This window comes from Pseudoalteromonas sp. SR44-8, assembly GCF_014163635.1.
Lineage (GTDB): Bacteria > Pseudomonadota > Gammaproteobacteria > Enterobacterales > Alteromonadaceae > Pseudoalteromonas > Pseudoalteromonas rhizosphaerae.
In genome coordinates, this window is sequence record NZ_JACJDS010000010.1 from 57,672 (window position 1) to 102,965 (window position 45,294).

The window sequence follows — 45,294 nt, forward strand, 5'->3', positions numbered from 1 at the left end:
TGCAAGGTAATGTCGAATTAGACTCGTTACCAATTCAATATGCTGATTACGCTGCGTGGCAACGAAATACCTTAACAGCAGAGTACTTTACAGCAGCAATTAATTATTGGCGTACAACACTTGGCGATCTTGAACCGTTGCAATCACTACCAACGGATAAAGTTAGATCGAGCGTTCAAAAGCAGTCTGGTTTAGTTTATCGGCAACAGTTAAGTCGCTCGTTAGTTGAAAAAATACAACAACATGCGGCGAGTCAATCAGTCACACCATTTATGTGGTTGTTAAGTAGTTTTATGTTATTTATTGGCCGTATTAAACAAACGGAACAGGTACTGATCGGCACGCCAACTCAGGGCCGTGAGCATCCACAGCTAAACGATTTAATCGGTTTGTTTGTTAATACCTTAGTTATGCATGCCGTATTGCCGGATGAATTAACTTTTAATGCATGGTTGCAGCAACAAAAAGAACGTATTTTACAGTCGTTTGAATATCGCAATATGCCATTTGATAAACTGGTTGAAGGGCTCAATTGTCAACGCGATTTAAGTCATCATCCTTTAGTACAAATTTTCTTCACTTTAACTGTTGATGAGCAACCAATCTTTCAGTTACCGGGTGTTGAAATAGCTGAGGCTCGCAGTGAAGCGCGAGAGCACCACAGCGCAGTAAAATGTGATTTGGAGCTTAATGCAGTTATCGACAACCAAGGTTTAACAGTTACTTGGAAGTTTGATGAAGCACTTTATGAGCTTGCGACAATTACTCACTGGGCAGATAGTTTTGCCGTATTATTAGCAAACATTGTTGCTGCACCGGATACCCAAATATCAAAATTGGCATTGCTTGATGAACAGCAGCTACAGGCATTAACTGACGCTGCCACATCGCAGCAAGCGGATAGTACAAGTTGGGATCAAAGCGCCAGTATAGTGAGTGTATTTGAACAACAAGCAATCAGGCTTGCTGACCAGTTGGCGCTAGTCGATGAGCACGAAGCACTCACTTATAAACAGCTTAATGAACGGGCAAATCTACTCGCCAGAGTATTATTAAGTCAGGGTGTTGAAGCGCAAGATATGCTGCCAGTGAGCGTAACCCGCAATGTTAATTTAGTGGTGACGTTATTAGCGGTGCTAAAAGCTGGCGCTGCTTATGTGCCTATTGATCCCAATTATCCTCGCGATCGGATCAGTTATATTGTAGACGATGTCCAGAGTAACTTAGTGTTGTGTGATAACAGTAGTCTCGGGTTGTTTTCGCAGCATAACTTAACGTGCATAAATATTGATGATTGCGCGATCTACACAGCTATTAATCAGATTAGTGATACACAAAACCTCGAGTTAGCTATTTGTCCATCCCACTTAGCGTATATGATTTACACCTCTGGCACTACTGGACGGCCTAAAGGCGTGCAAATTGAACACCGCCAAGTGATCCGATTATTGTGTGTACAGCCGAGTTTATTTGATTTTAATGAGCATGATGTATGGACTCTGTTTCATTCATTTTGTTTTGATTTTTCGGTGTGGGAAATGTACGGCGCGTTACTTTTTGGTGGACGCTTAGTTATTGTGGATGCAGATACCGCAAAAGACAGTGATGCATTTGCAAATTTATTACTCGATCAACACGTCAGCGTGCTAAATCAAACCCCCAGTGCTTTTTATGCGCTACAAACAGCAATGTTAACCAAGCCTTCGCAGCGTATACAGCAGAGCAAAATTAGATACGTCATTTTTGGTGGCGAAGCATTACAGCCCGTTAAGTTGACCCCTTGGGCAAAACGCTTTAGCGACTGCCAACTGATCAATATGTATGGCATTACTGAAACAACGGTTCATGTGACTTTCAAGCGTTTACATGACGCAGATCTGGTATCTGGTGCAAACAATATTGGTCGGCCAATACCAACGACCAGTTGCTACGTTTTGGATAAGTTTCGTCAGTTACTACCTGTTGGCGCAGTTGGTGAGTTATATGTAGGTGGGGATGGGGTTTGCAGGGGGTATTGGCGCCGTGATGAGCTCAACGTTGAGCGCTTTGTGGCAGATACATTTTCTTCAGCTAACGCAGCTAAAAAACTATATAAAACGGGTGATTTAGTACGTCAGTTAGCAACTGGCGAATTGAGTTATATGGGCCGTATTGACGACCAAGTTAAAGTACGCGGTTACCGTATTGAACTGGGTGAAATAGAAAACCAGTTACGTGGCCACCCTAAGCTGAGTAGCGCAACAGTGTTACTGAATACTCAACAGCCGACTAATCCACGGATCACAGCATTTGTTATCGTCAAAAGTGATGCCGTATTTGCTGCACTCACAAGCGAAGTACAACAGTTTTTACGCACCACATTACCCGAATTTATGCTGCCAACGAATGTTATTGCTGTGCTGCAGATGCCATTAACGGTGAACGGTAAAATTGATAAAAAAGCACTCTTAGCGCTGGATCAATTACAGCTTAAAGCAACTGCAGATGAGCCTCCAGGATCGGATGACGAACAAGCAATCGCTGCGGCATTTGAGGCGATATTAAAGGTTTCAAACGTGGGTAGGCAAGGGCACTTTTTTGAATTGGGTGGGCATTCATTATTAGCTAGCCAATTAGTCAGTCACTTAGCGCAACACGCTCAGTTGTCGATTACTTTAGCTGATCTGTTTTACGCGCCGCAGGTCCACACACTCGCGTTAGCGGCTGCGCGCAATAAAGCTGCCAATTACACTGTAGCATCAGCAGTTATCCCGAAAGTGCAATCAGTAACGCAATTACCGGTATCTTTTGCTCAACAACGATTATGGACCATAGATCAATTGCAGCCGGGAAACGTGCAATATCATATGCCAGCTAATTTTGAACTGCATGGTTTGCTTGATGTTGATACATTTCAACGCGTGTGTGACGCTATCGTGCAGCGTCATGAAGTGTTGCGTACGTTTATCACAGTCGGTAAAGCAAACTTACCTCAGCAAGTGGTCCAAGACACATTTCCATCGGTGTTAAAGATCATAGATGCCAGTGAACTTAACGATGAGCAACAGCAACGACTGTGGTTAAAAACGCTGCGCGATGACAGCCAAACAGCCTTTGATTTAAGGTGCCAGTTACCGCTGCGTATTATTTTAGTTAAGCTGCATGCAAAGCATTGGAAGTTACGGGTAAATATGCATCATATTGCCTCTGATGCACATTCTTTAGCAATATTAGCGAGTGAATTTGAAGCGTTTTATCAAAGCTTTACGAGTCAAACTCGGTTGCCTGAACAGCTTGCGCAACCTTTATCAATTCAATACGGGGATTATGCTCATTGGCAGCGTAGTCAGTTACACCAGCAGCAGTTAGATAAACACCAAGCATTTTGGTTACAACAGTTACAAGATGCCCCACCGATACATCAAATACCGCTGGATAAAATACGTCCTAAGCAGCTTACGTCCGCTGGTGCGAGCTATCAAATACAGCTAGATAAAACCACGGTTTCGGCGATCCACAGGCAATGCCAGCAGTTTGATGTGAGCTTATTTATGTGGCTGCATAGTGCTTATGCCGCATTTGTAGCTAGGTATAGTCAGTGTGATGATGTTGTGATTGGTGCGCCATTTTCAGGGCGTTCACAAACGCAACTAACTCCCTTAATTGGATTCTTTATTAATACACTGCCGATCCGTTGTCAATTGCGCGAAGATATGTGTTTTGAAGGGCTACTCGCACAGCAAAAACAATTAATTGTTGCCGTTGGTCAGCATCAAGCCATGCCATTTGAAAAAATTGTTGATGCTTTGCAGTTACCGCGTGGCATGAGTCAACAGAGTGTTTTTCAGCTTACATTTTCGTTAAACCCAAGGTTAAATACACAGTTTAAATTACCTAATATACAGGTTACAGCGATTGATGAGCAGCCACCGCAAGTAAAATTTGATATTGAGCTGGCATGCAGTGAAGATGACGATGAGTTACGCTTTAGCTGGGCTTATAACACGGCGTTATTTACCCCACAAACAATTCAAACCATGGCTACGGCATTATGCACTTTAATTAGGTCATTCACAGCCGATCCGCAGGTTGCTATACAGTCAGCTACAATGTTGACAGATAAACAGCTGCATAACTGCGTGCTCAAAGGTGAGCAACGGCTAAATAAGGCAGTTGCAACCGTCATAGATGCATTTACTGCTGTAGCCGAACAGCATGCTAAAACTGACACTGGCATTATTGAGGCAGCCTCAGGGCAATTTGCGAGTTATCAGCAAATTCATCAGCGTAGTGAATTATTGGCAAAATACTTGATACAGCAAGGCTTACAAGCTGAACAGCCTGTTGTTGTAAGCATGCAAAGCGGCATTGACTTAATAGTTTCATTGCTAGCGATTATGAGAGCGGGTGGCTGTTATGTTCCTGTTGATCCGAATTATCCAGCATCTAGAATTGCTTATATTATTAATGATTGTGGTGCGCAGTGGCTTATCACTCACACTGCATTTGCAGCGCTGTTAGAAGATAATTGTGGTGCGAACAGCCAGCTTATTTACCTTGATAATGAGCAATTTAAGCACACTTTAAACCTTGCATGTAATACACTAAGTCAAGTGCAATTACCCAAAATAGAGGCGGCGCAATTAGCGTATGTCATTTATACCTCAGGCACAACGGGTAACCCTAAAGGGGTAATGATCCCCCACCAAGGGCTGAGCAATTTATGCCGTTGGCATCAACGCGCATTTGCTGTTGATAAATCAAGTATTGCCAGTCAAACAGCAAATATCGCGTTTGACGCTGCAAGCTGGGAGATCTGGCCTTATTTAAGCGCCGGAGCAAAGCTGGTAATTGTGCCGCGAGAAAGTTTAGATAACCCGCAAAAATTAGCGCAACTACTTGATGAACATCATGTGAGTCATTGCTTTTTAGCCACCCCAATCGCTGAAATAATGTTGGCAGATCACGCTTTTACGCCTGTTACTTTGCGTTATTTACTGGTTGGCGGCGACAAGTTAAAAACATGCCCCTCAGCTGCAAAACCGTATTGTATTATTAATAATTATGGCCCTACAGAGACCTCAGTTGTTGCCACCTCGGCTGAGGTTGGTAAAACAACGGAAGAGCTGGGCATGGCTCCAGATATAGGCTATGCGATTGATAATGTAGAGTTATTAATTGTTGATCAGCAGGGGCAGCCGGTTGTGTCTGGCATGATTGGTGAATTATATATAGCTGGTGCAGGATTAGCGCGAGGCTATTTGAACCGTCCAGAGCTTACAGCACAGCGTTTTATTTACTTAACGACAGTTGCAGAGCAACAACTGCGAGCCTATAAAACTGGTGATTTAGTTAGGCAATTAAATAACGGTCGTATTGCCTACATTGGCCGCAATGATGCACAAGTTAAATTACGCGGTTACCGTATTGAACTGTCTGAAATTGAGTATCACTTACGTGCTATTGCTGGCGTAACGGATTGTGTTGTTAGCGTGAGTGAATTGGCTGAAGGCCATAAGCAGCTGTTGGCTTTTATTGTCACGCCACAGATAAGTGATTCGCTCCAAGCGCAATTTAAGCGCCAAAGTATAGCAAGTCTTAAAGTTAAGTTACCGGATCACATGATACCGAGTGAGCTTATTCACGTAGATGAAATTCCCCTGACGGCACATGGCAAAATAGATCATCTGCAATTACATAAACACCTACGCACACCAAGCGAACAAATTGTTACACAGCAATTAAATCAAGGACCTGCAGCACAACAAGCAAGCGGATTAAGCAGCTTACTACTCACTTTGTATCGACAAGTATTAAATCAGCCGATGCTGCAAGTTGATGATGATTTTTTTGCGGCGGGAGGGGACTCAATTCTCAGTATTCAAATTGCCAGTCGGGCAAGAGCGCAAAATATTAGTTTGTCAGTAGCTGATATTTTTAACTTTAGTACCGTTGCAGTGCTAGCTGAGCAATTGGTACACAAACAGCCACAACGGAAACAGGTTGAGCCACAGCAAAGCTTTTCAGGCGCATTGCCATTACTTCCCATTCAACATTGGTTTTTTGAACAACAATTTGTAGCAGCTGATCATTGGAACCAGTCACTCTTACTCAGTGTTGATAAAACAGTGACTGTGCAACATATTAAAGAGTTAACATGCGCTTTATTAGCGCACCATGATAGTTTGCGGTTAGTCGTTGATGATAAAGGCCTGCAAAAGCAATTTTTTATAAAACAGCATCTTAGTGTAGATCACGTTTGCCATTTTATTGATCTAGCTGAGCACAATGATGATTGGTCTCAAGCATTAGAGAAAGTGTGTGAAGTGCAACAAGGAGCTTTTCGCTTTGATGGCACTGCATTGTTGCAAATCTGCCATATAAAAACCTCAGCTCAGCAAAGTGATAACCGCTTGCTGATCATCGCCCATCACTTATTAATTGATGGTGTATCTTGGCGCATTTTGCTTGAAGATATTAACCAAGCGTTGTCAGCTGCAAAATTACAGCAGAATATTTGTTTTGCTTCTCGTACTGCTAATTTATATGACATTAGTCAATTTTTAATTGCGCAAGGTAAAGATGAATATGATTTAAAACACTGGCAAGCATTGGTTGCTGTGGCGACTAAGCCCAGCTTTTTTCGTTTTGTAAGGCAGCAAGAGCCAATCAAAAAACAACTGCAACAACATACATTAACGCTCCCATGTGCAGCTACGCAGCAGCTCTTGACGACAGCAAATAGACCTTATAATACCAGTATCCAAACGCTACTGTTGGCCGCGTTACAATGGTCTGCAGTTAGGCATTATGACTTGGACGATCATCTTATTATCCTTGAAGGACATGGCCGAGAGTTACTTAATAATCAACTTGATAGTACTCGAACGCTTGGCTGGCTTACTGCTATGTATCCATTTCGATTATTTAGCAATACGCAAAATATTGCCGATTTGATCTGTGATATGAAAGAGCAATTAGCCAATTTATCGACTAAAGCTAGTCGATATGGAGCCTTACGTTATTATCATCCAGATGAGAAGACCCGCCAATCGTTGATTATTACGACGGAGAATCATCTATTTTTTAATTATTTAGGCCAGCTAGATAGTGCGCTGCAACATAATGGTTTATTAGATGATGCGCCAGAATCCGCGGGCAGTTTGCATAGCCAACATAATCACGCCTACTATGGTCTGCAATTAACAGCAGCAATAGTCAATGAGCAATTGTCGATGCATGTGGAGTATGATGGTGCCCGTATAGCTGAAGCCGATGTCGCTTCATTTATGACGCATTATCAAGCAAGTATTATGACGGTGCTTGAACATTGCATACAAGACGACATTAAGCGCCATACGGTAAGTGATTTTCCACTCTTGCCAACGATGGCAAATCATCAGTTACAGCATTTATTAGCCCCTTTTAAGCAATCAGCCATTGTTGATATTTACCCGCTAAGTGCACTGCAAGAAGGTATGTGGTTTCACAGTCAACGAACTGGTGAAGTATCACAACATAGTGCTTATTATGAACAAACGACACTGTTACTTGAGGGGGCATTTGACATCGAAGCTTTCGAGTATGCATGGCACCAGCTACTTGATACACATAGCATATTACGTACTGCGTTCGTAGCAAGCCCAGTGGGACCGGTGCAAATCGTGGTTGATAAATACCATGTACCATTGCAGGTTGACTTGGTAACTGAAGCAATTATGCAGCAGCAACAACAATCACTACTAGATGAGCAAGCCTATATTACTGCTATTGCAGATCAGGAATATCAACAAGGTATTGATCTAGCTGCGGCGCCTTGTATGCGATTACGTTTGCTTGCTCTGAGTGATACAAAAATGGCATTTATTTGGACATACCATCATTTGATCATGGATGGCTGGTCATTACCTGTTTTGTTTTCAGAGTTATTACAGCATTATCAGGCTCGCCTTGCAGGGCATGGTTTATCTCTAAAAAAAGATAACTATAGCGACTATATTAAGTATCTACAGCAACAAGATAAAACAACCGAGCAACAATTTTGGCAAGGTTATCTAGCCAATATAGATCAGGCAACATTATTGGTTGAGCATATTGCGCAGCGCAAGCAAAGCGATGATATCAACACGGTGTCTGAGCAAACCTTAGTGCTTGAGCCTGAATTGTGTTCACAATTGGTTGAGTTTGCTCGTCAACAGGGTTTAACAGTTAATCATTTACTGCAAGGTGCCTGGGGTTATTGGCTGAGTGTTTGTTGCAATTCAGATTACGCCTTATTTGGGCAAACAGTATCTGGGCGACCTAGCCAACTTACTAACGTTGAGCAACGGGTTGGTTTATACATTAATACCCAAGCTGTGTTGTTAACCACATCGGGTGAGCAGTCGGTGTTAGCGTATTTAAAGTCAGTTAAGCAAAGCTTATTAGCTGTATCTGATTATGCACATACTCCATTAACCCAAGTACATAACTACAGTAATATTGCTAATGGCAGTCCATTGTTTGATGCTTTGTATGTATTTGAAAATTTCCCGACAGATCCATTGGCTGAAATTGCAAATATGCCATTTAAGGTGTTAGCGAATGACAGTAAAGATCTCACTCATTATCCAATGACTTTAGTTGTTGGCCAAGCTGAGCAACTCTCATTGACCTTGAGTTATCAAAGCGCACTATTTAATGATCCGCTTGCCAGTCATTGCTTGGCTATGTTGCAGCAGTTATTACAAGCGTTTGTAATGGCACCTGAGCAACCATTGTCTAGCTTAGCAATTGATTTAGTCGATCATCGATTTACAACAGGTATAGATAAGGTAGCTGAGTTTAGTTTATCAGCTAATCAAGTGGCAGATGTAAGCTGGGATATAGCAACAACATTACAACAACGATTTACACAAATTGTAGCAAGTTATGGTGAGTCAACAGCGTTGAAATATTATAATGATGACAATAACCTACCAGTTAAAACAATGAGTTATAATGAGTTGGATGCAGCCGCTAACAGACTGGCTAATTACTTACTCACACATACGCTAGGCTCTGACAGAGCTTTGACCATAGGGATCTGTTTGAGCCCAGGTTGTGATTTGATTGTCGCTATTTTAGCGAGTTTAAAGATCGGTGCGGCTTATGTACCGATTGCACCTAGTTTACCATTAAAAAGGCGGCAGTTTATGGCCGCTGATGCAGAGCTTGCAGTATTGCTAACGTGCGAACAAGACTGGCAGGGCGCATTACCGCCAACACTTAACATCGATCTTCATACTTGTGCTGCGGCACTTGCTTTACAACCTAATTACAGCCCAACAGTAACTTACACACCGCATGATTTATGCTATGTGATCTATACCTCAGGTACAACAGGGGTGCCAAAAGGCGTTATGGTTGAGCAACACAGTGTTATTAACTATGTGCAGTGCTTACAAAAAAATTATGCGATCACTTCGCAAGATAATTACTTACAGTTTGCAAGTTGCAGCTTTGATGTATTTGCAGAGGAGGTTTTTTGTACTTTGCTAAGCGGTGCAACTTTAGTGATGGCCGATCAACAAAAATTACTCGATACCCAGTATTTAGCTAAACTATCGCAATATAGTCAATTGACCTTAATGAGTTTACCTACAGCCTATTGGCATCAATTAGCTGCAGCACCAGTAACACTTGCCGATCAGTTACGCATTATCACAATTGGTGGAGAGCAAATGCAAGCCGCAATGTTGCAGCAATGGCAAGCTTATTACAGTGATAATATTATTTTGATTAATGCTTATGGACCAACAGAAGCAACTATTTCTGCAACATTAATTGAGGTAACTGATTATACAGGTTCTGAAGTACCGATTGGCCAACCAGTGGCAGGGCTACAATTACACATTCTAGATAAATACTTAAGAGCGGTTCCCTATTATGTTAGTGGGCAGCTGTACCTCAGTGGAAAAGGGTTAGCAAGGGGTTACCTTAACGATGTAAAGAAAACGGCTGCTGCATTTATTATTGAACCAAAAAGCGGCGTTAGGTTATATAAAACGGGTGATAAAGTGCGTTGTACAAATACCCAAGAAGTAATGTTCTTAGGGCGTTTAGATGAACAAGTTAAAATTCGCGGCTATCGTGTTGAGTTACCCGAAATAGAACGTCATTTACTTGCGTTGCCACAAATAAACGCCTGTGCTGTAGTGGTTCGTAAAGATAAAAGTGGCAATGAGCAGCTAGTTGCATTTGTTGATGTGGGTGAGCTAGAGCGAGCCAGTGAGCAACTAATTCGTGCTTTAGTTGGTGTGTTGCCCGAGTATATGGTGCCACAAAATGTTCAATTTGTTGACAGCTTACCCTGTACAAATAATGGCAAAATTGATCGAAAACAGCTTAGTAAAACAGCGCAACAATTGAGTAGTCGTAATGACTTTTCATATAGTGCGCCGATCACGCTATTGCATAAATTATTGGTTGAACAATTTAGTCAGTTGTTAAACATAGAGCAAGTGGGGATCAACGATGATTTCTTTATGCTGGGTGGTCATTCATTACTGGCAATGCGCTTGGTATCACAATTGAGCTATCAGATGCAGTTAACGGTATCTATTGATATGTTATTTCGCCACCGTACTGTAAACGCTTTAGCTGAGGCAATTGAGCAATTACAAAAAAGCCACGCTGCTGATTTTCAGCCTACAACTTTAGTCTGTTTACAGGCCGGTGAACAAGGGTTTCAGCCGGTGATTTTAGTCGCCGGTGCGGGAGGGTTACTGATGATCTATCAGGCATTGGTTAATCAACTAGATCAACGTATTCCTGTTTATGGTTTGCAGCCAGATCTGATCGCTTTAGAGCCAGATATTATTAATTCATTGTCACTGACCGCACACCATTACTGCAACGCATTAATTGAGCAGGGGATAGACGCTAATATTCACTTGGTTGGTCATTCATTTGGAAGCTTTGTTATTCATCAAATGGCGCAGCAATTAGTACTGCGCAATAAAGCTCCAGCCTCACTGCTAGTAATTGATACGCCTATGCCTAATTCAGCTGTGCTAGAACTGCAAGACAGGCAAATAGCAGCGTTACTAATAGCGAACCTGAGTGAATTTTTTCAATTGAACTTAACTGACGATGAGCAGCAGTTATATTGCACGCTTGCTGATGAACAACAAACAAAGTGGTTAAGTAAGCATTTAGCCGCTGCGGGCTACCAGTTCAGTGCTCGTCAATTGCTAACACTGCAATGCGTATATAAAGCGCAGTTACAAGCAAAGGTAGAAATAAATAGAGAGTTACTTGAGGTGCCGCTTATGGTTATAAAAGCACACGATACCAAAGAGTTTGCAGGCCAATTGCTTGCTGATGATATGGGCTGGCGAGTAGTTAACCCTGAACTTTCGGCAATAGAGATCACAGGTAATCATCTGTCAATCTTACAGCATCAGTTTGTTGCTGCAATCGTTGAACAAATTGCAAGTAAATATACACTTTATTAACAAGTGGGTGAAAAATGTTCTACAGTAAACCTCTACCTATAAAAGGACGGGAATGAAATGGATCAGTTATTAGCAATAGATATGGATTTTTGCACTGACAATAGCGATTGCCGTGTGCATGATATGAGCGCTCAAAAGCAAAGTGGTTTGGCATGGGTTAAAGCCAATACTGACTTAATAAATGATTGGGTAAATCAAGATGGTTTAGCGCTACTGAGAGGGCTAAATATTGTGAGTACTCACCAATTTAGTACTATTTTAGAAACTATTTTTGGTGAGCCTCTAAAGCAGTATGTTTATCGTTCATCGCCACGCACTGCGTTGAAGAATAATATTTATACCACCACAGAATACCATGCAGATCAGGTGATTTTACAACACAACGAAAATGCATATTCGAATAATTGGCCTAAGAGAATGGGGTTTTTCTGTGTGGTGCCAGCGACGACTGGGGGCAATACGCCCTTGGCCGATAGTCGTGCGGTGTATAACCACATACCCATGCGGATCAGAGAAAAGTTTGAGCGGTTAGGCGTCATGTACGTGCGAAACTACGGCGATATTGATTTACCTTGGCAAGAAGTGTTTCAAACACAGAGTAAAAGTGATGTTGAACAGTATTGCCATGCAAACGACATACAGTTCGAATGGGTCAATGGCGATAAATTGCAAACACGCCAATGCCGCCCTGCTGTTGTCACTCACCCTTCAAGTGGTGAAAAAGTCTGGTTTAATCAAGCCCATCTTTTTCATTGTTCAAGTATGGACAGTGCCGTGGTGCAATCAATGCGAAGTAGTATTGGTGAAGCAAATTTGCCCCGTAATGCGTACTACGGTGACGGCACGGACATTGACCCACAAGACATAGCAGCAATCAATGATGTGTATCGTGGGCTTACATTCTCTTATCAATGGCAGCGTAATGATATTTTGTTGCTTGATAACATGCTGTACACCCATGGACGAGAAGCATATAGCGGTCCTCGAAAAGTACTGGTTGGCATGGCTTAACTGGTTGTTATTACAATAAGTTTACTAAGACTATTTTCACTTTGTTAGCAGTGATGATTTTGGCAAAGAGATGTGGCTATTTACAGGAGAATAATAATGAAATGGCTTATGCATGTAAAGTTTAAAATCATGATTGTCTGCTTATTAAGTTTGATTTTAGCGTCTTGTTTGCAAAAAAAGAGTGTAGCAAAAAATGTCACTATCACAGCGGCTCAGATAGAAATGATTGCTGCAACAGTGCAAGAATATTGTGACACTTTAGTCTTTTTTGGCACTGTGTATATTACTTCTGCTGATGCGGTTGTATACGAGGCTAATTGTGGACCGCAAAATATGCAATATGATATTGCAAATACTACAGAGTCAAAATACCGAATTGGTTCTAACACTAAAGCATTTGCGGCAACCATGTTAATGAAAATGCTCAAAGGAAAAGATTTAAGAACACAGACTATAGGTGACTATTTACCTTGGTTTCCTAAAAATCAATGTGCGGATGTGTCATTGCACAATTTATTGACTATGTCTTCAGGCATTAATAATTACAGTGATAATGAAGACGTTTATGATAATTATGGTTGGCGGCCGTTTCTTTATGATCAAACGCTAAATTTAAATGGGCCTGAAGATTTCAGTAATCGTTTTTGTACTTGTACAGAACAAGATGAAAAACCGACATTTACTCCGGGCTCTAAGTATCAATATAGTAATTGTAATTATTATTTGGTCGGCAATATTATTGAGCAAATAGCTGCGGGTAGCCAAGGCGATATTGACCGTAACTTTTGGTTCGAAAACCTTCTTAAAGAACAGATATTAGATCCCATTAATATGAACGATAGTGGTTCATTTAGCGCCATTGGCGTGTATCAAAATATGACCACAGGCTATATCTCAAATCAAAACCCATATTTACCACTAGCCAATGGCAGACCGCCATTAGTTGGCGGCCCTGCGCCATACGAGAATATTTTAAAGAATCCTTATAGCAATCCATTGGTACTTTATTCTGCTGGTGATATGTACTCAACAGTGACTGATATGCATAAGTGGGATCAGGCATTATACACAAGTAAAATTTTAGATGAGGCACAAAAATTAGTGGCATTTGCACCTTATTCTAATACCGGTAACAGTACGCAATGCGAATACTATGGTTATGGTTGGTTTGTTACATTTATTGACCCTTTACAGTTTGGCAAAGTTGCCGATTGTCCATCAGATCCTGCTGATGCAAACCTGCGAAAATATGAAAAATTTTTACAGTACTCAGGTAGTTATCCTTATTCATGGGTGACAAGCTTTAACCGTTTAGTGGAACGGGATCAATCAGTGATGGTCTTTAGTAATTACGTTAAAACAGGACTAGAGTCGGACTGCATTGCAAGTGAGATCAGAAATATAATTTTTTACATTGATAAGCACCGAGAAGATAAGTGCCAAGCGATATTAATTGATGCGTAAAGTTGTGTCGATGAATTGGTGAATGTCAAAAGAATTGAATTGATTAGTTTCTTGTACTGGCTGTGGGCTAAGTACTAATAAAGTTGGAACCAAACCTGAACAAGGAGTGGTTGTAGTCCAATTACTGTTTGCATGTTTATGCAAAGTATTACTTTTCTTTTCATGAATATGAAAAGAAAAGTGAAAAAGGGCAAGTTACTGACTAAAGTTTTACTAGAGCAGTAATTTGGTGGGTTCAACAACTGTTAATTTAATTCATAGAGGAAAAAATATGACAGCGGCAAAAACAGCGAAGGACGAAAAGGCGAATACTGACACCGTTTCTGAGCAACAAGCAGATCTCGTTGAAGCAGAAAATCGAGTTGCTGTAGCGCAGATCATCGTCGATAAGTATAGCAAATGGTCATTTGGCAGCGGACTTATTCCAATTCCAGTGGTTGATTTGGTAGCTTTGACAGGTATTCAAATAAAAATGATTGATGAGATTGCTAAGGTATATGGCCAATCCTATAGTGAGAATAAGCTGCGAGGCACTATTAGTGCGGTAATTGGTGGCTCTTTTCCACAGACATTGGGAGGGGCTGGCTTGAGTAGTTTCCTTAAAGCTATACCTATCATTGGAACGCTTAGTTCCATTGCATTTATGCCAGTGATCTCGGCGGCATCTTCGCATGCAGTCGGTTCTACGTTTATTCGACACTTTGAAAATGGCGGTACATTGATAGACCTTAATTTAGCGAGTATTAAAGGTGATATCTCTGAGATCGCAGCGAAGTATCGTAAAGACAAAGGTGATGCAAGTGCTCAACAAAGCCAAGCTGCAGTGTAAGTAGAATGAGCTAAACCCTAAATAAACCAGCAGTTATTGCTGGTTTATTTATCAATTGATTACAGCTTAACTGAAAAGGAATTAATAATGATCGTCATTTTATATTTAGGATTATGTTTATTGTGTGGTTACTGGGGGCGAAACACTTTTGCAGGCCCGGTAGGCTTTTTTTTGCTGTCGCTGATGCTGACACCTTTTGTCGGTTTATTAATATTAATTTTTGCGCACAAAAAAGATGCAACACATAGCCAAGATACATAACAAGTAATACAGCGACATGGATAACAACGTTTAACGCTCAATTAGTTATATAGCTTAGTTAAACCACTGGTTTTAAAGCAGTGGTAATATTATTCAGCTGTACGTTAATGAGTGTTGATAAAGACCATCAAAAAACAATAAAAGATTCTAAAATGGTATTATACGATTTAATTAGTCGAAACATCACAGTTAAAAAAAGAACTTTTGCTGCGCTAGGTTGTATTTCCGGATTAGCAAATGCCCTCGTTTTAGCGCTAATAAATAATGTTGCGGAAAATATTGCTGATATTCACCGCGAAAATCATATTCTTTATTATCTCGCTTTATTTTCGTTAACCATTGCTATTTATGGTCTCACCCAACATAGATTAATGACTAAAGCTGCAAAAATGGTTGAACAAGCCATAGATGGGTTACGTGTCGAGTTGTTTGAATGTGTTCGTCATACTGAACTGGCGACCTTAGAGAAGATTGGTAAAGAGAAAATTTTTACTACGCTAAGCAAAGAATTACAGACTATTTCTCAGTCTGCGCAACTGTTTGTGATTATAGGTCAGTCAATTAGCTTAGTTTTTTTTACATCTATGTATATTGCATATCACTCCTTTGTGGCTTTCATTGTGTTGGCCGTATTGATTATGCTTGGCGGCAGCATTCACCGGCTTCGGGCAGACGAAATACAAAAGAATATGCAGCAGTCATTTGAGAGCGAAAACAAATTAATTCAACGCTTGTCTGATTTACTCGATGGCTTTAAAGAAGTAAAGCTAAGTGTTCCAAGAGCGGATGATCTTGAATATGAGTTTGCAATGGACTCAGCGCGCGCTAAACGCTCTAAGACGAAAACACAAACTTTGTTTGCCAGCGATTTTATTTTATCGCAAATCAGTTTTTTTGCGGCAACTGGGGCTATGGTTTTTATTGTACCGGTGTTATCGCATGTCTACACCGATGTGGTTATTAAAGTTACCACAGCTTCGCTGTTTTTAATTGGCCCAATCACCAGTATTGTCGGCGGTATTCCTATTTTTACCGCTGCCAGTGAAGCTGGACAAAATGTGTTAGCGTTGGAAAAGGAGTTACAGTCTGAACAGGAAAAAACTCAACATACTAAATCGGCTCATGCTGAGCTCGCAACATTTGAACAGATACAACTAAGTGGTGCATATTATCAGCATAATCGTACTCCTGGTGAACATGCCTTTGTAGTTGGTCCCATTGATTTTCAGCTGCAGCGAGGCAAAATTACTTTTATTACTGGGGGAAATGGGAGCGGAAAAACTACCTTTATTCGTATGCTCACAGGTCTATATGAGTTACAGGCTGGAAAAATACTCCTCGATGGTCAACAGCTCAATGAAACTTCACTGCAAGGTTATCGTAGCTTGTTTACAGCGGTATTTTCTGACTTTCATTTATTTAAACAGCTGTATGGTATTCACGATACAAAACAACAAGAAATTGATGAATGGTTGGCATTTTTAGAAATGAACACCAAAGTTAGTATCGTCGATGGTCAATTTAGCACTGTTGACTTATCGTCAGGGCAGCGAAAGCGCTTAGCGTTATTGAGTACAATTTTAGAAAATCGACCTGTATATATTTTTGATGAATGGGCTGCCGATCAAGACCCTATTTTTAGGCGTAAATTCTACGAGCAAGTATTACCACGACTCAAAGCAAGAGGAAATACAGTGATTGCAATTACCCATGATGATACATACTTTCATTTAGCTGATGCCCATTTAAAAATGGTGGAAGGGCAGTTAACCGATAATAACGATATTGTAAGCAATGGGGTCTCATCATGAATATTGTCATTACTCCCGATTTAACTCTGTTGGTGCTTGTGGGTTTACTACTTGCATTAATAATCACAAATATCAGTATGCGTTTTATTAAACGTTATAAGCCTAAATTTCATAAACGTATTTTGTCATGGCGTTTTAGAGCTGGGATCACATTACTGGTTTTTATGTTTCTAGGCATGGTGCTGGTGCCAGTGATGTTTATTAAAATTGATTCAGGCCAAGTCGGAGTTTTGTGGAAACGTTTAGGCGGTGGTACCTATTTGGAAAAACCATTTGATGAAGGAACAGTGTTAGTTCTGCCTTGGGATACGCTAACGCTTTATTCAAGTCGGTTTCAAACTGCTGATGAAACAATTCACGCTATTACTTCCCAAGGCTTACAAATTTCGTTAGATGTGACTGTGCGTTATCGGCCAGTGGTTTCACAAATACCTTATCTACATAAGTTAGTTGGTACGGATTACCTAAAAGAAACAGTACTACCAGAAGTTAATTCTGCGGTGATCATGATTGTATCGCGTTATACGGCAGAGCAAGTGTACGGTAATATGCGTTTACAAGTGCAAAATGAGCTTCTAGATGAAGTTTTAAAGGAACTGCAATTACAAGAGCAGACAATTTTACAGCAAGAAAAAGCGACGCACTCAGGGCAAGTGCTAGTTAATTTGGATGATATGCTGATCAAGCGCGTTAATATACCAGAAAAGGTACATAATGCGATTATCGCAAAAGTGAATCAAAATTATTTGAACGAAGAATACGACATGCGTTTAGTTGTTGCTAGAAAAGAAGCGCAGCGTAAGAAGACCGAAGCAGAAGGGATCAGAGATTTTCAGCAAACAGTCAGTGGTGGTATTTCTGAAACATATTTACGCTGGCGAGGGATTGAAGCTACAGTGGAGTTGGCCAAATCTAACAATAGTAAAGTTGTAGTGATAGGTGGTGGTAAAGATGGTTTACCATTAATTTTGAACACAGAAACAACGCAAGGCTCAGTCGGCCCAAGCCCTATAATACCTAGTACCACAGCTGAAAAAACGCTAACGAACGATCCTGCTTTACCATTCGTGCAAACGCCTTCCAGCCCAGAAAAAACATTTTATCAGTAATAGCAGCATTATTAGCTCGCATATTAAAAACATAAAGTAGCTGTTTATAGATAAAAAGGTGTCGATATTGACACCTTTTAGTTGTGTTGCTCAATCTAGTTTCAGTAACAATTCATTTTTATAAAGTCTATAAGTTAATTTTCTTCACCTATTAGGTTTATTTTTATCGTTTGTTGAAATTGAGCTAACACTCTAAAGTTCAATTGTCGGCACCAGATACGACACGATTTAGGCAAATAATCAAATAGGAATATAATCATGAAACGTACACTTATCAAAACTATTGCTCTTAGCTCACTATTAACATGTTCAGCTGTTGCTCTGGCTGATCAAAGTGATTACAAATTAATGGTTATTGAGACAGCAACAGCGCCACAGCCAGTTGAACAATCATTTAATAATTGCGCACTAAACGTGAAATCAAAAAATTACGCGCAAGCAGAAACTATTTGTACTAAAGCGATTGCGTTGCTAAAACAAAGCGAAGGCCCAAAAATGAAATTACGTGAATTAACATCGTTTGCATTAAGTAATCGCGGTGTATCACGTATGATGGCTAAAAATGATACCGCTGGTCTTTCAGATTTATATGAAGCTGCACAAATGGCTGATAGCGCGATGGTATCGCATAACCTTACTCGTGCTAAAGAATACCTATCTTTATAAATTAGGCCTTATTACTTGAATTAAAGCCCCATACTGTTAACTCAGCATGGGGTTTTTGCGTTATTAGGCTATGGCTTATCCTGCCACAGGGGTATTGTCAGTGGAGATGCCTTTAAGGCTTTTGATCAGCATATAAATACAGGTGGTGAATAAACAACCGCCTAAATACAACATAATGCCGTTAGCTGAAGCAAATAGGTTGGCAGCAAGCAAAGGCCCAAAGACCGAGCCAAAGCTGTAACTCAGTAACATAATTTCCGTTGCTGAGACTATTTTTTCGATTGGCAATGCGTCACAGGCTAAGGTGATGGCAATGGGGTAGAGTGCAAAACTTGCAGCCCCTAAAATAAAGTAACTGGCCATCAATACGTTGAAGTGTACAGCTTGCATAATACCAACTACACCCATCGCGCCAAATAAACAAAATAATGCCATTAATAAGCTTTTTGCCATTCGTGTTGATAAATAACTCACCAACGGCTGTACTAACATACCGCCTAAAATAATCACCGCCATCAAGGTGCCAGTAAAAGCGGCCTGCTCACTTTGGGCAGCGATATATACTGGCATTAAACCGTATATTGGGCCAAGTACTAATCCTGATACCAAACAGCCTAAAATTGCTGGGCGACTGAGCTTTTTTAACTCAGTTAATTGTAGTTTTTGCGAGTGCTGACTTTGCGGTTGCCCTGATTTAATCAGCAGCGGTGCTAACATCGCTAAAAATAATAGAGCAATAACAAACAAATAGGGGAGTGGGCCACTGGTACCAAGCGGATCGATAGCTAGTTGGCCAACGGCGCTGCCACCGTACAGGGATGTCATATACAGGCCTAATCGTTTAGCTCGTGCTTTGGCAGTGTCAGTCATTAGTAACCAAGATTCAACCACCACAAATACCCCAGCTACGGCGATACCAGCTACAAAGCGGGCTAAAAGCCACACGTTGGCATTAGGTAAAATAAGCTGTGCTGCAACACTGAAAATTAATAACCCCAGAAATGCCAGAAAAGCATGACGGTGGCCTACTCTTGCAACAATACGCTCAATAAAAAAAGCACCAATTAATAAGCCAAGATAAAAGACACTAGCTAACCAAGAGGCAAGTTCATTATCAAGCCCAAAGGCGCTCAATGATAAAGGAATTAGGCTCATTAAAAAGCCTGAGGCAATAGCAAAAAAAGACAAACCAATAACAGGCGCAAGTGGGTTATTTGGTTTATGACTGGCAGCGAGCTCAACCATTAAAGAATCCGATTTAAAGGGCATAAATAATTGCGTTGGAGTGTTTTAATAGCTGGCAATTATTTTTGGTTGGTTAATTTTGCGGCGAATTTAATCCGATTTTGAACACAAGTAAAGTTATATTTGAATATTTACTCAACATTTTATTTAGAACGCTAAGTTAGGTAAATTAACCGGTTATTTACGTCATTTTGGTATCATTTTTTTAGCGAAATTGTTTAAAATTTGTAGTTGTTTTATCAATCTAAATAATAACTTGGTATGCTGTGTTTTTATTTTTCATCAAGAGGCAGTAGTAAAAATGAACCAGCTAACAATCGCTTTAGTCGGGCTTGGGGATATAGCACAAAAAGCATATTTACCTATTGCCACGCAACATGCACAGATCGATCCTATTTTTTGTACACGAAACCTGACAACATTAACGCAGTTAGCGAAGCAGTATCGGGTTCAAAAGTGCTTTACAGATTACCAAGCGGTACTGGCGTGTAAGCCCGATGGGGTGATGATCCACACTAATACTGAGTCTCATTTTACGTTTGCGAAGCAGGCACTTGAACAAAAAATCGCTACGTTTGTGGATAAGCCATTAGCGTATAGTTTTAGTGAGGTAAGTCAACTTATTGCGTTAGCAACTAAACATAACACGCCATTATTTTTAGGTTTTAATCGTCGCTTTTTACCAATTATGGCCGATATTGCAAAGCCACAAATACGCCATCTTAAATGGCAAAAAAACCGCTTAAATTTACCAGCACAGCCACGCACTTTTATTTTTGATGACTTCATCCATGTGGTTGATAGTTTATGCCATTTTGCAAATGTAGAGCGTTTTGATCAACTTAACCAGTTACAGGTGTTTTCACAGCTAGATCCACAAGGCTTATTGGCAGCAATACATGTTAGTTTTGAGTTTGAGGGGCGGTTATTTCAAGGCGCTATGGATAGATTAAGTGGCTGTAATGAAGAAGTGGTTGAAATAACCGGTTTGAATGAAAAGTGGCGGTTTGAATCGCTAACCAATATGACCTCTATGGTCAATGGAATACAGCAGAGCGCGATGCAAAATGATTGGCAAGCAACGCTATATAAACGGGGCTTTGAGTCAATGCTAGAGGCATGGCTAACGGCGGTTAAAACGCAGCAGGTAGACCAATTACAGCTTAAAAAAGATAGTTTAACACATGAGTTGTGTGAGTGGCTGGTTGCACACGTATCAAACAATAATGAACTATTTCACTGTTAAACTATTTCAAGGAAGTTGTAATGAAAGTGATGAAGTACATGGGACTAACGTTCTTTACAGTCCTTGTTATTGGGCTGCTCATACCTGAAAAAATAGTGATCCCAGTCAAAGGTGCAACAGCAAATGATTGGCATCATAATACCTTTTGGTATAGCCCTTGGGGTAAATCAGGTGTACACAAAGGGATAGATATTTTTGGCAAAAAACACACGGCAGTGGTTGCTTCGGTAAGTGGTGTGGTGCTGTATTCAGGTGAGCTAAAGCGCGGTGGTAAAGTGGTGGCATTACTTGGGCCTAAGTGGCGACTGCATTACTTTGCCCACTTAGAAAGTTATTCGGTAAGTGCAGGAGACTATGTTGCAGTCAGTGAGCTGATTGGTAGCTTAGGAGACACGGGGAATGCGGCAGGTAAACAACCTCACGTACATTACTCTATTTTATCGTTACTACCGTACCCATGGTTAATGACCGCGCAAAGCCAAGGCTGGAAGAAAATGTTCTTTTTAAATCCAGATGAAAAACTACGCTAAAATAATTGCCGTTATTTTCACACTTATCCAGCTGATTAACTTAAAATACCGGTAATTCACTCTTTTTATTTAGGAATTCAGCAGTAATGAATTCTATTGCAGTTAGCCTGTTTGGCAGGATGTTTTCTAATAAAGCCATGTTGGCGTTTGATCACCATATGTTGACTATTTGCCAAGGTAACTCAACTAGACAAATAAGTTGGAGTGATTTGGAGGCACCGCCGTCGTTTGCTTTCGGCTTGTTTGGTCAAACGATTTCTTTTGTTACGGCACAACAAAATCATACATTTTCGCTGCTGGCATATGGTGCTCACCGTAAATTTCAAGCTGAATTTGAACGCTATTGGGTGAACGCTAATGAAGCTAAGCTTGACACTTTTCTTAATAAAATAACAAAACTGGTCAAGCAGCGATATTTACGCCAGTCTTATGTTAGTCGTATTCAGCGGTTGGCACAGCAAGAGCATGACCGTTGGTTGCCGTGGATAAAAAACAGCCCCGCATTTGTTTTAGTGGATAAAAAAATAAACGTATTAGAGCAATATGCAAACTGGGATGCTGCACTTACCCAGTATCTACAACAAAAATACGTTACTAAGCAACTTAACCTACACCACGCTTTTTTTGACCGTGTTGAAGCAAATCCATTAACACTAAGTCAAAGACGTGCTTGTGTGATTGATGACGATAATAACTTGTTATTGGCTGGCGCAGGCACCGGTAAAACCAGTGTTATGATTGGCAGGGCTGGGTTTTTAGTGCAAAGCCAGCAGGCAATTTATAGTGATATTTTATTGCTGGCCTATGGTCGCAAAGCTGCTGATGAAATGGATCAACGGATCGAAAATAAGCTCGCCACCGATAAAATAAAAGCCGCTACTTTTCATAGTGTCGGACTGGCGATTATCTCACAAGTTGAACGTGCTAAACCGACTATGAGTGTATTTGCAGAAGACGAAAAAGCGAAAGCAAAATGGGTGCAGCAGTGCTTTGAATCATTGATTGAAAACAGTGCCGAGTATCGTCATCTGGTTTTAGATTATTTTAGTAAATACTATTATGTTGAAAAAAATGAATTTGATTTTAAAACATTGGGTGATTATTACAGCTACTTAAATGATAACGATATCCGTAGCCTAAAAGGCGACAAGGTAAAAAGCTTTGGTGAGTTATATATAGCTAATTGGCTGTTTTATCACGGCATAGATTATCAATACGAAGCGCCTTATAAAGTTGACGTAAAAACCATTGAACGCAGACAGTACAAGCCTGATTTTTATTTACCTGAGTACGATATTTACATTGAATATTACGGCATCGATGACGCTGGCAATACTGCGCCTTACATTGATAAAGCGCAATACCATAGCGAAATTGATTGGAAAAATACCACTCATGCCAGTAATAACACTCACTGTATAGCTTTGACTTATGGGCAACATAAACAAGGTAAGCTGTTAAGCGAACTTGAACAAGCGCTTTTAAGTGCGAGCGTGAAAACACAGATGTTGCCCTTAGAATCACTGCTCGAAAGCTTAAAAGAAACTGGCAGGATCACCGTATTAGCTGCGTTATTTAGTCAATTGCTGAGTTTATATAAGGCGGCTTATTTAACTGATGCTGATGAAGTTGATGTCATTAAACGCTCCCTTGACGCCAAACAAACAACCCAAGCGTTGGCGCTATTAAAACCAATTTTATCTAACTACAACGCTCACTTGCAGCAGCGCGGTGAAATTGACTTTGATGATATGATTATCAAGGCAATCGAGTATGTTGAGTCGGGCAAGTTTAAATCGCCTTGGCGTTATATTATGGTTGATGAATTTCAAGATATATCACAGCCAAGAGCACGATTGGTTAAAGCACTTCGCGATAGCAACAAGGGTAGTTCAGTATTTGCAGTGGGTGACGATTGGCAAGCAATTTACCGATTCAGCGGCGCTGATATTAAGTTGACCACTGAGTTTGCAACGTATTTTGGCTTTACTACGCAAACGGCGCTGGATCTTACGTTTCGTTTCAATAATAAAATTGGTGAAGTTGCCTCAGCATTTATTAGTAAAAATCCCGCGCAGCTTGATAAAACGATTACTTCTTTAACTCAGGTTTCACATCCTAGTGTGTCGTTATTAAGGCGCAGTAGTAATGCGTCTATTGGTTATAAAAATAGTTATTACAGTGACATTCCTGAACTATTAAATGGTGCGATTGATGACATACTCTGCACAATACACAGCAAGGCATGTAAACCCACAACCGTGTATTTTTTAGCGCGATTTTGGTTTCAGCTACCAACAAATACGGATATTAAAACCATGAGTGTTAAATACCCGTTGTTAAAAATTCAGTCGCAGTCTTTTCACGCCTCAAAAGGTAAAGAAGCCGATCATGTTATTATTATCGGATTACAAAAGGGTAAACATGGTTTTCCATCTGAAAAAGTTGCGCCCGCAATTATCGAAGCTTTATTACCAGCGCCAGAAAACTTCGCTTACGCACAAGAGCGACGGTTATTTTACGTTGCACTAACGCGCGCAAAACACCGCGCCTACATCATTGCTGATATGACCAATAGCAGTTGTTTTGTCTCGGAGTTAATTGCTGAACATGACATAGAACTGGATGAATTTACTAGTGATGTTGATCAATTACATATCGCAGATATAAACTGTATGCGCTGTGATAGCGGGGTATTAAAAAAACACAGTGGTCGTTTTGGGCCATTCTACGGCTGTTCGTTATTTCCGCGTTGTGAGCATAAAGAAAAATCGTGCGAGCAGTGCCAAAGCCCAATGACTCGCAGTCGCTATACAGGGTTTAAATTATGTATAAATACAGCCTGTAACCATCTAGTGCCAACGTGTGATAAATGCGGTGCTGAAATGGTATTACGCAATAGCGCAAAAGGGCAGTTTTGGGGATGCAAAAATTATAAAGGTAATGATCCACTTAGCTGTAAAAATGGCAAAGACAGTAAGTCAATTCAATGGCCCGAGCTTGCTTAACTTATAGATAGATAAGGGCTAAATAGCCCTTATCTATTGTTTAATTTATTGCATCGCAACAGCAAGTTGATGATACAAACCGATACCGATAAGTACGTTAAATGGGAAAGTGATGCCTAGTGAACTGAGCATAGCCAGACCTATATCGGCTTTGGGGATTGCGGCTTTTATAGCGGCAGGCGCTGCAATATAAGATGCGCTGGCCACTAAACTCCCCAAGATAACGATTGAGCCTAACTCAAGCGCTAATAAAGTGCCGACACTGACTCCAATCGCGCCTAATATTAATGGACTGATTATAGCAAATAGTGTCAGTTTCCAGTGATGCCAAGGTATAGGGCGTAATGTTTGCGCTGCCGTTAAACCCATTTCGAGTAAAAATAATGCAAGCACGACTTTAAAACTATTGGTTAATAATCCAGTTACTTGGCTGCCTTGCTGTGTGCCATACATCATACCAATAACAACACCGCCTACGAGGAGAATAACGCTCTTATTGGTTAAGGTTTCATGCCAGAGTGCTTTAAGCGATAAGGTATTATCGGCACTATGTTGTTTATCAAGTCGTCGATAAAGTAACAGCCCGACGATAATCGCGGGAAGCTCTAGCATCACTAAATACAGGGTTACTTCAGCACCTACTGCTAGCTGCGCCGATTCAGCATAAGCGAGGGCGACTGCAAATGTCCCCGCGCTTACGGAGCCATAATGGGCGGCGATACTTGCGCTGTTCGCTACCGAAAGTTTTATCACATATTTTAAAATAGGGTAGAGCATTAAAGGTATAAATGCGCCAAGCAGCATCACCGAGCCCATTTCTGGCAATAATTGCCAACTAAGATTGCCGTGTAATACCATGCCGCCTTTTAAGCCTATGGTCAGCATCAGCAGCAAACTTAAGGTCTCGTAAGTTGCTTTTGGAATAACGAGATCAGAACGTAAAATCCCCGCAACTAAACCCAAAACAAAAAACATTACAACAATATCTGGCACACCTTTCTCCTATTAATTTAAAGTTGCGCTATTGTAGATAAAGTCATGCATTGTAAATAATAAAATGATTGGTAGTTAGTTATAGGTTATTATCTATGGGCTGATTAATACCTGAGGGGATGAGATAGCGATGGATTTAAGACATATTTCTTTTCGGCTACTTGAAGTGTTTATGAGTGTAGTAAAAACCGGCTCGATCAGTGAAACCGCACGGCGTTTACACTTAACTCAGCCAACGGTGTCGCTGCAAATTAAACGTTTACAAGAGGCTGTAGATGAGCCGCTGGTGATTATGCAGCAACAAAAACTGCATGTCACAGAAGCCGGGCATGAGTTATTTAGGACTTGCCAACGAGTGTTTGGCCACTTTGATGATTACAACGATTTTTTAGCTGAACTCAAAGGGGGTGAGCGCGGGCGATGTAAAATCGCCATGGTGAATACCGCACAATATATTTTGCCAAAATTACTCGGGCCCTATAGTAATTTGCATCCTCATGTTGAGTTGCCTCTTGAGATTGGCAATAGAGCAGAGGTGTTAGCGCGCTTTGAACGCGGTGAAGATGATATTTATGTATTTAGCCATCCACCGTCACTTGAACATGCAAAAGCGGCACGCTTTTTAAAAAACCCGCTTGAGTTTATTGTGCCTACTGATCATCCATTAGCTAATCAACAACACGTTGCACTTTCTGAGCTAGTGAAATACCGCTTTTTATTAAGAGAGCCTGGCTCTGCAACTCGGATGTTATTTGAGAGCGAACTGCAAAGACGCGGTTTAGTACTGAGTAACAGCGTGCAAATGGCAAGTAATGAGGCTATTCGCGTTGCAGTATCATCAGGAATGGGAATTGGTGTGCTGTCTCGCCATGTGTTGCCAATAGGAGATCATGGCTTCAAAGTATTAACTGTAAGTGATGCAAGCTTAGCAAGTCATTGGTACTTTGTTATCCGCACTGATCGGCATATTGCTCATGCTGCGCGTAGTTTTTTAACATTTGCCCAAGACCACCTTGAACAATACTTAGATGGCCGATGGGTACGTAATGAATTGCATGGGCTGAATCTAAGTTTAGCTGATCAGCAAATTTGTTAGTTGAAAATTCAACCTAGTGAACGAATGATTTTACCGCATTAATTAATATCTGGCGTGGAGTCTCTTAAAACGAGAGTCGGCTGGAATACACGATTAATTGTAATGCCAGGGCGTTTGTAAATGTCTTTAAGTACAAGGTTAGCCGCCATTCTGCCCATCTCTGGGACTGGGTTATCTATGGTTGTTAGAGTTGGGTAAAGGTAATTGGTGAAAATCACGTTATCGTAGCCCATAATGGCGAGATCTTTCGGTAAATTAAAACCGTGTTCTCTGGCGAACTTCATCGCACCTGAGGCCATTTCATCATTGGCACAGACAATTGCGCTAAATTGCGCTTTATTTTCAATAAAATGTTTTAAGCCATCATTGCCGCCGGTTTCTTTAAAGTCGCCAATGTAAAAAAGGCTTTCATCAAAGGCTATATTGTATTCAGCAAGCGCTTTTTTATGTCCTACGAGTCGGTCTGACGCATCAACTTTAAATTGTGGACCCGCAATATAAGCAATATTTTTGTGACCTTTATTGATCATCGTTTTAGTGGCAAGATAACCGCCCAGAACGTTATCAAGACTAATACAGTTGTCTTTAATTTCCTCAACATAACGGCTCATTAAATAAATGGGGATTTTTCCCTTACTAAGTTCAATTAGATATTCGTCCGATACTATTTCCACATGGGCAATTATGGCATCACAGTTACGACTGATTAAAAATTCAAAGCCATTTTTCTCTTTGTCTTCGTCACTGTGCCCTGCGGTAATAATAACATGCTTACCTGCGGCACGAAGTTGCTGCTCTATCGCCGACATCATTTGGCCAAAGAACGGGCCGTCTAGTTCAGAGACTAAAACACCAACACTACTGGTACGACTCGATGCTAAAGAACGGGCAATAGAACTGGGTTGATAGCCAAGTTGCTGCATTGCTTCGAGCACTTTTTTCTTGGTTTTTTTACTTACATAATCATTGTCGTTCAGAACCCTTGATACCGTAGAGAGAGAGACACCTGCAAGTTCTGATACTTGATAAATTGTAGCCATTAATTTCCTAGCGTTATTATTCGCACTTTATAAAAACGTATTGATAATGAAATATAATTTACACATTACTGCGTCTAAAAGCCAAGTCTTCCGTGATTTTCTGCGTCATTGCGGGTGTCAACGGATAGATAAGCATCAAGGCGGCACCTAAAAAAGCAAATGCTGCGGGGATCCAACTCATTAATAGTTGCATGCCAGGTAATGATTGCGTAATGGTTGCTTCATTCATGCCGTTATAGCCATAGCCTGCCAATACCACTAATACTAATGCCCCAGCGAAACCGCCGCCAGTTTTTTGCACAAACGTCCCTGCGGAATAAATTAAGCCCGTGGCGCGGCGTTTGTTTTTCCACTCAGAATAATCGGCAGCATCCCCTAACATGCTAAAAAACAGGGTAGGCATCATGGCAGCAAAAAATTCAGCTGCACAACCAAAAGTAAATATGGCAACAATGTTGTCAGCAGGCACCCAATAAAATGCTGTGGTTAATAAGCCACTTAATATTAAAGAGATGATAAATAAATTACGTTTGCCTATTAGTTCGGCAAGTTTACCAGTGGCAAGAGCGCCGAGGATAGACACCACTAATAACGCAACGAAGTATTGGCCTGCCATCAGTTCGCTGCCAACCTGATATTTAAAGTAATAAGCAATTACACCATACTTTATACCGTTGAACATCATGGTCAAAAAGCCCATGCCTAATAAAATTAACCAAGGCTTGTTGGTGAGCAAATCAACCATATCACGTTGAGTTCCCGTGAGATTTTGATGATCTTTGTTGAGTAATTTTTTTATCACGACAGTCATCATAGTCATGATAAATGCAAAAAATAGCCCACTGTAGATTTCGCGATAATAAAAGAACAGGGTAGTTGCCAATAATGGCAGAATAATAAAGGGTAAGTTTTTAGTTAAATCTTTGAGCTCTGATTTTAAATTACCACTGGTTGTTTTGTGGGGGATTACCCGCTCTTTGGTGCTAACAAAAGTGATAACCATCAAAACAATTAGTAATGCTGCAAATAAGTACATGGTTAACTGATAACCTTTGGCGTTATCGCCATTGCCAAAATAAGCAACCAGTTCAGGTAAAAAGCCCATCACTAATAAACCGCCTGCAAAGGCTCCGGCAAAGCGAAAACTCGATAGTTTCGTGCGCTCGGTATCGTCTGGACTCATTACTCCCATTAATGCAGAGTAAGGCACGTTACTCACCGTATAAGCTAACGTTAAGCCTATGTAGGTAATGTAGGCGTAAATTAACTTGTTGGTGTCATTGAAATCAGGTGTGGTGAAACACAACACCATGAACAGTCCTAAAAAAGGAGCAGACCATAAAATCCACGGTCTAAATTTACCAAACCGAGTGGTGGTTCTGTCTGCAATCATTCCCATAATAATATCGGTTACACCATCGGATAACCTAACCACCAAAAATAACATAGCTGCGGCCGCAGCCGATATGCCAAATGTGTCAGTGTAAAATACTGCTAGGTAGGCAAGTGCACCTCGCCAAACTAAGTTGGCTCCGGCATCACCCATCGCATAACCGATTTTTTCGTATAAAGGAATTTTGTTCACTGTGTGTTTCTTATTGTTGTTTTTAAAGGAGCACTAGCTAAGTTTACCGGCTAGTAATTAAACTACTATACGCAAGGCCACTGGCTTTTACAGTACGTTGTTGAGTTTGATAATCAACATAAACGATACCAAATCGCTTTGAATAGCCTTCAGCCCATTCAAAGTTATCCATTAAGCTCCATGCAAAGTAGCCATGGATCACCACACCTTGTTCAGTTGCGTTATGCAATGCGTTTAAGTGTTGCTGATAGTAAGCTATGCGATCTGAATCGTTAACTTTACCATCTATCATCTTGTCGGCCATTGCTGCGCCATTTTCAGTAATATAAATCGGTGGTAGGGTATATTTCTCATTTAACGATACTAATAATTCAGTAAGTGCTTGCGGGTAAATTTCCCAACCAATATCAGTTAATAGGCCTTGATGTGGGCGCTCGTCATAAAAATCATCAGCGCTTGCTTGGTAATGTAAACGCGTATAAAAATTAACGCCAAGGTAATCTAATGGCTGCGCAATAATTTCCATATCACCGGGGTGAATATCTGGACGCTGCTCTACTGGTAGTTGCTCAATAATATCTGGGTATTTGCCAGTCATTACAGGGCGCATATACCAATGGTTAATATAATCATCAGCAAAGGCTGTGGCTTTAAGATCTGCGTCACTTTGTGTTACCGGGTAACAGGGAGTAAAGTTGAGTACGATACCATTAAGTGTCTGTGGGCTATTTTTAGCCAGCATTTGCATCGCTAAACCATGACCTAGTAATAAGTGATGGGCAGCTTTTCGGCCAAATTCCCGACCGACAATACCTGGGGCATGCACACCAATTTCATACCCTAAATAAGAGCTGCAAAAAGGTTCATTTAAGGTTGAATATGAATAAACACGATCACCAAACGCTTTGCTAATAAGATCTGTGTAGTGAGCAAATTCATAGGCGGTATTACGATTTAACCAGCCGCCTTGATCTTCTAAATACTGCGGTAGATCCCAGTGATATAAAGTGACAAATACCTTGATGTTGCGGCGTTTAAGTTCATCTAGAAGATCAGTATAAAATTTCACACCTAATGGATTTAAACTACCATCTTGATGCATTACGCGTGGCCAAGAAATTGATAAACGATAGGCATCAACGCCCAGAGAATCTATTAACTCAATATCTTGAGGCCAACGAGTGTAGTGTTCACAGGCGATTAGACCATTTGAGTTATCGGCAATTTTATCGTCTTGAGCACAAAAGGTGTCCCAAATACATGGCAGACGATCTGCTGCACCACCTTCAATTTGAAATGAAGCAGTTGCTACGCCAAAAGTGAAGTCTTTGCTCAGTAGCGGCGAGTGTTTAGGTAAAGATAATTGTTTCATTAATAGAAAACCTCTGCTTTCTTTTTATAGTCCGTGATGCTGTTATTTTTAGCTTTTAAAGCTAACATATCTGAAAGCGCTTCCATATTTAATTTGATTAATGCCAATAGATGGTATTTAATGACTTTAAGGAAGCGCTTCCATATTTAGGTTAGTGACTATTTCTTAACAGGTCAACAGTTAAATTTTAATTTCAATGATGACAAAAAATAGTTCTACCGTTGCTTAGATGAATAAACCGCTTGGTCTCGCTTTTGTAATACAGCAGGTACTTAGAGTCTTTTAAGCAGCAATGAGTTGATAATAGATAGGTATATAAAAATGAAAACACACTTACACACAGCTAAGTTACCTACACTAAGTTTGTTAGCTGGATTAGTTACTCTGGCTGGTTGTTCAGCAAGCGAAAATAAAGATACGTCTCAAAATAATAGAGCTGTTGAACAAACGCAGCAGCAACAATTGCTAGCTATTTGGCCAAAGCTGAATAATGTGGTTCGAGCTGATCCGCAAATTGAGTCTAAGATTGCTCAGTACTTGCAGACGATGACATTAGAGCAAAAAGTTGCGCAGATGATTCAACCTGAGATCCGCGATATAACGACTGATGATATGCGTAAATATGGTTTTGGCTCGTATTTAAATGGCGGAGGCTCATTTCCGAACGCGAATAAACATGCCACACCACAAGATTGGATTGCACTTGCTGAACAGATGTATCAAGCATCGGTTGACGATTCTCTTGATGGCATCGATATTCCTACCATGTGGGGCACCGATGCTGTACATGGTCATAATAACGTGATTGGTGCAACGTTATTTCCACATAACATTGGCTTAGGCGCAGCAAATAATCCCGCTTTAATAGAAAAAATAGCCGCTGCGACGGCAATCGAAGTGATGGTTACTGGTATTGATTGGGTATTTGCGCCGACTGTTGCTGTTGTACGTGATGACCGCTGGGGTCGAACTTATGAAGGGTATTCTGAAGATCCAGAGATTGTCCGCCGGTACTCAGTTGCCATTGTTAACGGCTTGCAAGGCCATGCAGATGGTGATTTTTTAAGTCATAAGCGGGTGATTAGCACAGTTAAACACTTTTTAGGTGATGGCGGTACCGTCGATGGTGACGATCAAGGTAACAATATCGATTCAGAGCAAGCCTTGTTTGATACTCATGCTCAAGGCTACATTGGTGGTTTGTCGGCTGGTAGTCAATCTGTTATGGCGTCGTTTAATAGCTGGCATGGTAAGAAAAATCATGGCAATAAATACCTGCTTACCGATGTACTGAAAACGAAAATGGGCTTTGATGGCTTTGTTGTTGGTGATTGGAATGGCCACGGACAAGTTGTAGGTTGTAGTAACGAAAGCTGCCCACAGGCTGTAAACGCGGGGCTTGATATTTTTATGGTTCCTACGGGGGCGTGGAAACCACTTTATGAAAATACGATAGCGCAAGTGAAAGCCGGTGAAATTGCCATGAGCCGAATTGACGATGCTGTTGCGCGTATTTTAAGAGTCAAACTAAGAGCGGGTTTATTTGATAAACCGAGCCCTGCAAAACGTCAGTTCTCAGGTAAAACGCAGTTAATTGGCGCGCAAGCGCACCGCGATATTGCGCGACAAGCTGTGCGTGGATCACTGGTGTTATTAAAAAACAACAACAATACTTTGCCGATAGCGGCTAATTCACGAGTATTAATTGCCGGAGATGGCGCAGATAATATTGCTAAGCAAGCGGGGGGCTGGAGTATTACTTGGCAAGGCACCAATAACGAAAATACCGATTTCCCTGATGCTACGTCAATCTTTGCGGGTTTAAAAGCGCAGATCACGGCCGCAGGTGGAGAGGCCATTTTAAGTCCTGATGGACACTTTACACAAAAACCTGATGTGGCGATTGTGGTGTTTGGAGAAGAACCTTATGCAGAAGGCCACGGTGACAGGGATAATCTTGAGTTTGAGCGTAATAATAAAAAGTCGTTAGCGTTATTAAAACAGCTTAAATCAAAAGGCGTGCCGGTCGTATCGGTATTCATTTCAGGTCGACCAATGTGGGTTAACGCTGAGTTAAATGCCTCTGATGCGTTTGTCGCCGCATGGCTACCGGGTACAGAAGGACAAGGTGTGGCCGATGTATTATTAACTGACGCAGGAGGTGATATTCAGCATGACTTTACTGGTAAATTGTCGTTTTCATGGCCAAAATCACCACTGCAAACCGCAGTAAATAGAGATGATGTAGACTATTCGCCACTATTTCCTTATGGCTTTGGTTTAACCTATACAGATAAAAATACCCTGGCAGATAATTTAAATGAAGACTCAGGTGTTGATATAGCTAGTTTGCCTAATATGGCTATTTTTAATGGCGTGCTGACTGATCCATGGCGATTGTTTTTAAAGTCAGCACAGCAGCAAGTTCAAGTAGCTAGCAATAGCGTTGAATTAGCAGGTATTAGTTATCGTACTGAAGATAAAAATATTCAAGAAGATGCAATGGCATTTGTATTTACAGGTATAGGCCTTACTACAGCCGAAATCAATAGTAACTTCACTGAAGATAAAGTGGCTTATATCGAAGCAAACTCAGCGCTGAGTTTTGATTACAAGATAAATAGCGAATTTGCTGCTCCATTATTTGTTGCTATGAGTTGCGAGCATGGTTGTGGTGGACGTGTTGATATCAGCGCAGAACTCAAAAAGGCTACATTAAATAGATGGCAAACACTCAGCATAGACTTAACCTGCTTTACTGAGCAAGGCGTTGATTTTTCAAGAGTGATTAGCCCATTTTCGTTACAGAGCACGGGTAACGGTTCGGTTTCTGTGGCGAATATCAACTTTGTGCCAGAGGGAGCAAAACAGGCAACAATTATCTGCCCAGATAGTTAACTTAGTCTTTGATTTTGTTGTGTTGTGCAAAGCCCTTTACGTGATTAAAGGGCTTTTTATGCTCACTCAGATTACTCCGCAGAACAATATTGTTGTAAGAACGCTTTATGTGTTGGCAATTGTGCCACGCGTTGAGTAATTTGCTGTTTGATACTGAGCAGAAAGTGGCTTAACTCATCATCACTCATCAGGCTTGCAATTAAATGGTATTGTTTGGGTTTGATACCTTGACCCAACATTACTTGCACCCATGAGTCGACTCTAAAAATATCGCCGTCATCTAAAAATACCCGCCCAGTTTCTTTGAATAAACTAATTTTATGAACAAGGGTATCAGGCACTTCCATATTTTTACAATGACGCCAAAATTCGCTATCAGTGCGATCAGTGACTTTATAATGCAAGACAATAAAATCACGAATATTTTCAATCTCACTTTTTAGCTGTTTGTTGTATTCGTGGATTGCTTGTTCGGTAATACCATCAAATGGAAATAGCCGGATAAAGCGAATAATGCCCGACATAATTAAATGAATACTGGTAGATTCAAGTGGTTCAACAAAGCCACTGGCAAGCCCCAAAGCAAGGCAGTTTTTATTCCAGCCTTTGCGGCGGCGGCCAGTTTTAAATTTAATTACTCTGGGTTCAGTGAGAGTTTCACCTTGAATATTACTGAGTAAAAGCTGCTTTGCATCAGTATCGTTTAAATAACGGCTACAATACACTAGACCATTACCTACGCGCTGTTGCAGAGGAATTTGCCACTGCCAGCCTACATCATGTGCTATTGAGCGGGTATAAGGCACTATATCATCGCTAATGGCTCTAGTTTGTACTGCAATTGCGCTATCGCACGGCAGTAAGTGTGACCAATCTTCATAGCCGGTATGCAAAGCCTGTTCAATAAGTAGTCCATTAAAGCCGGTACAATCAATAAAAAAATCACCATTTATGATACTTTCATCTGCAAGAGTTAGGCTGTTTATGAAGCCCGAAGTGGCGCATTTATTAACGTGGATTATTTTTCCCTCTAGACGTTTAACCCCTAGTTGTTCTGAAAATTCACGTAGGAATAATGCATAACGACTCGCATCCATATGAAATGCATAATTAATTGGATTTTGCTGATTAAAAGCACACTTACCTTGTTTAGCTGCTTGCAGTTCATAACAGTAATCACCAAACTCGGATTCAAGTCCTAATGTTAAGCTGTGTAGCCAAAAATGATGAAATTCACCTGCCCAGCATTCTTTGCCCGTCATGCCAAATGAGTGAATATAATCGGTGTTTTTTTCGCCCCAGTTTTCAAAACTGATCCCTAATTTAAAGCTTGCTTGGGTAGCTTTCATAAATGCTTGCTCATTTATGCCAAGTAATTTATGAAAAGTGCGGATCGGTGGAATAGTAGCTTCACCAACACCAACCGTAGCAATGTCGTCGGATTCGATAAGGGTGACATTGATATTTTTACCAACGAGTTTACTGAACGCAGCCGCAGCCATCCAACCAGCTGTTCCACCGCCAGCGATCACCACATTTTTTATAGGTTTGTTGTGTGTCATTGTCAGGTTAAGCCTTATTGTTTAAAAGTTGATTTAATAATGCGCGATTTGTTGGTAACCCTTGTAAGTATTTGGCAATTTTTTCACGGTTTTGCTGATAAAAATACTGCCCAGCTTTAGAGTTATTAAAAGCATTTTTTGCTGTTGTATTTTGCGTGTGAAAGCCCATTCCATACAATACATATTGATAGCTGGCAGAGGGGAATACCTCTTCGTTTTCAATTAAATCAAACCTGCTTGGTGGTTGATATTGCCAAAGTGCCAGCAATTCATTCAAACGAGTAGGAATGCTCGATGGTTTTTTTATATCACGCCAGTATTGACTATCATCACGTTCACTTAATATGTAATGTAACTTTAAAAAGTCGATTACTCGCTGCCAGCGATAACTAAAGCGCTGATTAAATCGTTTAGCCAGCAAGTCCATATGAGTACGGTTTTGCGGCATTTGTTCGCTTAACATGCTGATTGAAAGCTCCACCATCGCCAGTGCTGATGCTTCAAGTGGCTCTATAAAACCTTGCGACATACCAACAGCAACACAGTTTTTTACCCAAAACTGTGTGCGGTAACCAGGAAGAAAACTCAGCTTGCGAGTTTGTATTTGCTCGGCGACTTGTTCACCAACAGATAGCGCAGCATAGCTCTTTAAGGTGTTCACAGCGGTTTGTTCATCGCAGTATTTATCGCTATAGGTATAACCGATACCACGACGACTCGGTAGACCAATATCCCAGATCCAACCATGTGGCTGCGCCGTTGATAAAGTGGCTGAGGCGATCTCTTGTTGATTATCGCTATAAGGGAGATGTGCAGCGATAGCGCTATTATTAAAAAGAATATGCTCTTGTGTGATAAGCGTTGCGCCATAGTGCTCACCAATCAAACGCGCCCGAGCACCGGTACAATCAATGAATAAGTCGCCGTCTATGTCACCGTGCTTTATGGTGGTGAGTGATTGAATATAATCGTCATGGTCATTTTTTACTTCGATGACGTCATCAATAATATGATGCACATTGAGTTTTTTTACGCAGTGGTGTTTTAAAAATGTGGCAAACTTACCGGCATCAAGATGATAGCCGTAATTAGTGACCGCCGCGTATTCTGGTGTGTGTAACTGCTTAGGTGCAAGTGCTGCTTGGCAAACAAAGCTTTGCATATTAACGGCGTCGGCATATTTTTGAGTGCTTGCATGATGTTGCCAGTAAGCGTGTAAATCGGTTTCTAAATAGCCTTCAGGAGTCATAAACGGATGATAGTAGTTTTCGCCTATATTTATGTTACGCCAGTTTATGAATTTTGAACCTTGCTTAAATGAAGCATCGCAGTGACGTATAAAATCTATTTCTTCGATACCAATTCGCTTGAGCGTATTGCGCATAGACGGCCAAGTGCCTTCGCCTACACCTGAAATAGCAATGTTTGCAGACTCTATTAAGGTAATCTTTTTTTTAGGGTGTTCAGCGGCTAATAGCCCTGCACTTAGCCAACCTGCTGCGCCACCACCTAATACCACAATGTGTTGTATTTTATTATTCATTGTGTGCTCTGTTGTTTTAATAAAATTGCTATTAACCTGCAACGCAAAAAGCCGCTAACAACTAGCGGCTTAATACTCATGGCGTTAATGAGTCAATAACCTTTGCTTAGAAGTTATAACGCATACCAATATTATAGCGTGCACCATTTTGTTCTAAATTCCATAACTGTGCTTCATACCGGCCATGTTGGCGCATATTTTGTTCAGTAATGTTAAGCCCTTCGACAAAGAACGACATTTGTTCACTGTAGTTGTAAGCAATATTAAAATCAATTTGGTAATACTCTTCTGTAAAGCCCGGCTCGTTAACGTAACGGGCAGCACTGTTTAAGAATTTATCACGCCAGTTATAGGCGATACGCGCCTGAAACTTATCGTTTTCGTACATGGCTATAAAGTTAGCTGTGTCGCTTAAGCCAACAAGGGCAAATTGTGTGACGGTTGGATCAGCGGCTACATTATAATCAATATCACCATTTACTATGGTGTAGTTAGCTTGTAAGCCAAAACCCGTGTCGCCAAAGAAGTGTTGTACGGCAAATTCATAACCATCAATTTTGGCATCTTTACTGTTGGTTGGTACTTGTGCCGTAAAGTCCATCAGTGGGTCATCACTGTTTGGTAGAACGTCGTAAGCGGCTTCAAATTCTTCATAGCTCATCGAGTCAAATGCTACACCATTTTCCATTGCAGCGACCATTTGGAATAAATTTGAATCGGTAAACGCAAGACCTTGTGCCTCAAGCTCTGCTTTGGCTGCTTGTGCTCTTGGACCCGCAGATGCATCGCGTAAGCCGTAGTAGTTTTGAGTCATTGGTGATAGACCAATAAAATTATCTACTTTTTTATTAAAGTAACCAATCGACACATAACTTAGATCAGTGAAGTACCACTCAGCAGATACATCAAAATTATTCGATTCAAGTGGGACAAGGCTAGGGTTACCAGTTGCTGCTGGTGCATTAGTGGTGCCTGGAATGATCGAAGGGCCGGTAGGTACACCTACCGTTGCCGCAGAACTTAAATTGTCGTAAGTAGGGCGGGCAATAGTGGTACTGTAAGAGGCGCGAAGAGTCACATCCTCAATAACGTTAATGTTAAAATCTAAGCTAGGTAAAAAATGGTTATAGCTTGAGCTCAAGGAATAGTCATCTTTATTGGTGCCGTAACGCACATTAAAGTCGTTGTTACCCTCCCATGCAACTGCATCAGGTAAATCAATATTAGCAGTTGAGGTAATATCGGTTGTTTCGTAGCGCGCACCAATCACAAGGTTAAATACCATGCCATTGATTTCGTTACTGTAATTATATTGTACAAATGCCGCTTGAATATCTTCTTCAATAGTGCGATTAGTTGCAAACGCGCCATCAGCCGCAAAATTGAACCCGTATTGATCTGCCGCCCAGTAACCAATCTGTGAAGCACTACCGGTAAAGCCTTGATCAAATGAACCACTGGTATCGTAATCATCAAATTCGGCTAAAAAATTAGTTGGATCTAAATAGCCATCGGGTAGTTCACCAGGGTTTTCAATGCCCCAGTTACCCATTGTATTACGTGTTAGCGATTGTAAAGAGTGACTTTCCATTGAGCGTGACTCAATACCAAAGTCGATACTGCCGTTGTCTATGAGATAACTACCGTGTAGTCGAAATTCATCAACGGTTGATTCTTGACTTGCAAAGTTTGCATCTAAAATTGAGCTACCTACATCAGCTTGATCAAGCGCTCCTGAGCAGTTTAGATTTGTGCGACTACAGTCATCGAAATCTATTACCATAGAGGGTAAGTCACGGCTAAAGTCAACTTGTTGTGCGGCCACGACATTGGCACCTAAGCCTGCATTTATCCAACTACCATAAGGCGCATCGGGTTTGCTGGTGGCTTTTGAGCTGTGGGCATCAAACGTAAAGTTCAGTTGATCACTAAAGTAGTATTGAAGGTTTAAACCGATTGAATTATTTTCGTTTACTTGATTTTGCTCTTGTAATGCTAAGCCTAAGTCGCGAGTAGATAAGTCGCGGCGTTCTTCACGGTAATAAATCGGTGTTTTAACAGCATTGTCATCAAATGTTAAATGGGTTTTATAGTTATCCATCCAAATTGATTGCTCTGCACGGGCTTCAAATAACTCTTGCTGTGAGTAAGTATAATCAAGTGTTGCGGTAAATGAGTCAATTGGGCTGTACTGCAATGTTAATTGAGCATTAGTGCGAGTTCGCTCACGATCTGCAATGGTGTAGCGTAAGTCTGATGGCATTGAATAATACTGGCCCATCGCAGGAGCATTTTCTAATACAATGTCATCTGCCGCTTGAGGAATGGTGCCATCATATTCTGTGGTGCGCCATTCGCCAACAAATGCCCCGGTTGCTGAACTATCACGCTGTTGCATACTTGCTGTGAGTGAAGCACCAAATTTAGCATCTTCATCTGTCCAGCTAAAGATCCCTGAAATTTCTGGAGTAACGTCATCGCCGACACGGTTAGTTGTATCGTGCTGTGCTTTAACACCAATATTGGCAACTAGACCAGGGTTATCAAGCGGACGAGCAGTATTGATATTAATGGTTGCACCAATGCCACCAGATGCGATGCTTGCTTTACCTGTTTTATATACTTCTACTGATTTCACACTTTCTGAGGCAAGATTAGCAAAATCATAGGCTCGAGAGTTTGGAGCACCACCACCAGCAGGAAGAGAGGCCGCAGGCATTGTACGTCCGTTTAATGTCACCATATTATAATCTGGACCAAAACCACGCACCGTCACTTTAGAACCTTCACCATTGCTGCGGTCAATTGAAACACCGGTAATGCGTTGCAGCGATTCAGCTAAATTAGTGTCTGGAAATTTACCAATGTCTTCTGCAGAAATGGCATCAACAACCCCAGAAGAGTAACGCTTAAGCTGAGTTGATTCTTTGATACTGCCTTTAAAACCGGTGACTTGAATCACTTCTAATTCACTTTGTTGTTCAACCTCGGCGGCAAACGTAGACATAGTGGTTGCGGCACCTAAAATCAAAGATAAGCTGGTGGCTAACTTTGTTTTCATTAAAATATGCTTGGACATTAGACTTCCCTCGTACTGTTATCATTATTATTTACTCGCCACAAAAATGCGGCGGTATCACTGTGTGTGGAAGCGCTTCCATAGCGGCTTGTATTAATTTCTGTGGAAGCGCTTCCAGAAAGGCTAGTGTAATTTTTATGTTGCGTCAACTACTGTGTTTAATTTATTGCAGCTAAAATGTATTAAATTTGTTTAATTGGATGTGGTGTTTATTGTTTTATATATAATTATCGGTCAATTATTTTTATCTTTGTAACTTTATTAGGTAAATGAGTGTTCGCATGGTTTTTATGGCCATAAATATGAAAACAGCTGAACTTAAACGGGAGGCTAAGTGAATGATGGAGTAGCAATTAGCATAAGCAAAAAGTACCTTATTGTTATTATCTAATTGCGTTTGGTATATTTATAACGTATTGTTTATTATCAATTAACATGGAATGTATCGTACTTCCCGCGATTAAGTAAGAGTCGTTATGTTGTTAACTCACGTCAGAAATACCCACATAAAAGAAATCATGTCATGGTTTTTAAATGAAGAAGAAGTTCATGCATGGGCTGGGCCTAATTTTAGATACCCGTACGATTTTAATTCTTTCAAAAAGGGTTTAAAACTTGATGAAATAAACTCATTTGTATTGCTTGCTGATGATAATACGCTAATGGCTTTTGGTCAGTTTTATTTACGTATTGGCTGTTGTCATCTAGGTAGGTTAGTGGTTAACCCGGAGTATCGTGGCAGTGGCATTGTAGCAACACTAATTACCCAGCTCAGTGAACTAGGTCAATTAACTTTAGCTACGCAAACATGTTCTTTATTTGTATTATCTCATAACAAAAGTGCGATTAAAGCGTATAAGAAACTTGGCTTTGTACTTGCTGATTACCCAGAGCCAATACCACTTGCTAATTGTTTGTATATGACAAAGACACCAGGCTAAGTTTAATCAGTGGTTATACTCAGTGGATTCAGTGTTTAAAAAATTACAATTCAGTTCGGTTACATAACACCGTTGGCAACATGGTCGGTTTGTTGATCACTAATAACCACTTGATCCCGGCCTTTTGCTTTAGCGATATATAAGCGTTTATCGGCTTGATCTAACAATATTTTAATTGAAGCATTGGCATCATAACTACTGCTAATTCCCACACTTACTGATAAATTTATAGTGTTACCTTTAAAACGTAAGCTATGCCCTCTAATTGCATCACAGAGTTTTTGAGCAGTTACCTGAGCTTGATTAAGTGATTGATCTGGAAGTAATAAAGCAAACTCTTCACCACCAATTCGCGCAGCAATATCGTTATCATTTAATTGTGCCATGATATGTTGCGCTATCCATTTTATAGCGGTATCACCTGTGCTGTGACCATATTTATCATTAACACTTTTGAAGTAATCAATATCGATCATAACTACCGAAAATGATTGCTGATATGCAACACCTTGTTTGAGAAGTTTTTCACCTTGCATAAAAAAACCACGTCGATTTAACAGACCTGTTAATACATCGTGATTAACTAGACGCTGAAGGTTTTCTTCAATATTTACAAATAATAAAAACGGCAATACCAATGCTGTAGCAGTGGCTAGTATTATATGGCTTACTAAAATTGCTTGTAGCCAAAGACTATAATCAGTTGCAGAATTACTAACCAAAGGAGCTGCTAACATAAATACTTGTATATACATGATGAGAGAGTGGCTAATAAAACAGCCGGACAAGATTTTTTGTTGCATTGGTGCTACGCATTTCATCTTATAAACTAAGTATGCACCGTAAATAAAGAGTGTTGCAATAACGAGACTTGTCACCAATTGGCCTGCTGTAATCGCATAGATTGGTAGTAACACAATTGCACTGGCAATCACTAAGGTTAAAAAGTGCCGATTAGTATTTCTAGTTAGATTAGTTACTTTCTGCAAACCAATAAGAGCGAGTATAGGACTGATTATGATGCACATATCTGCCAGATAGTGCGTAATAAAAGGGCTATCAAGTACTATCCGTAGACATGCTAAGATTTGCGAGACCACAAATATCATACACGACCCGCCTAAGTATAAATAGCAGGGTTGTTTTTTATACTTATAAACGGTAAAAAAAAAGCCGCCGATCAGGACATTCAAAAGTAACGAGATGCTAATCACAGTGGGTAAATGTAGCATTATGAATCTGCCTTGTTTAATCGTGCTGCTTCAGCAACTATTGGTATAGTTATTATATATTGGTATTCACGAATTAACATAATTAGTGCGCAATTTATGGTTAACGGGTGATAGGCCATCAAAGCTAAACTTGTTAGGTTCGAAAGTGGCTAAACTAATAAGTATATTACCATCAGTTATAATCCAATGAGCTAGCAGTAAAGATATCAGATTGGAATTATTTACGCGAGGTGTTGTTATCGTAAAATTGCAACACAATTAAATTACTGCTCATTAAGAGCGCCGTTTTTAAAATTGGTACTAGCATATAGTAAACGAGGTTATTACGTTGCTAAGTTAATAATGATAGAGCTCTAATTCTGTTCAGTAAGATCAAATTAATCGCGCTATATTGTTAAGCGCCTGTTCCAAACTCGTCACAGGTATAAAAGGCGTTAGAGCACAGCAGAATAAGGAGTGATCATTGGCTTAGTTGTTCAGGTAAGCTTTTTACAGTAAGTAAAGTACCCGCTAAAATTGTATAAGAGTTACGACGTGTAATAATTGTTAAACGGTAGCACTACCGCAGTTTTATCCACATGGCTAAACTTATATAATTCAATCGACATTACTCATTAATTATTAGGTTACTACTTTGTCCCAATATGGTGGCGTACCATAGTATCCGTTAATAAAATCAATAAAACACCTGATTTTATGTGGTAGTAATTTTCGGTGGGCATAAACAACATATAAACCAACAGATCCCGTTGCAAATTGAGGTAAAACTTCGATCAACTTGCCACTATTAATGGCTTCACTGGCGATAAATGTAGGCTGTAATGCGATCCCTGCACCAGCGATAGCACAATCAACCAATACATCCCCATTATTACTTTGAAACTCGCTACTACGTTGCGTGTTTTTTACCCTTAACCACTGATATATTTCGTCTTTAGTATCCATTTCTGTGTAGCTATAATGCAAGTATCGGTGGTTTTTTAGGTCTTCAGGTTTTTCAGGAGTACCATGTTTTTCAAGGTAGTCAGGTGAGGCACATAAAATTAATCTAATGGGCGCGACCTGCTTGGCAATCAAAGACGAACTTTTGAGTCGACCAATACGCAGTGCTACATCATAACCTTCATCAACAATGTCAACTTTGCGGTCGTTCAGTTGCAAATCAACATTAACAAAAGGGTAATGTGATTGGAACTCAGTCACTAATTTACCCATGTGTTTTAACGCGAATGACACTGGAGCACTTATTCTCAGAGTTCCGGTTGGGTGCTGCTGTAAGCCCCCTAATTGTGAATCCATTTCATCAATACTTAACAATATCTGTTGCGCATGCTGAAAATAATGTGTGCCAGCTTCAGTGAGGCTTACTTTACGGGTAGTGCGATTTAGTAACCGTACAGCAAGGCGTTCTTCTAGTTTAGAAACGTACTTACTAACCAATTGTGGTGAAAGTTGTAAGGTTGTTGCCGCATTGCTAAAACTACCTTCGATCACCACAGATACAAAGGCTCGCATTGCATCAATTCTATCCATAATTTTTCTCATATTTAAATTGATTAACAACATTTTGTTGTTAATCATTCTTTATTTGTCATCTTACTCCGCCATGACATTGATAGTAAAGTGTACTTATCCCAACAGGGTCTAATTAAAACGTAAATAAATACTTTGCTAAAGAGGAACAAATAATGAAACTAATAAACACGATACTAAAATCAGATGCAGGACTTGCCGCTTTAATACTTCGCGCGCCAATTGGTTTGATTTTAGCTGCACATGGATCACAAAAATTGTTTGCTTGGTTTGGTGGTTATGGTCTGGAAGGAACAGGTCAATGGATGGCGAGTATCGGTATTACTCCAGGCTATTTAATGGCATTACTCGCAGGCAGTGCTGAATTTTTTGGCGGTTTAGCATTATTACTTGGGTTATTGACTCGTCCTGCTGCACTTATTTCAGCATTTACCATGCTAGTGGCTATTTTTTCAGTACATATAGACAATGGCTTGTTTATGGCAAATAACGGCTACGAATATGCACTGACACTGTTTGTAGTACTGATTGCGCTAACATTACAAGGTGGTGGTCGTTTTAGTATTGATAACTTTATAGCGAATAAATTAACGTCTAGGCAGTTACAGTCCAAGCATGTTTAATCACTATTATGAAATGACGTGGATTACGGATAAATCCGCGTCTTAGCTTTGCGTTAGTTTAACTATCAAGGTTTACTTGCTCATGTTAAGTGAGCTTGTTTGGAGTAACTATGAATAATGTAGACATTGCATTTATCTCTCATGGTGGCGGCCCAATGCCACTGTTAAATGAACCAAACCATACACAATTGGTTGCTTATTTAAAATCACTTGCAAGCACGCTAAAAAAACCAAGTGCCATTTTATTGATTAGCGCTCATTGGGAGGAGTCAGTAGCGACTATTACTGCCAATGCTGCACCGAGAATGATTTACGATTATTATGGTTTTCCGCCAGCTGCCTATCAAGTGCAATACTCAAGTCAGGGAGAGCCCAAGTTAGCTGAAAAAGTACAACAAGTGTTACAACATGCTGGTATTGAAGCGAAGTTAGATCATCATCGCGGTTACGATCATGGTTTGTATGTGCCTTTAACATTAATGTACCCAGCAGCCGATATACCCGCGATTCAACTATCACTAGTGAATAACTTAGATGCTGCACAGCACTTAGCAATCGGTAAAGCGTTGCAATCTTTGGATTATGAAAACTTATTAGTTATTGGCTCTGGTTTTTCGTTTCATAACATGCAGGCATTTTTCTCGCAGGATAATCAGCAGAGCCAAATCAATAACCACGAATTTGAACAGTGGCTACGATCGACCTTAAGTGATAACACCGTGCCTGAACCAAAGCGTAATTTAATGATGCAAAACTGGCATAAAGCGCCTCATGCACGTTATTGTCATCCGCGAGAAGAGCATCTATTACCACTGCATGTATGCTATGGCTTAGCTGGCAGAGCAAGTGATGAATATGAAAATGTTACTATTTTCAATAAGCAATCAAGCGCATTTGTATGGCGAAGGAAAGAGCTGGGTATTTAATATTTGAATCATTGATCTTCTGTGTAGAGTCAAATCGTGGCGGGCATTTTTTAATTTATTTATTCAGAATTGATACGACTGAGTGGATCCGAACCACTGACCTTTGGACCGGGTGAGCAAGAGTAGGTAGTGCTTTTTCTTAATATAATTTCTATTTATGAATTGGTACGACTGAGTGGATTCGAACCGCTGACCTTTGGACCGGGTGATCAAGAGTGGGTAGTGCTCTAACCAG

At 40.5% G+C, this 45,294-nt stretch carries 26 protein-coding genes (1 of these 26 cut by a window edge); 16 read left to right on the forward strand and 10 right to left on the reverse strand.

Annotated elements, in window-relative coordinates:
* The 8 genes from H5183_RS06685 to H5183_RS06720 form a co-directional block, all read left to right on the forward strand.
* Positions 1 to 11,456: the 3' portion of a non-ribosomal peptide synthetase gene (locus tag H5183_RS06685; RefSeq protein WP_182731268.1), read on the forward strand. It extends 706 nt beyond the left edge of the window; the window shows 11,456 of its 12,162 coding nt (coding positions 707-12,162); the start codon falls outside the window, past its left edge; it ends in the stop codon at positions 11,454 to 11,456.
* 57 nt (positions 11,457 to 11,513) lie between these two features.
* Positions 11,514 to 12,467 carry a TauD/TfdA family dioxygenase gene (locus H5183_RS06690; protein WP_182731269.1) on the forward strand — a complete coding sequence of 318 codons (954 nt, stop codon included), beginning with the start codon at positions 11,514 to 11,516 and terminating at the stop codon, positions 12,465 to 12,467.
* A gap of 96 nt (positions 12,468 to 12,563) precedes the next feature.
* A complete protein-coding gene (locus H5183_RS06695; RefSeq protein ID WP_182731270.1) occupies positions 12,564 to 13,931 on the forward strand; it encodes a serine hydrolase in 1,368 nt (455 codons plus the stop codon).
* A gap of 271 nt (positions 13,932 to 14,202) precedes the next feature.
* Positions 14,203 to 14,760, forward strand: coding sequence for a YcjF family protein (locus tag H5183_RS06700; RefSeq protein WP_145233045.1), 558 nt, complete (start codon positions 14,203 to 14,205; stop codon positions 14,758 to 14,760).
* Positions 14,761 to 14,847: 87 nt separating this feature from the next.
* Positions 14,848 to 15,021 (forward strand): hypothetical protein, encoded by a 174-nt coding sequence (locus H5183_RS06705; RefSeq protein ID WP_182731271.1) that lies wholly within the window; start codon positions 14,848 to 14,850, stop codon positions 15,019 to 15,021.
* Between the two features lie 107 nt (positions 15,022 to 15,128).
* On the forward strand, positions 15,129 to 16,832 hold the full coding sequence (locus tag H5183_RS06710) for a cyclic peptide export ABC transporter (protein ID WP_259397121.1): 1,704 nt from the start codon (positions 15,129 to 15,131) through the stop codon (positions 16,830 to 16,832).
* Positions 16,829 to 17,941: a prohibitin family protein gene (locus H5183_RS06715; RefSeq protein ID WP_182731272.1), complete on the forward strand. Its 1,113-nt coding sequence runs from the start codon at positions 16,829 to 16,831 to the stop codon at positions 17,939 to 17,941. Before H5183_RS06710 ends, H5183_RS06715 begins: the two co-directional genes overlap by 4 nt.
* Before the next feature lie 258 nt (positions 17,942 to 18,199).
* Positions 18,200 to 18,607 carry a hypothetical protein gene (locus H5183_RS06720; protein WP_182718887.1) on the forward strand — a complete coding sequence of 136 codons (408 nt, stop codon included), beginning with the start codon at positions 18,200 to 18,202 and terminating at the stop codon, positions 18,605 to 18,607.
* A gap of 75 nt (positions 18,608 to 18,682) precedes the next feature.
* Here H5183_RS06720 and H5183_RS06725 read toward each other — a convergent pair whose 3' ends face one another.
* Positions 18,683 to 19,852 carry an MFS transporter gene (locus H5183_RS06725; protein WP_145233047.1) on the reverse strand — a complete coding sequence of 390 codons (1,170 nt, stop codon included), beginning with the start codon at positions 19,850 to 19,852 and terminating at the stop codon, positions 18,683 to 18,685.
* A 301-nt stretch (positions 19,853 to 20,153) separates the two neighbouring features.
* Here H5183_RS06725 and H5183_RS06730 point away from each other — a divergent pair, with 301 nt between their 5' ends.
* From H5183_RS06730 to H5183_RS06740, 3 genes are all read left to right on the forward strand, one after another.
* Positions 20,154 to 21,098, forward strand: a complete 945-nt coding sequence (locus H5183_RS06730; protein ID WP_182731273.1) for a Gfo/Idh/MocA family protein — start codon at positions 20,154 to 20,156, stop codon at positions 21,096 to 21,098.
* Positions 21,099 to 21,118: 20 nt separating this feature from the next.
* On the forward strand, positions 21,119 to 21,628 hold the full coding sequence (locus H5183_RS06735) for a M23 family metallopeptidase (protein ID WP_182731274.1): 510 nt from the start codon (positions 21,119 to 21,121) through the stop codon (positions 21,626 to 21,628).
* Between the two features lie 86 nt (positions 21,629 to 21,714).
* On the forward strand, positions 21,715 to 24,636 hold the full coding sequence (locus H5183_RS06740) for a UvrD-helicase domain-containing protein (protein ID WP_182731275.1): 2,922 nt from the start codon (positions 21,715 to 21,717) through the stop codon (positions 24,634 to 24,636).
* Positions 24,637 to 24,681: 45 nt separating this feature from the next.
* Here the strand turns inward: H5183_RS06740 and H5183_RS06745 are convergent, their stop codons facing one another.
* Positions 24,682 to 25,629, reverse strand: coding sequence for a sodium-dependent bicarbonate transport family permease (locus tag H5183_RS06745; protein WP_145233051.1), 948 nt, complete (start codon positions 25,627 to 25,629; stop codon positions 24,682 to 24,684).
* Positions 25,630 to 25,759: 130 nt separating this feature from the next.
* Here H5183_RS06745 and H5183_RS06750 point away from each other — a divergent pair, with 130 nt between their 5' ends.
* Complete coding sequence (locus tag H5183_RS06750) at positions 25,760 to 26,725, forward strand: LysR family transcriptional regulator (protein WP_182731276.1); 966 nt, start codon at positions 25,760 to 25,762, stop codon at positions 26,723 to 26,725.
* A gap of 38 nt (positions 26,726 to 26,763) precedes the next feature.
* On the opposite strand, the gene H5183_RS06755 is transcribed toward H5183_RS06750, so the two are convergent.
* The 3 genes from H5183_RS06755 to H5183_RS06765 are packed head-to-tail and all read right to left on the reverse strand — an operon-like array spanning position 26,764 to position 30,722.
* Positions 26,764 to 27,765 carry a LacI family DNA-binding transcriptional regulator gene (locus H5183_RS06755; RefSeq protein WP_145233053.1) on the reverse strand — a complete coding sequence of 334 codons (1,002 nt, stop codon included), beginning with the start codon at positions 27,763 to 27,765 and terminating at the stop codon, positions 26,764 to 26,766.
* A gap of 58 nt (positions 27,766 to 27,823) precedes the next feature.
* A complete protein-coding gene (locus H5183_RS06760) occupies positions 27,824 to 29,350 on the reverse strand; it encodes an MFS transporter (RefSeq protein ID WP_182731277.1) in 1,527 nt (508 codons plus the stop codon).
* Positions 29,351 to 29,393: 43 nt separating this feature from the next.
* The gene (locus H5183_RS06765) at positions 29,394 to 30,722 is read right to left on the reverse strand and encodes a GH1 family beta-glucosidase (RefSeq protein WP_149980985.1); all 1,329 of its coding nucleotides are present in this window, start codon (positions 30,720 to 30,722) and stop codon (positions 29,394 to 29,396) included.
* Between the two features lie 321 nt (positions 30,723 to 31,043).
* Here H5183_RS06765 and H5183_RS06770 point away from each other — a divergent pair, with 321 nt between their 5' ends.
* Entirely contained in the window at positions 31,044 to 33,620 is a 2,577-nt protein-coding gene (locus tag H5183_RS06770) for an exo 1,3/1,4-beta-D-glucan glucohydrolase (protein WP_182731278.1), read from the forward strand.
* Positions 33,621 to 33,691: 71 nt separating this feature from the next.
* Here H5183_RS06770 and H5183_RS06775 read toward each other — a convergent pair whose 3' ends face one another.
* The 3 genes from H5183_RS06775 to H5183_RS06785 all read right to left on the reverse strand — a co-directional run bounded on the left by H5183_RS06775 (position 33,692) and on the right by H5183_RS06785 (position 39,804).
* A complete protein-coding gene (locus H5183_RS06775) occupies positions 33,692 to 35,182 on the reverse strand; it encodes a tryptophan halogenase family protein (RefSeq protein WP_149980987.1) in 1,491 nt (496 codons plus the stop codon).
* A gap of 7 nt (positions 35,183 to 35,189) precedes the next feature.
* Complete coding sequence (locus H5183_RS06780) at positions 35,190 to 36,725, reverse strand: tryptophan halogenase family protein (RefSeq protein ID WP_182731279.1); 1,536 nt, start codon at positions 36,723 to 36,725, stop codon at positions 35,190 to 35,192.
* A gap of 106 nt (positions 36,726 to 36,831) precedes the next feature.
* On the reverse strand, positions 36,832 to 39,804 hold the full coding sequence (locus H5183_RS06785; RefSeq protein ID WP_149980989.1) for a TonB-dependent receptor: 2,973 nt from the start codon (positions 39,802 to 39,804) through the stop codon (positions 36,832 to 36,834).
* Between the two features lie 476 nt (positions 39,805 to 40,280).
* Between H5183_RS06785 and H5183_RS06790 the strand changes: the two genes are divergently transcribed.
* Positions 40,281 to 40,745, forward strand: coding sequence for a GNAT family N-acetyltransferase (locus tag H5183_RS06790; RefSeq protein ID WP_259397122.1), 465 nt, complete (start codon positions 40,281 to 40,283; stop codon positions 40,743 to 40,745).
* Between the two features lie 59 nt (positions 40,746 to 40,804).
* Here the strand turns inward: H5183_RS06790 and H5183_RS06795 are convergent, their stop codons facing one another.
* A complete protein-coding gene (locus H5183_RS06795; RefSeq protein WP_182731280.1) occupies positions 40,805 to 41,854 on the reverse strand; it encodes a GGDEF domain-containing protein in 1,050 nt (349 codons plus the stop codon).
* Between the two features lie 744 nt (positions 41,855 to 42,598).
* On the reverse strand, positions 42,599 to 43,510 hold the full coding sequence (locus tag H5183_RS06800) for a LysR family transcriptional regulator (protein WP_145233062.1): 912 nt from the start codon (positions 43,508 to 43,510) through the stop codon (positions 42,599 to 42,601).
* A gap of 155 nt (positions 43,511 to 43,665) precedes the next feature.
* On the opposite strand from H5183_RS06800, the gene H5183_RS06805 reads away from it, so the two are divergent.
* Both H5183_RS06805 and H5183_RS06810 read left to right on the forward strand, forming a co-directional pair.
* Complete coding sequence (locus H5183_RS06805; protein WP_145233063.1) at positions 43,666 to 44,133, forward strand: DoxX family protein; 468 nt, start codon at positions 43,666 to 43,668, stop codon at positions 44,131 to 44,133.
* A gap of 110 nt (positions 44,134 to 44,243) precedes the next feature.
* Entirely contained in the window at positions 44,244 to 45,059 is an 816-nt protein-coding gene (locus H5183_RS06810) for a class III extradiol ring-cleavage dioxygenase (RefSeq protein ID WP_259397123.1), read from the forward strand.
* Positions 45,060 to 45,294 lie beyond the last annotated feature (235 nt).

Coding starts and splice junctions, on each gene's coding strand:
- H5183_RS06785 (WP_149980989.1), bottom strand. CDS start 39,804: ATGTCCAAGCATATTTTAATGAAAACAAAGTTAGCCACCAGCTTATCT.
- H5183_RS06690 (WP_182731269.1), top strand. CDS start 11,514: ATGGATCAGTTATTAGCAATAGATATGGATTTTTGCACTGACAATAGC.
- H5183_RS06710 (WP_259397121.1), top strand. CDS start 15,129: ATGAGTGTTGATAAAGACCATCAAAAAACAATAAAAGATTCTAAAATG.
- H5183_RS06730 (WP_182731273.1), top strand. CDS start 20,154: ATGAACCAGCTAACAATCGCTTTAGTCGGGCTTGGGGATATAGCACAA.
- H5183_RS06790 (WP_259397122.1), top strand. CDS start 40,281: ATGTTGTTAACTCACGTCAGAAATACCCACATAAAAGAAATCATGTCA.
- H5183_RS06720 (WP_182718887.1), top strand. CDS start 18,200: ATGAAACGTACACTTATCAAAACTATTGCTCTTAGCTCACTATTAACA.
- H5183_RS06770 (WP_182731278.1), top strand. CDS start 31,044: ATGAAAACACACTTACACACAGCTAAGTTACCTACACTAAGTTTGTTA.
- H5183_RS06695 (WP_182731270.1), top strand. CDS start 12,564: ATGAAATGGCTTATGCATGTAAAGTTTAAAATCATGATTGTCTGCTTA.
- H5183_RS06775 (WP_149980987.1), bottom strand. CDS start 35,182: ATGACACACAACAAACCTATAAAAAATGTGGTGATCGCTGGCGGTGGA.
- H5183_RS06795 (WP_182731280.1), bottom strand. CDS start 41,854: ATGATATTTGTGGTCTCGCAAATCTTAGCATGTCTACGGATAGTACTT.
- H5183_RS06800 (WP_145233062.1), bottom strand. CDS start 43,510: ATGGATAGAATTGATGCAATGCGAGCCTTTGTATCTGTGGTGATCGAA.
- H5183_RS06780 (WP_182731279.1), bottom strand. CDS start 36,725: ATGAATAATAAAATACAACACATTGTGGTATTAGGTGGTGGCGCAGCA.
- H5183_RS06700 (WP_145233045.1), top strand. CDS start 14,203: ATGACAGCGGCAAAAACAGCGAAGGACGAAAAGGCGAATACTGACACC.
- H5183_RS06740 (WP_182731275.1), top strand. CDS start 21,715: ATGAATTCTATTGCAGTTAGCCTGTTTGGCAGGATGTTTTCTAATAAA.
- H5183_RS06705 (WP_182731271.1), top strand. CDS start 14,848: ATGATCGTCATTTTATATTTAGGATTATGTTTATTGTGTGGTTACTGG.
- H5183_RS06805 (WP_145233063.1), top strand. CDS start 43,666: ATGAAACTAATAAACACGATACTAAAATCAGATGCAGGACTTGCCGCT.
- H5183_RS06715 (WP_182731272.1), top strand. CDS start 16,829: ATGAATATTGTCATTACTCCCGATTTAACTCTGTTGGTGCTTGTGGGT.
- H5183_RS06810 (WP_259397123.1), top strand. CDS start 44,244: ATGAATAATGTAGACATTGCATTTATCTCTCATGGTGGCGGCCCAATG.
- H5183_RS06735 (WP_182731274.1), top strand. CDS start 21,119: ATGAAAGTGATGAAGTACATGGGACTAACGTTCTTTACAGTCCTTGTT.
- H5183_RS06725 (WP_145233047.1), bottom strand. CDS start 19,852: ATGGTTGAGCTCGCTGCCAGTCATAAACCAAATAACCCACTTGCGCCT.
- H5183_RS06750 (WP_182731276.1), top strand. CDS start 25,760: ATGGATTTAAGACATATTTCTTTTCGGCTACTTGAAGTGTTTATGAGT.
- H5183_RS06765 (WP_149980985.1), bottom strand. CDS start 30,722: ATGAAACAATTATCTTTACCTAAACACTCGCCGCTACTGAGCAAAGAC.
- H5183_RS06755 (WP_145233053.1), bottom strand. CDS start 27,765: ATGGCTACAATTTATCAAGTATCAGAACTTGCAGGTGTCTCTCTCTCT.